This window comes from Rhodococcus sp. 06-1474-1B (assembly GCF_002258885.1).
Lineage (GTDB): Bacteria > Actinomycetota > Actinomycetes > Mycobacteriales > Mycobacteriaceae > Rhodococcoides > Rhodococcoides fascians.
Genome location: NZ_NOYR01000033.1, coordinates 1 through 56,534 on the forward strand (window position 1 = coordinate 1; position 56,534 = coordinate 56,534).

Genomic DNA, 56,534 nt, shown 5'->3' on the forward strand with positions numbered 1-56,534 from the left:
GCCGGGGCCGTAGAAGATGTTGTCGCCGAGCACCAGTGCTGCGGAGTCGGTGCCGATGTGCTCGGCTCCGAGGACGAAGGCTTGGGCGAGGCCGTTGGGCTCGTGTTGGACCTTGTAGGTCAAGGAGATGCCGAATTGGGAGCCATCGCCCAGGAGGCGTGCGAACTGGTCGGCGTCCTGGGGTGTGGTGATGATGAGGATCTCGCGGATCCCGGCGAGCATGAGGGTCGAGAGGGGGTAGTAGATCATCGGTTTGTCGTAGACCGGGACCAACTGTTTGCTCACCCCCATCGTGATCGGATGAAGCCGTGAGCCCGTGCCGCCCGCCAGAATGATTCCCCGCATGAGGGCGAAGTCTTCCAGACCCTCCGATCACCCGCTCGGTTGTGTGGCCTCACTGCCACGGGATTCGATAGGGCTGAGACAGGGCTTCGGTCGTCGATGTCGGCCATTCCGACGGCCACACGATCAGCGGATCGGCTGTGAGCTCGTCCACCTCCGGAGGCAGCGGATTCGCGTCCACCTGGATTCGTTCCCAACAGCATTCACCCGACGCGACGCGGCGTGCGTAGTGGATCAGGTCGGCCGACGCTCGCGGTGAGGACGCCACGCGGGCCAGTAGTTCCGTTGTGACGGTCCGGGTTTTCAGGTCTGCGTTCGAAGCGCGTGTACGCGTGGCTTCGAGCTCTCCGCAGGATGCCATCAGTCGGTCGTAGGCAGCGCGGGCGTGCGGAGGCAGGGACTCGATCATGCGTCTTGCCATGGTTCGTCGCCGGTGCCGACGGAGAAGTCCTCGTCCGGTGTGTCGAGTACCGGTCGGATATCCGCGGTCTTGCCCGCTTCGACGGCTTGCTTGCCGTAGTCGAGGAGGTCGTTCAGCGGTCGCAGTCTGTCGTCGATCTTCTGGCCCACCTGGCCTTCGGGGTCGCCGAGCGCATCGAGGAACCCGCCGAAGTCGTCGACCACCTGCTCGATCTTCACAATGAGATCCTTGGTCAGATCCATTGCCGTCAAGCATATTTCGACGATGCTCTCCACCTGCCATGCAGTGCCGACCACCGGCACTTTCTTGAGCACGACCTTCAGCGCACCGCGGGCGTTGTCGACGGCCACTTCGGACTCGAGCAATTCGACGATCTTGCGGACCACTGCCAGCGCTGCGCCACGAAGTTGCTCGGCAATGGCTGTACAGATTGCGGCGATCGTTCGGCCGGCATGCCCTTCCCATCGCATTGCGGCGAGTTGTCGGTCGGCATAGTCGGTGAATGCCTGTGCGGCTGCACCGTTCCAGTGACCGTCGACGCGGCGTACTCCTGCAGCCAACGACTCTGCTGCGGCTTCCATGGCGTCGCCCGCAATCTGGTACGCCTGACCGATTCGACGGATTTCGTTCCAGTTGCCGGTGACAGGAATGGTCGCTTCGCGTAGCGGACTCCACCCGGAGAGTTCGAAGATCGTTCGGTCGATCTCGCCGAGCCACTCGGAGGCATCGGCGAGCACGTCGCGGATGTCGTCGATGGCGGGATTGGTTGGAGGATAATCGATTCCGTGAGGATGACCGTAGTCAGCGGCACCGTCGAATTCGTCTATATGCCCGGCCGCGGCGTGATCCGAACTCCCGCGGTCGCTGCCGGGTAGCGGTGGCACAGATGTGTGGGCGTTGAGCAGGTCGTAATTCTTTCGATCTTGATCGGCATACAACCAGGCAGCTTTGTTCAGCTCGGCCCCCATCTCGCCGCAGTTGGCCGACAGGTGAACGTGTCGGGTGCGGGTCATCTCTTGGAAGCGCGCGATATACGGACGGAGCTTCTTCAGAACTTCTCCAACCACGTTCTCGCCGAGGCCCGCATTGTCGAGCAAGTAGTGGTGACTGGCCAGGGTATCGGCACCGATGCGATCGAAAAGATTACCGAGGCCGGCGATGTTTGTTGCGTCCGCCGAAAGGAGTTCTTTGGTCATTGCGTCACACCGTCGGGATCGCTACGGCGGAGTGTGGAAATGATGTCTTCGACGACCGAATGATCCACTGCCCCGTCGACAGCGAGGTCCCGCTTCACGAAGAACACGGCGACCGTCGCCGTCGCGAACCCGGGCACGGCAACGACATCGAACGTCCCCTCCGTGGGGTCACAGTCGGTTCGCTTGTGCACGCTCGATGCCATGACGGTGTATCGCACAGCAGGCTCGCCTGCGACCTCGATGTCGCTCGGCTGCGAGTACTCGATTCGAGGCGGTGCGGCGGAGTCGTCGCCGAAGATGATCTCCGCGCCTCGTGCTGCGTCGAGCGCTGCGGTGTGCAGATCCATCCCGCGGCGTCCGGTCATGCCGGACATGGCAAGCGTCGACCCGTCGGATTCCGGGCAGTAATTGCTCCCGAAATCTCCGATCGAGCCGTAGACGACCGATCGACCGGCATTCGACCAACCCGCGATTCCGGTCGAAAAGTTTCGCCACTCTGCTGGTATTTCGTAAGTCCAGCCGAATTTGGTGGCGATGGGCTGCGGCTGCCCGTCGGGCACCTCGATTTGCGGTGGCGGGCGTTCCATCGACGGAAAACCCGGCGGCAGGGGCGGCGGCACGGTCGTCGAGCCCGTGGGTTTCGGCGACACCGGTGGCAGAGCCCGTACACCCTCGTACGGTCCCGGTACTTGCGGAGCCAGCTGCGGAATTGCCCACATGAACCCGAACAGCAGCGTTATCAGTGCCGCGAGACGGACAAGAATTTTTCCCAGACCCATTGACGTACTCCCCCCGAAGTCGAACAGAAGCTAGCACGCGCGCCCGACAAGAACGGCCCACACGAGCATCCCCCGGTAAAGTGCCTGTTCATGAGAATTCTCGTCACGGGTGGGGCCGGGTTCATCGGCGCGAACTTCGTACATCAGACCCTCGCGCAGCGCCCCGACTCGCAGGTCACCGTGCTAGACAAGCTCACCTACGCCGGCAACAAGGCCTCCCTGGACCCCGTTGCCGATCGCATCGACTTCGTACACGGCGACATCGCCGACGCCGATCTCGTCGACCGCCTCGTTCGCGAGACGGATCTCGTCGTCCACTTCGCCGCCGAATCCCACAACGACAACTCGTTGACCGACCCGTGGCCGTTCGTGCACACCAACGTCATCGGCACCACCACGTTGCTCAATGCGGTCCGCGAACACGACGTCCGCTACCACCACATCTCCACCGACGAGGTCTACGGCGACCTCGAACTCGACGATCCGGCGAGATTCACCGAATCGACCCCGTACAACCCGTCGAGCCCGTACTCCTCGACCAAGGCGTCGAGCGATCTGCTGGTGCGCGCGTGGACCCGCTCGTTCGGGGTCCGTTCCACCATCTCGAACTGCTCCAACAACTACGGCCCGTATCAGCACGTGGAGAAGTTCATCCCGCGTCAGATCACCAACATCCTCAGCGGATCACGCCCCAAGCTCTACGGTGCCGGGCAGAACGTGCGCGACTGGATCCACGTCGACGACCACAACAGCGCCGTCTGGGCCATCATCGACGGCGGCCGCATCGGCGAGACCTACCTCATCGGAGCCGACGGCGAAGCGAACAACCGCACCGTCCTCGAAGCGATCCTCGAAGAAACCGGCAACGCACCCGACGCTTTCGATTTCGTCACCGACCGCCCCGGCCACGACCTGCGCTACGCCATCGACTCCACCAAGCTCCGCACCGAATTGGGTTGGACGCCAACCTACGTCGACTTCCGCGCAGGATTGAAAGCAACCGTCGACTGGTACCGCGACAACGAGCAGTGGTGGCGACCGCAGAAGGACGCCACCGAAGCTGTCTATGCGGCGAAAGAATCAGTGATCTGAGAATCGTGCTGTCGCCGAAGGCCACCTTCAGTGTGCTGTGGTTTCACGCGGCGTGGATAGTCGTCCTCACGCTCGCGGTCGCGGTCGGGGTTGAGAGGTTCGGATTCAACCCAACCGATCAAGGATTCGTGATTGCGCAGAGTTGGCGGCTGCTTCACGGGGAATTACCACATTTGGATATCGTGTCTGCACGTCCGCTCGGATCGGCATATCTCCATATTGTCGATATCGTGCTACCCGGACCGATGTTCATTACTTCTATATTCATTGCCAGCTTTCAGGTCGTGGTATTCACAGTGCTACTCGCGTCCTGGATTACCGGAACGCGTGTCAGAGACTGGTCCATTCTCCGCTCTGCATGTGTCAGTGGTGCGGCATTGGTGAACGTACATCAGTTTCCAATGAACGCATGGCACACGATCGATGGCATCTTTCTTACTGCTTGTGGACTCTGGGCGCTCGATCGTGGCCTCGAAACAAATCGCGTGTGTCTATACCGCGCAGGATTGTTCTTGCTGGGTTTTGCGGCAATTACAAAGCAGAGCTTCGTGCCTGCTGTAGCCGTGGGGATCGTGGTTCTCTTCATGCATCCGGTAGTGCGAGGTCAAGGCGTCAGAATTGGTCGGCGATCGGTCGATTTAGGGGTCCTGGTTGGTGCGCCGTTGATATATTTGTCGGTGGTTTCCGCTGCAGGCGGATTCGGCGACATGTTCGCTCAGTTGACGGGTGGTGCCGGCGTTGTTGGTCGGCGGTTGATTTATGCCGACGCATCCGTCGGGCAACTTGCGTGCCTGGTGATATTTGGTGTTGCCGCTTTGCTCGTAGTGCTACGGACACGGGTCCGATTGTCGAGTGCCGGTGTAGTTGTCGCGTGTGCTTCCATATTGCTGGTCATCGTCGAAGGAGGCCTGGAGCGGGCGGGAACTTGGGGGATCGTCCTGCTGTGGATGCTCGCGTTGAGCATATTGATGACGGCGTCGGTTGGACGAGTGATTCCGTGGCGCTCGATAGTGATGGTGCTATTGGCGTGGATGGTCAGTCTGTCGTGGGGTTACGATTCGCCGACCCTGATCGGTGGGTCGATCGCACTTGCCGCCATCGACCTCCTCGTCTCGCTCGGACCCGCACGTCAGAAACGCAGCCAGAGAGGCGCACTGCAGGCGGCCGCGGCGGTATTGATCGTTGGGCTCGCTGCAAGCTTCCTTGTGGTGGAGCAGGCGCAAAGTCCTTACCGGGATCTTCCGAGAGCTGAGCTGACGGCTTCCCTCGGAGCCGTCGCACCAGAGTTGCGGGGGATTCGATCGAACTCCAGTATGTTGGTCGATCTCGAACAAATAAGGGACTGCGTACGAAGTCACCCCGCGGAGAAGACAGCCGTGCTTCCGGACAACCCGTACGTTTATCCAGCTCTAGGCCTCCGAAATCCCTTCCCGCTCGACTGGATGCTGCCGATGGAATTGATAGCGGACACACGACAGAGAATCATTGCTGTAGCCGACGAGCTCAAGAATCAGGGGTCGTTTCTGATTCTCTTCTCGACTGTCACGCCGGAAGATCTGGCAATCGGTGCGCCGGTGCCGAATGGTGTGGGGCAAGAAGCACCCATTGTCGACCCCACGGGGACACTTACAGAAATTCGAGGTCGAGCGGGTGGGCAGTCAATCGTCTGCGGAAGCTTTGTAGGAGTCTGGAGTCAATGACGCGTCCTGACCGCCATTCGTCAGTTCGATGCGGACTGATCACTAGCTGCGGGGACGCGAGAGTGGCTGTGCACCAACTTATTGCGCAGTACTCGCGAACCGGATGCAGCGGCGATCGCGCCGGCCAGTACCTCGCACAGGGTGAACACGAGTCGCGAGGCCAGGGCCAGTCCCAGTGCGACACCGGCGTCCATGAACGGCGACAGTGCTGCGACCACCACGGCTTCTCGGACACCGATGCCGGACGGCACCACCACGACGAGCACGCCTGCACACATTCCGAGTGCGAGTGCGCCGATGCACTCCACCAGTCCACCGATCCGGAAACCGGCGGAGCTCGAGGCGAGGATCCACAGGTGGGTGCCGTAGAGAACCCAACTTGCGGCACACCAACCAAGTGACAACGCTATTTTGCGCGTCGTCAGCGGCGACTGTAGCGGCGCGCGGCGAAGGACCTTCAGCGCCAGATTCACCAGGCGAGTCAGGATAGGTGGGTACGCGCAGGTCAGGGCAATGGGAACCAGCACGATTACCGCCACAGCGGCGATGGTGCTGACATCGAACAGTGCAGGAAGGCCCAGAAGACCGACAACCAGCGCGGAGGTCGTGCTCAGTCCTACGGTAACCAGAACCGCCACGAATCCTGCAGCTCGGGTGACACCGGCGCGTCTGACCAGCTCGGTCTGAAGAACGAATGCCCAGACACTGCCGGGCAAGTATTTGCCCAGTTGCCCCACCAGGTAGCAGCGGGCGGCGTCGAACGCCGGGATGGGATATTCCAGTGCCCCGAGTGCGTGCTGCCAGGCCCGCACCGCTGCTCCCATGCCGAGGAACACCAGCAGCGACGACCCGAGCAGTGACCAGATTCCCAGCGACAGAATGGTGTCGCGGACCTCGGACCACTGGGATCTCACTGCCAGGACGATGGCGACGACGATCGCCGCGGTGACCGCGACGCGCAGTACGGTGCCGGCAATCTTCTTTCCGCGCGAGGCCGCTACTTCCTCGGTCATCTGATCAAGGGTTTGGTGGACAGATTTCGCCACCACTCGAAGGCCGTCGCAGTTGTTTCGTTCAGAGCGGCAAGATCGGGCAGGCGGCCGTTCGAGTACGCCGAACCGACGATCTCGACATCCGACTCTGCGTACCCCTTTCGCGTCATGCCGACCGAGTTGGCTCCGTGCAGAACTCCTGGGTTCCCGACGACGGTCGCGAATGGCGGGATGTCTTTGGTAGCGATACCGCCCATACCCACCATGGCACCCGCGCCCATGACGCGGCGCTGGTGGATGGTGCTGTTCATGCCCATGTTGCATCCGGGCCCGAGAGTGACGTGCCCGCCGAACGTCACGCCTGGCGCTGCGATCGTGTTGTCCCCGAGCTGTACGTCGTGTCCCACCGAGATGCGATTCATGATGAACGAGTTCGCTCCGACGACGGTGCGTCGTTCGCTTCCCTGATGGACGGCGGTGAGCTCGCGGATAACTGTGTTCTCTCCGATGTGAATTCCGCACCCGATGCTGGGTGCCACGTAGGACGAGAAATGCTCGAAACCATTGATTTCCGGGGGCGAACCGAGGACGGTCTGCGCGCCGATCCAGCAGTCGTTGCCGACCTCCAGCGGTCCGGTCAGCACTGCGAAGGGGCCGATGGTGACCCGGTCGCCGATGACCACGCCCTCGCCGATGACGGCGGTCTCGTGGATTCGACAGTCCTGGCCTATGTCGATCGGCACCTGAAATCGGCCTCCCACGTCTCTGTTGGATTTGCTGCGCTGTTGTAGAAAATAACGTTACGCGCGGCAAGGCTTGTGACCGGGACCTCGTGGCAGGCGATAGTGTCGACGGGTAAAGATGCGAATCGGTACGGTTTTCCGTCGCAGCCAGATCGGTCCGAGGGGTATGTCAGTGATTGCAATTTCCAGTGTCGTTTTCGGCGAGGATGTCGAGCGTGAAGTACTCGATACCCTTCGTTCGGGCATTGTCGCGCAGGGTCCCAAGGTCAAGCGCTTCGAGGAGCAGTTCGCTGAGCTCGTCGGTGCCGGCCACGCAGTGGCAGTGAACAACGGCACGACCGCCCTCGGTGCGGCGTTGGAAATTCAGGATCTGCAGCCCGGTGACGAGGTCTTGACCAGTCCGTTCACATTCGTCGCGACGTTGAACGCAATTTTGGATGCAGGTGCCATTGTCCGATTCGCCGATATTTCTGCGGATGATTTCAACATCGACCCGGTAGACGCGGCCACGCGAATTACCGATCGCACTGCCGTACTGATGCCAGTTCATCTGTACGGCCAGTCTGCGGACATGGCCGCGATAGGCGATCTTGCGCAACAGCACGGCCTTGCCATCGTGGAGGATGCGGCGCAGGCGCACGGTGCGACGTTCGACGGCCGCGGAGTCGGCACGTTCGGGCTCGGCTGTTTCTCCTTCTATGCCACGAAGAATTTGACCACCGCCGAGGGCGGCATGATCACCACCGACGACGAGGCCGTCGCCGACCGCTTGCGAGTCCTGCGCAACCAGGGGATGCGCGCCCGGTACCAGTACGAGGTCGTCGGTCACAACTACCGGATGACCGACTTGCAGGCCAGCCTCGGTCTACCCCAGCTGGCCGGCTATCGGACGCAGGTCGAGCAGCGTCGGCGCAACGCGGACATGCTCACCACCGGGTTGAAGGACGTTGCCGGAGTGACTTTGCCCGCAGAACTCGAACGCAGAGGGCACGTCTGGCATCAGTACACCGTGCTGGTCGACGAGGACGCCTCGATCGACCGCGACGAGTTGAGCTCGCGACTCGCCGATGCGGGTGTGGGGAGCGGAATCTACTACCCGAAGACCGCGTACGACTACGACTGCTACCGCGAACACCCGAACGTGGTTATCGAGGACACGCCGGTCGCCACGTCGGTCTCCCAGCGGTGCTTGAGTATTCCGGTACATGCGAACTTGACCGTCGATGACATCGACACCGTCGTGTCGGCTGTTCGTTCGGCGATGGGACAGTGATGAATCCTCGGGTTGCACTGGTCGGATCGGGTCGCATGGGGTCTCTGCATGCCAGGGTCATTGCCCAGTCGGATCGCTGCGATCTGGCTGTGCTGGTCGAGCCACGGGAGAGTCAAGGTCGGGCTGTCGCCGAGCGCTTCGGCTGTGACTGGGCTGCGGAATTCGACGACCTCGCCGGTATCGATGCGGTGGTCATCGCTGCGGCGACTCCTGCTCATTACGACATCGCGTCGAGAATTCTCGAACTGGGTAAGCCAGTGTTGGTCGAGAAGCCCTTGGCCGCCACGTACGAGCAGAGTGCTGAGCTCGTGGGCAAGGCTGCGGCCGGAGACATCCCGTTGATGTGCGGGTTGCTCGAGCGGTTCAACCCTGCGGTGCGTACAGCGCGTGAGTTCGCGGGTGACGTGTGGCAGGTCAACGGCATTCGACATTCTCCGTTCGTATCGCGAATCTCGACCGGTGTGGCGACCGATCTCCTCATTCACGACGTCGATCTCGCGATTTCTTTCGTCGGTTCCGAACCGAAATCGGTTGCGGGGGAGTTCGGCTACTTCCATCCGGCATCGAAGGAAAACCATGCCGAGGACTGCGCCGATGCAATCCTTCGCTTCGAATCAGGCGCTGTGGCAACGATTTCTGCGAGTCGCATCAGTCAGCGCAAGATCCGGCAGCTGTCGCTGCTCGAATCCGACCGGCTGATCGAGATCGACCTTCTCCGCCGCGACATCACCGTCTATCGGCACATCGACGACGACATGCCGTCCGATCGAGACGGATACCAGCAGCAGACGATCATCGAGATCCCCACCATCAGGTACAGCGAAGAGCCGCTCTCGGCTCAGCTGAATCACTTCCTGGACCTCGTCGCTGGATCAGGAGATGTTGCAGCAGAACGTGACTCGATCCTTCCGGCGCACCGTGCGGTGGACCAGGCGACGAGGTCGGCGGCTCACTGAACCGACTGGTGTCCGTCAAACTTCCGTCGGAAAACGGTGCTGGCCACGCCTACGCCGAGAGCCACCACGAACGCCACCGCGAAAACCGCAGTGGACAACCGCTGCAAAGGAGGCCGAAACTCGATTACGAGTTCGTGTTGTCCTGGCGGCACGGAGACCTGAAGCAGTCCGTGCCAGCCGGCGTCCGCGGGAGTTTCCACTCCGTCGATCGAAGCGTTGTAGCCCGGCCACGCCAGGCGAGCGAAGGAGACCTGGCCACCGGTTCCGGAGACGTGAACTGTTTCCGTCTGCGCACACGAGACTCCCGCGGACACGGTCACGCCTGGCCCTGCAAAGGAAACCGTTCCCGGCAAAGGGCTCGACTCCTTGCGCACCATCACGGTACGGATGTCATCGCGGCTCTTCACCTCCCATCCCGGTGGTGCCGGGGTCATAGAGGCTTCCGGTACAAGTGCGTTTTGAATGACTAGCGTGTCCACGCGCAGGTAATCGATCAACGGAATCGGAACGTCCTCGTTGACCGGACTCCACAGGGCTGGGTAGAACTCTTGACAGACGCTGCCTCGGTAGTCCATGCACAACGCATCCTGGAACACCGTGAAACCGATTCCGCTGTACGAGTTGATGCTCGAATCTACGGTCGACGCAAGTATCTCATTGCCGAACAGAAGTCTGCCGTTGGTGATGTCCGCAGGCTCGGTGTCTTCGCGGTCTGCAATCTGCAAGACGGTACCCACGTAGTCGTCAGCTCGTTTCGACAGCTGAGTGGTGCTCGACGGATCTGGACGTGAACTTTCGTCAACGTCGCGTCCGAGGAAAATGACCTGTAGCGCCATCATCGCGATCGAGCCGACCGTCAGCGTTGCGATGAGGCCGGCCGTGTCCCACCGGCGCCATGACAGGAACGCCAAGGCACCCAACGCGAGGACAAGGACGGCAGCGAGGGCGTGCCGCCCGGTCAGCGCAGGGGATGACGAGAACGCAACATAGAAGCCTAGAAACACGGTCATGGACGAGAGGATCAAACGGCGGCGTCTGTGGTTCTTGGCCAGTCCAAGCGACATCGCCAACGAAAGCGCGACTATCGCGCCAAGGTAGAAATACTCGATCAGTCTGATCGGCCATCGGAACATGCCTACGTTGGACGGACCGAATGTAAGCAGAAAGAAGACGCCGGTGATCGAGGCAAGGCTGATCAGGTGAACGCCGTGGCGTCGTCGGAATGCGCTGGAGCTCCAGAGACGCCGTATTTGTCCCCATCGCAGAAATGGAAGGAGCGGCAGTACGAACCACGCCAGGTAAAAGGATGGGAGTACCTCGATCGGCCCTCCGAATGTCGTGATGACTGGGAGATAGGTCGGGCTGCTGAGTCCAGCCAGCCCGCCCAGCTGAGGTTGCAGGAACGTGTCATTGCTGATGCCGCTGTTACCCGCGCGCGTGGTCACATCGACGCTCAGAAGCAATGGCATGTAAGTGACAAGGGCGGCTGTGCCTGCGCACGCGCCCGTGAGGGAAAGAAGGATCAAGCGCCGAAATTGGCGAGTGAGCAACAACTCCACACCAAGCCCCGTAAGCACGATGACGGTGCCCAAGGCGGCGTACGGGTTCCCCATGCTTATCGTGAGAGCGCCGACGATAAATGTGATGAACGGATTGGTGCGCGACCTGGCGAGCTTGAGCGCCGACCACCAAAACAGGGTGACCCAGGCGACGGCCATCATTCCGGACGGCCACCCGCCCGCTTCGTAGAAGAGGGTGAATCCACCAAAGGGCAGTGTCAGTCCGGCAAGTACCGCCGGGCCGCGGTTGGCCCCGTACTCCCTGCACAAAAGGTAGGTCGCGACGGCGAACAGCGCGAGGAATTCGACCATAATCACGAACGCGGCTTCGGAAAGATTCTCGAAGTACGAGGTCAAAACGTAGTTCGCCAGATTTATGGGGTTGTACAAGCCGTAAGCGGCCTCCCCGGCGTAGTTTCCTCCGACCCATGCATCCGGATTCATTGCCAGCCAGTGGCCCGATCGAAGTTCGGAGCCAATCCGGTGCCACGACGGCACGAAGGATTCGAGCATGTCACCCGTGTAGTAAAAGCGGTCGTCTATCAGTCGAGGGACGCACGCGATCAAGATGACCGTCACAGCCAGAACTGACGAAACGCACCACTCGGGTAGAGGGCGCGTCCGTAGGTTTTCGCGAGGGGGTGTCGTGATGGGTGTGGCCATTGAGTCCGAGCCTACGAGATGGCGGTTACGCCTCACGATGCCGGCACAACGGCGACGAAGCCCGCGGTCAGTGCTAACGGATCCGAAGGAAGTACCCGCGCAGCCCAGGGGCGATCAGAAGTCACGAAACGCCTTCGTCGGTGATGGTCGGTGAGCATCGGACAGTCCGTTGCAGCGTAGTGTTTCGTCCGTTCGTGGTTTTCGACAGGCGCTGAAAGGGTGACTGTGTTCTCTGGTCCCGCTCCGAGTTCGCGGCCGGACGCGGTCGAATTGTCGGTGGTCATACCTGCCCACAATTCTGCCCGAGTCATCGAATCCACTGTGGATGCCTTCGTCGAGTACTTGTCCGGCAGTCCTGCGGAAATTATCGTCATCGAGAACGGTTCGACCGACTCCACGGCAGACATCTGTGCACGGCTTGCGGCTGATTGGACTCATCCCACCGTCGGGCTGTCCGTGCTGACCAGCGCCAAGGGCATGGGTAACGCGCTTCGACTGGGCGTCGAGCAGTCTCGCGGCGACCGCGTGCTGCTGACCGCCGACGATCTTCCATTCGGGTTCGACGATCTGAACGCGGCTGCGGAATGGACCTCCGAAACCGGGTCGACTCCATTGGTGGCCATCGGCTCGAAGGCGCATCCGGAGTCTGCTGTGCAACGTGGGGTGCTTCGCGCAGTGATGACCTTCGGTTTCACGTCGCTCCGCAGAATCGTGCTGGGCACTCGAACGAAGGACCCGCAGGGAACGTTCATCGTCGATGGCACCCTTCTGCGTGCGGTGGCTCCGCAGCTGATCGAACCGGGTTTCCTGTTCACCACCGAATTGGATTACGCGGTGGAATTGGCCGGTGTCCGTCCTGTGGAGCTGCCGGTTCGTCTGTCCGAATCGCACCGGAGCGAGCCCAGCCGGGTTGCGATCGGGGATGTCGTGAAGATGGCCCGGGGCCTGCTGTCGTTGCGAGGGCGGCGTCACGAACTACTGGCGGCCGCACAAGCCGGTCGTCAGGCTGTGGACGCCTGAAGCGATCCGCTCCGGGCTATTGCGAGTGACCACTCTCTAAGTTATGGTTTCGTCATTCTATGACGGAGGTCACATGAACCCGAACATTCCTTTCGATGTCGTCATCGCCGGCGGAACCGTGTACGACGGATCCGGCGGCCCTGGAGTTCGGGCGGATGTGGGCATCGTCGACGGCGTCGTGCGGGCCGTGTCGTCCACTCCCCTCGAGGCGGGCGCGACGACCGAGGTGGTCGACGCCACCGGCAAGTGGGTCACGCCGGGCTTCGTGGACGTACACACCCATTACGACGCAGAGGTGTTGGTCGGGCCGGGTCTCGAAGAATCCGTCCGGCACGGGGTCACGACGGTTCTCCTGGGCAACTGTTCGTTGTCGACGCTCTATTCCACCCCGGTCGACATCGCGGATCTGTTCAGTCGGGTCGAGGCGCTGCCCCGCGATCATGTGCTCAAGGCCGTCGATGCGCACAAAAATTGGAACAGTCCCGACGAGTACATCGCAGCCCTCGAGCGCCTGCCTCTCGGCCCCAATATTGCGGCGCTGGTGGGTCATTCGGACCTCCGTGCGCACGTCATGGGTCTCGACCGCTCGACCGACCGCAGTCAGAAGCCCACTCGCGAGGAATGGCGTGCCATGTCCGACGCGCTCGAGAAGGCGCTCGATGCCGGGCTGCTCGGAATGTCGACCATGACGAACCCGTGGGACAAGTTGGACGGCGATCGATACCGGTCTCGTTCGTTACCGTCCTCGTATGCCCGGTGGAGCGAATTTCGTTCTCTGCACAAGATTCTGCGTCGACGCGGTCGGCTGTTGCAGAGCATTCCGAACCTGAACACCAAGTACGACATGTTGTTCTTCCTCGCCTCGGCCACCGGGGTCGGCCGCACTCCGCTCAAGATCTCGCTGCTGGCGGCGGCCGATGCCAAGGCGTCGCCGTGGATCCATCGCGTCTTCGGCCCGCTCGCCCGGATGGTCAACGGCCCGGGCAAGGGCCAGTTCCGCTGGCAGCACCTCCCCACTACGTTCGACGTGTATTCCGACGGCATCGATCTCGTGGTGTTCGAGGAGTTCGGCTCCGGCCGCGCCGCACTGCATCTGCGAGAAGAGTTGGGCCGCAACGAGTTGCTGTCCGACGAGGCCTACCGCCGCTGGTTCCGTGCCGACTTCGAGAAGAAGTTCAGCTCGCGCGTCTGGCATCGCGACTTCGCCGACGCCGAGATCACCGAATGCCCCGACGCGTCGGTCGTCGGAAAGAACATCGCGGAGGTCGCGGCCGAACGTGGTGTGCACGTGGTGGACGCGTTCCTCGATCTGGTGGTCGAGCACGGCCGAAAGTTGCGCTGGCACACGACGGTTGCCAATCACCGCAAGCGGCAGATGGACAAGCTGATCAATCAGCCCGGGGTGACCGTGGGGTTCTCCGATGCCGGTGCTCATCTGCGCAACATGGCGTTCTACAACTTCGGCATTCGGTTGCTGCACCGCGTGCACGACGCGCGAAACGATCGCCGGCCGTTCATGACCGTGGAGAAGGCAGTGCACAAGCTCAGCGGCGAACTGGCCGACTTCTACGGTGTCGACGCCGGGCACCTGCGGGTGGGGGACCGTGCCGATATCGTCGTGATCGACCCGGAGGGCCTGAACGAGGATGTCCTGGCCTATCGCGAGGAGACCATGCCGGAATTCGGTGGCCTGAGCCGCATGGTCAATCGCAACGACCGAGCAGTCACCGCCACTCTGGTCGCGGGCCGAGTGGTGTTCTCCGGCGGCACCTTTGCGCCCTGGTTCGGTGTGTCGGAGCGGGCCGGTAGCTTCCTGCGGGCAGGCACTCCCACGGCTCCGCGACGCCGGGAGCGTGTGTGAGTGGCGAGTCAACACCAGCGTCGAACCGAGACCATCGGAAAACTTCTCGACGCGACTATTTCGTCGTTGTGCGAGAAGGGCTACGCCGCAACCAGTGTCAGTGAAATCGTCAGCCGGGCCGGGGTGTCGTCCGGGGCCATGTTTCGACATTTCGACACCAGGCTCGACCTGATCGTCGCCGCAGCCGACGAGGTTCGTCGACGTCAGTTCGAGGAGTTTCGCCGCGGCCTGTCCGGTTTCGGCAGTGCGTCCATCGAGCACTGTCTCGAACTGCTCAGAGCAGCGTGCCGCGCCCCGATCAACGGGGCCTGGTACGAGCTGTTGACCGCCGCCCGCAGCGACGACGGGCTGCGAGAGAGACTGCAGCCGTTCACCGTTCGATATCACGAGCAGATCGCCGAACTTGCTCGTGCGCTTCCCGTTGCCGGCGTGATCGATCCGCAGCATCTGGAAACGGTGGTCTTCAGCGTCGTCCACCTGCTCGACGGCGAGGCATTGGCGGCCGTGGTCCATCCGCAGCCCGAGCAGGAAGCCATGCGGCTGAAGATGATTGCTCACCTGCTGCGCGGTGGCGCACTGCATGCCCTGACCGACGCGGGATGACCCACTGGACGGTACGCATCGCCGGTGCCGAGCTTCCCGTCTTCGAGTACGGGGACCCGGCGGCTGAGTCCACAGTGCTGCTGGTGCACGGCTATCCCGACAACCGTCACGTGTTCGATCCGCTGATCACCGCGCTGGGCGACGCGGTCCGGGTGATCGCCTACGACACACGAGGCAGCGGAGCGTCCGTGCTGGAGCCCGCGGCAGACGTCGCCATCGAGCGGCTGGCGCAGGACGCCTTCGCGGTGGTCGAGTCGATTCCGGGCCTCACCGGCAAGGTGCACGTCTTCGCCCACGACTGGGGGTCGGTCCAGATGTGGGAGGCGATGGCCTCGCCTCGGGCGAGCACCGCATTCGCGTCGTACACGTCGGTGTCGGGGCCGAGTCTGGATCATCTGCGGCAGGTGGCAGGGGCGCGGTCGGTCCGGCCGCATCGATGGCCGTCACTGGTGGGGCAGTTGGCCAGGTCCTGGTACGTCTTCGGGTTTCACGTGCCCGTCCTGCGATCGCGAATACCGGCTCTGCTGGCCCGACTGCAGGCCGAGGGCGAGCCGACCCCGACGGCGGCCGACCAGCAGCGCGGCATCGCGCTGTACCGGGCCAACGTGCTGCGGCGGGTGTTCCGTGGACCCGATCCGCGGTGCTTCGTCCCGACCACCGTGGTGGTCCCGACACACGACCCGATGCTGTCGACGAACCTCACCGAGGGTCTCGATCGGTGGATCCCCGACCTGCGCGTCGTTCACGTCGAGGCGGGCCACTGGTGGCCGTACACGCACCCGGCCGATGCCGCTCGTGTGCTGCTGGAGAGGGTGCGGGAAGGGGAGTAGGTGGCGGGCAGTGCGGCGAGCGTCGGACGGATCGGCCTCGGGCTGTGCAACCATGGTCAGTGGTCTTCTTCTCGGTACGGCCACACCTGTGATCGCTCGAACTGTCACTACTCGAACTGGATGGGGTATTTCTCGGTATGGACGGCACTGCTCTCGATCGTCTCGGTTCCTCGGACGTGCCGGCTGCCGCCGGCGGTGACGACACGGCCGAACTGACAGTTCAGAGGCTTCTGTTCGACGGCCCGTCGCCCCTGGTCAGCGCAGACATGTACAGCGAGGTCCGCAAGGGCAACGCCGAGCGCACCCGCACCGGTGTCCGGATCGCCAAGCGCAGCGTCGTACATACCAACAGCTACTTCGGACGGTTCCCGGCCAGCTACTGGCAGCGATGGACGACGGTTACCGAGGTAGTCTTCCAGGCCACCGTTGCAGGCGCGGGCCGAGTGGATCTGGTGGCCACCGACTACAAGGGCCACCAGCGCACGATGGCCAGCACCACCGTCGATTCCGCGAACGCGTCGACGCGATTGTCGGTCCCCGTTGCGACGACGCAGTTCCTCGACGGCGGCGCGCTGTACGTCCGCTTCACCACCACATCGAGCGAGTTGTCGGTGCAGGACGCGGAATGGACCGTCGCCGCACCGGAGAAGCTGCGTCCCACCTCGGTGGTGATCTGCACGTTCAATCGCGCCGACGACTGCGCCAACACCGTCGCTGCCATGGCCGACGATCCCATCGCTCTGCTCGGTGTCGACAACGTCTACGTCGTCGATCAGGGCACCGATCAGGTGCAGACGCGCGAGAAGTTCCAGCGCGTCGCGGCCGAACTGGGCGACAAGCTCGTCTACATCACGCAGCCCAACCTCGGCGGCGCCGGCGGGTTCACCCGCGGTCTGTACGAGGTACAGGGCAAGGGCGGCGATCCGGCCAACGTGATCTTCATGGACGACGACGTGCTGTGCGAGCCCGAGGCGATCGTGCGCATGAACTCGTTCGCCAACATGACCGTCGAGCCGGCGATCATCGGCGCCCAGATGCTGTACCTGCTGCACCCTGACCGCGTGCACGTCGGTGCCGAGGTGGCCAACCTGCAGAAGCTCGAGGCCGGAGTCCACGTCAAGAACGCGGTATCGGACAAGAGCGCATTCAAGCGCAAGCGTCAGCAGGACGTCCGCGTCGACGCCGGATACAACGGCTGGTGGTCGTGCCTCATCCCGTCGGAGATCGTCGGGCAGGTCGGCTACCCGTTGCCGCTGTTCTTCCAGTGGGACGATATCGAGTACGGATACCGTTCGCGCGCAAACGGATTCGCCACCGTCACGCTGCCGGGCGCAGCGGTGTGGCACGCCGACTTCGCGTGGAAGGACTGGGACGAGTGGCACCGTTACTTCAACCTGCGCAACGGCATGATCACCGCCGCCCTGCACATCGAACTCGACGGTAAGACGCTGGCCAAGCAGCTGTTCACCGACCTGCTTCGCTACCTGGTGTCGATGCAGTACGGCATGGCGTACACGCTGATCAAATCTGTCGAGGACTTTCTGGCCGGTCCGGAACATCTGCTCGACGGCGGCATGGACGCGGCGGGTTCCATCCGGCGCGAGCGCGCAGCGTACGGAGAAACGAAGCGGCACAACGCCAACGACGTTCCGGGGGTGCGTCCTGCCGATATGTTCATCACCCCGGCCGGCCCGCACCCGAAGAAGAGCATGGAATTCGCCGTGCTCGCCAAGCGCGTCCTCAACCAGTGGCGCGGCACGGTGGATCCCGGCCCCGTTTCCATCTCGGCCGACGACGCGCACTGGTGGCACGTTTCGCTGTTCTCGCACGCGATCGTCACCGACCGCTCGCAAGAGGGCGTCCGAGTTCGCAAGCGCAACAAGGCACATGCCGTCGAGCTGCTCAAGCGCGGTGTGTCGGCACTCAAGCGTCTGCGCACCGAGACACCCGCCGTGGCGGCGTCGTACCGCGCCGCCGTCCCACAGCTGACCAGCCGCGAGAACTGGGCCCGTCTCTACGGGCAGTAGCTAGTTCGACCGGACCTTGGGCGCCGTGCGAATCCGCACCACGACCTGCTCGTTGTCGGCCGTGTACCCGAGGTAGTCGAATTCGGTGCCGGTGCGTGCGACGAATTCCGTCCACGCCCGGTACTCGTGGTTGCGCCAGCCGGGGAAGTTGAAGTACTCGTCGAATACGATGACGGTGCCCACTGCGAGTCGATCGGCCACGAGGTCCAGCACGGTGACCGTCGACGAGTACAGGTCGGCGTCGAGGTGCAGGAAGGCCAACTTCTCGTGGTGGCCCTTCAGGAATCCCGGCAGAGAATCCTCGAACAGCCCCGGGACGATCTGTGCGCCGGGCACTTCGGGGATCGTGTCCTGCTCGAACAGTCCCTTCGGAAAGCCCGTACGCCAGGTCTCGGGTAGGCCGGAGAACACGTCGAATCCGGCGACGACGGTGATGTCCTTACGCGACGCCAATTCCTGGGCGATGATCTCGAGCGTCGTCCCGCTGGCCACTCCGAACTCGAGCGCCATGCCGCGGATGGAGACTTCACCGAGGGCGAATCGCAGAGTGGCGTGCGGCCGCAGGAAGGTCGGTGCCTCCGGCATCATTTCTTCGGCGAATTCTGCGCTCTGGGCGGCGGCCTCGACGTCGGAGGCGTACGGAATGTCGCGACGCATCCGCATCTCGAGACCGCGAATGAAGGCGTGCAGGTCATCGATCTCGCGTCGTTGGCGTTCGAGGACGTCGAGCAATTTCGCTTGCTGATCGCTGGTCTGCTCGGCCAGCTGCGCGGTCTGCTGCGCCAGAACCTCACCTATTGCTCGTTGGAGTTTTTCTCGAGCCGACGACTTGATGCGATCCGCGAGCTTCCGAGGTTCCGTCATGGGCACACGGTAGCCGGTGAGGGCGCGTTCGCAAACACGTCAGGGCTTACGAAAGTGCTCTCGACGGCCGAGTCCGCGCAACCGGAACCACTCCGCCAGACCGCGAGGATTCCTGGTGGTGATCAAGAAGAACCAGGTGAAGCGAATCCACTCCTGCGGCAACAGCTTTCGCATACCAGGCTGCGACATCAAGTAACCGCGGTTGCGGTAGGTGAAGTACCGCTTGGTCGCATCCTCCGGGTACTGCGTGTGCATCCGGCCACCGAGGATCGGCTTGAACTCCTCGGCCCCGTTCGGGTGCACGTACGCGGCCGTGAGACACGTTCCGAACCTCAGGCCCGAGCGCTGCAATCGGCGGTGTACCTCCACCTCGTCGCCGCGCACGAACAGCCGCAGATCGGGCACGCCCACCGCATCGATCGTCGACGCCTTGAACAGGGCACCGTTGAACAACGACGCGATGCCTTCGAGCAGATCGTCGTCCGGATTCTCCGGGTCGATCAACTCCGAGCGAAGACGACGCCACTCGACGCCGCGTCGCAGCGGAAACGCCAAGCGATCCGGATCCTCGATGTCACAGACGACGGGGGAGACCTCGTCCAGTCCGTGCGCGAGCGCACAGTCGTAGAGGGTCTCGAGCACCTTCGGGCCCTCGGGGCGGCCGTCGTCGTCGGCGAGAAACACCCAGTCCGCACCGAGCGAGAGGGCGTACAGAATGCCGAGCGCGAATCCGCCTGCGCCACCCAGGTTGTGCTGCGAGCCGAGGTACGTCGTCGGCAGGGCCGTCGAGTCCACCAATTCACGGACGGCCGGCTCGTTCGCATTGTCGACGACGACCAGATGATCGAGCGGACGCGTCTGGGCACCGATGACGTCCAACGACAGAGCCAACAACTCCCGACGCTTGTGCGTGACGATGACCCCGACGATCTTGTCAGGCACCGGCTGTATCTTCCCGCTCGATCTCTTTCAAGATCTGCGCGACGTGGTCCCCGGCGTCGTCGCCGTCGTATGCCCTCACCACGTCCTCGATGCCGCCCTGCTGGCGAATCTGGCCGTGATCGATCCACATCGCGGTGTCGCACAGTTGAGCCAGGAATTCGTTGGAGTGGCTGGCGAACACCAGGATTCCCGAGCGCTTCACCAACTGCTGCAGTCGGTGCCGGGCCTTCTTCATGAACTCCGCGTCGACGGCACCGATGCCCTCGTCGAGCAGCAGGATCTCCGGGTCGATGCTGGTGACGACGCCCATCGCGACGCGCACCCGCATACCTGTGGAGTAGGTGCGCAGCGGCATGTCGAGGTAGTCGCCGAGTTCGGTGAAGTCGGCGATCTCGTCCATCTTCGCGAGCATCTGCTTGCGGGTCTGGCCGAGGAACAGGCCGCGGATGATGATGTTCTCGTAACCGGAGATCTCCGGGTCCATGCCGACGCCCAGATCGAACACCGGCGCGACGCGGCCGCGGATGGTGGCGCTGCCACGCGTCGGCTCGTAGATGCCCGAGAGCAGCCGCAGCAGCGTCGACTTGCCGGCTCCGTTGTGTCCCACCAGGCCGACGCGATCGCCGTCCTTCAGGTTCATCGTGATGTTCTTGAGGGCTTCGACGACGACGACGTCGGAGGAGTTTCGGTCGATGGCACCGCCGGCTTTACCGAGGAATGCCTTCTTCAAAGACCGCGTCTTGGCGTCGAAGATCGGGAAGTCGACGCATGCGTCATGGGTACTGATGCTGATGGACAACTGCTGACCCCTAAACCCAGTAGGGCACGCGGGCCCGGTACTTCTTGAGAGCGACGATGGCCAGCGCCCACCCGACGACGGTGAACCCGAGCACGATGTACCAGTGGTACGCCTGCTGGTCCTCGCCGATCAGAGGGGCCCGGATGATGTCCAGGTAGTGGAAGAGCGGGTTGATCTCGACGAGCTTGGCGCGTTTCGCGGCCTCGCCGCCCATCTGCACGAGTCCCGATGTGGTCCACACGATCGGCGTCATGAAGAACATCAGCGTGACGAAGCTGCCGAGGATCGGGGCGATGTCGCGGTAGCGGGTGGCGATGATGCCGAAGAGGATCGACACCCACACCGCGTTGAGCAGAATCAGGACCAGCGCCGGAATCGCGAAAATCACGGTCCAGTGCAGTCCGCCGGGCGGCCAGAAGATCGCGATGATGATCACGTAGATCAGCAGGTTGTGGCCGAGCAGCAGGAGCTGACGCCACACCAGGCGATACACGTGCACGCTGAGCGCACTGGGCAGCTGCTTGATCAGACCCTCGTTGGCGACGAAGACGTCTCCGCCCTCGAGAATCGCGGCACTGATGAGGTTCCAGATGATCAGGCCGACCGTGACGTGCGGCAGGAACTCGCGCAGATCGATGTCGAGAAGCACCGAATACAGCAGGCCCATCGCAATGGCCTGCACGCCGGTGGCGATGGTGATCCAGAACGGGCCGATCACCGACCGTCGATAGCGCTGCTTGATGTCCTGCCAGCCGAGATGCAGCCACAGCTCACGCTGGTTGAAACCGGTCCGCAGATCGCCGAACGCGCGCCGATAAGTCTGTGAGTCCGAAACCGGAGCAGGCATCTGTTCTCCTGCCTCGCTCTCGGGATCCTTCGCTGGTGCCGACACGACGGTCGACACTACCTGCAATCGACCATGCAGCTCATTTTGCAAGCGTGTGTGTGGTGTTACAGGTACTGGCCGGTACCGCTGCCGTGGCCGCCGCCCGGTGTGGGCATGACACCGGGAGGCAATGCGCCCTGACGCATCTGCTCGAGCTGGGCCCGTGCGGCCATCTGCTGAGCGAACAGTGCCGTCTGGATGCCGTGGAACAGTCCTTCGAGCCAGCCGACGAGCTGAGCTTGTGCGATCCGCAGTTCGGCGTCGGTGGGCACGACGTCGTCGCCGAACGGCAGCACCAGACGCTCGAGCTCGTCGCGCAGCTCCGGGGCCAAGCCCTGCTCGAGCTCCTGGATGGACGATTTGTGGATTTCCTTGAGCCGATTGCGGCTGGCGTCGTCGAGAGGGGCCGCGCGCACTTCTTCGAGCAGTTGCTTGATCATCGTGCCGATGCGCATCACCTTGGCGGGCTGTTCCACCATCTCCGAGAGGTCCGATCCGTCGGACGACTCCTCGTTGGCCGCCGAACCCGAAGCGCGGGCCGCGGCAGCGGTGGCTTCCTCGCGGCTCAGTGCGAGTGGCTCTCCGTTGGGGCCGATCACGACGACGTGATCGCCGGGTGCATTGTTCGACTCGGATTGCGTCATGCATCCATCTTTACGCGTCGCCTGCCGTTGCGCGATCGACAGGGGCGATTATCCTGGTTCGGTCGTTCGCAACCGGGGTGTCAGGAGGATCGAAGCGTGCGTTGTTGGCTGCCGTTCCCTGGGGAAACGGGACGTGAAACACACCCTCGGCGGGTCGGCGCTTAGAGTGTCCGGCATGGGGTACGACGTCGCACGGGTCAGAGGGTCCATTCCCTCCCTCGGCGACGGGTGGATTCATTTGGACCCTCAGCTGGGAATGCTGATTCCGGATCGCGTGTCGACGGCCGTCTCCACGGCGTTCCGGCACAGTGCGTCCAATCATTCGGCCGGCAACATCGCCGCCAAGCGGAGTGCTGCTCTGCTCGAATCCGCCCGCGTCGCAATCGCAGATCTGGTCGGTGCGTATCCGTCCGGGGTGGTCATCGGACCGGATCGGGCGACGCTGCTGTCGTGGCTCGCCGATTCTCTGAGCTCCCGGCTCGGGCTGGGAACCGGCCTGGTGCTCTCGCGTCTGGACGAGGAAGCCAACGTCGCGCCGTGGCTGCGGGTCGCCAGCCGAACCGGCGCACACGTGCGCTGGGCCGAGGTCGAGATCGATACGTGCGAGCTGCCCACGTGGCAGTTCGAGGAACTCATCACCTCCACCACCCGGCTCGTCGCGGTCACCGCGGCGTCGCCGATCGTGGGTAGCGCTCCCGACGTTCGCGTCGCGGCCGATCTGGTCCACGAGGTCGGTGGACTCATCGTCGTCGATGCCGCCGGAGCAGCCCCCTACGCACACGTCGACATCAAGGAACTCGGAGCCGACGTCGTCGCGATCGACGCGGCCGCGTGGGGTGGGCCGTCGGTGGGTGCGCTGATCTTCCGCGATCCGACACTGCTCGACCAGTTGCCGTCGATGTCGCTGAACCCGTCGGCGAAGGGGCCGGAACGGCTCGAGGTCAGTGGTCATCAGTACGCGCTGCTGGCCGGTGTCGTGTCGTCCATCGACTACCTGGCGAACCTCGACGACGCAGCGACGGGCACCCGTCGTGAGCGGCTCGAGCTGTCGATCGGGTCGCTGCAGCACTATCAGGATCGGCTCTTCGAGCATCTGATGGCTGCGCTCGCCACCCTCGATCACGTCATGGTGCTCGGCACTGCGCCCACGCGTATCCCGACCGTCAGCTTCACCGTCGACGGTATGCCCGCGGTGAAGGTGTCCGAGCAACTCGCGCAGGCTCGAATCGGCAGCGTCAGCGGGGTCCACGGTGGCAGTCGTCTGCTCGACGCCCTGGGCGTCAACGACGAAGGTGGTGCCGTCACCATCGGACTCGCTCCCTACACCACCCGGTACGAGATCGATCAGCTCGTGAAAGCTCTCGCTGCGCTCGCTCTGTGAGAGCGGCTGCGCCGCACGTGCACGAGGTGCCTCCGGGTCGTTCCGCAGGCTCCACTCCGGCCTCGTAGCCCACTACGAAGTTCCACTCACGACCCTCGGACGCACATCACTGCACGCGCAGGATGACCTTCCCGATGGTCTTGGCGTCGTCGAGCATTCGATGTCCTTGTGCTGCTTCGGTTATCGGGATTTCGGCATGCACGACGGCGGTGACCCGGCCCTCGGAGATCATCGGCCACAGGTGTGCGGTCATGTCGGCGACGATGTCGGCTTTGCTCGACGGTCCGGTCTCGGGGCGTCCCCGCAATCCGGCCGCGTGTACCGAGCCACGCTTGGCGATGAGCTTGCCGAAGTTCAGCTCACCCTTCACTCCTCCCTGCATTCCGATGGTGACGACGGTGCCGTCCATGGCGAGGGCATCGAGGTTTCGGTCGAGGTATTTTGCGCCCATGTTGTCCAGGATCAGGTCGGCTCCGTGATCGTTTGTCTGTGAACGGATTTCGGTGACGAAGTCTTGGTTCTTGTAGTCGATGAGGATGTCGGCACCGAGGTCCGCGCACATGTCCAGCTTGTACTTGGATCCGGCGGTCACGGCGACGGTGACGCCTAGTTGTTTCGCGACTTGGATTGCGTGCGTACCGATTCCACTGCCGCCGCCGTGGATCAGCAGTACTTGGCCCGAACGCATGTGCGCATCCATCACCAGGTTGGACCATACCGTGGACGCGACCTCCGGAAGTGCCGCCGCCACATGGAGATCGAGACCCGCAGGGATCGGGAACAACTGGGTGGCAGGCACGGCGACCTGCTCGGCGTACCCGCCACCGGCCAGAAGCGCGCAGACCCTGTCGCCGACGTTCCAACCGCTGACGCCGTCACCGAGCTCGGAAATGATTCCCGAGCACTCGAGACCGAGGATCTCGCTGGCACCCGGGGGCGGCGGGTAGTTGCCCTGACGCTGCATCAGATCGGCACGGTTGACGGCGGTGGCCGAAACGTCGACGATCACCTGTCCGCGGGCCGGTCGTGGATCGGGAACCTCGGTCCACTCCATGACGTCGGGATCGCCGAATTCTTTCAGTGTGATTGCACGCATGCATCCATGATGCGCCACCACTGTCGCAGGCGCTTTACAGGTCCCAGAGGTTGATGCCGAAGTCGCCGGCGTGACTGTCGATCTGTTCGAGTTCGGCGTCGGAGAAGTCCAGATTGTCCAGCGCCGCGACGTTGTTCTCGAGCTGCTCGACGCTCGATGCGCCGATCAGTACCGACGTCACTCGTCGGTCGCGCAGCGCCCAACTCAGCGCGAGCTGAGCCAGTGACTGACCGCGGGCCGACGCGATGTCGTTCAGTGCGCGAAGGTGCCCGATGTGGTCGTCGGTGAGCCAGTCCGGGTTCAGCGACTTACCCTGTGCTGCGCGCGAATCCGCGGGAATACCGTCGAGGTACTTGTCGGTGAGCATGCCTTGGGCGAGGGGAGAGAATGCGATGACGCCTGCGCCGATCGCGTCGAGTGTGCCCAACAGTTCGGGTTCGATCCACCGGTTGACCATGGAGTAGCTGGGCTGATGGATCAGCAAAGGAACACCGGCGTCGGCGAGTAGGTCCGCCATCTTCTGCGTGCCCTCGGGCTTGTACGAGCTGATGCCCGCGTACAGGGCCTTCCCCTGTTGAACGGCGCTGATCAGCGCGCCGGCTGTTTCTTCGATGGGGGTGTCGTGGTCGGGGCGGTGGCTGTAGAAGATGTCGACGTGGTCGAGTCGCATGCGCGCCAACGATTGGTCGAGTGAGGACAGCAGGTATTTGCGGGAGCCACCGAAGCCGTACGGGCCGGGCCACATGTCCCATCCCGCTTTGCTGGAGATGATCAGTTCGTCGCGGTAGCCGGCGAAGTCCTCGGAGAAGATGCGACCGAAGTTCTTCTCGGCGCTTCCGTACGGGGGACCGTAGTTGTTCGCCAAGTCGAAATGGTTGATTCCCAGATCGAAGGCGCGACGAAGAATTGCGCGCTGCTTCATCAGTGGAACGTCGTCGCCGAAGTTGTGCCACAGGCCCAGCGACACAGCGGGCAGTACCGGCCCACGCGATCCCACTCGGCGATACGACATGGATTCGTAGCGATCGGCGGCGGCAACGTACGGAGGGTCGATGTAGGGATCTGTCATAACTCGACCCTAGGTCGCATCGGCGAATCGGGCCCCGAACCACGGCAAGCTACTCGTGAGTAGATTTCCTGCCTAAGATGACTCGCGTGACGGCCGAATTAGCCATTGGTCCCGGGGGGGACCCGCAGTGGCTCGACACTGCGGAAATGAGAGCTTGGCGTGCCTATGTCGACGGCGGTCAACGATTGATGGAGGTATTGAACAGGGATCTACAGGACAGACACGACCTGTCGATGGCGGAGTACCGCATCCTGGTGATGCTGTCGGAGGCGGACGACGGCTCCATCCGCATGAGCGAGTTGGCCGACGGGGTTCTGTCCTCCCGAAGTCGCCTCACCCACCAGATCAGGCGGATGGAAGTCCAGGACATGGTGCGCCGCAGTACCTGCGCGCACGACGGCCGTGGCGTCCTCGCCGTCATCACCGAGGAAGGTCGACGACGACTGACCGAGGCAGCACCCACGCACGTCCGCAGCGTCCGGCAACATCTGGTCGATCTCCTCACCCCGGCCGAACTCGAGGTCCTGGGCGACATCTTCCAGAAGGTGGACGTCGCAATGGACGCATCGGCAACCCGACCCCGACGCTGACAGACCGGCAACGAGGGGCGATTGGGCCGGTGCCGCCCCGGCCGTTAAGATCGCACACGGAAGCGTGGCAGAGCGGCCCAATGCACTCGCCTTGAAAGCGAGAGACGTGTAAAAGCGTCCGGGGGTTCAAATCCCTCCGCTTCCGCCATATGTCGATTGACCGAGCCCGGTCCGCCCGCGAGGGTGGACCGGGTTTGTTCGTTTGCGAGGCAGCGAATTCTCGGCGTGGCATCAATACCGGTTAGGTGGGTACTACCTGCCAATGAGCGAAGAAGCGCGGCGCAACGACGGCGACAACGAGGGGCCTCTGGAAGAGGAGCTCGAGGAAAGTTTCGACGCTGTCGTCACCGAAGGCGGGGAGCGATTGCACCGCACCGTACGCACCGTGCTGATCACCGGACTCTTCGGCGGACTCGAGGTCGCTCTGGGGGTGATGGCGTACCTGGCGGTGCTGGACGAGACCGGCAGTCACCTGCTGGCGGGCCTGGCGTTCGGAATCGGCCTCGTGGCCATCTATCTCGCGCACGGTGAACTGTTCACCGAGGATTTCCTGATGCCGATCGCCGCGATTGTGGCCCGCAACGGCACGCCTGCACAGCTCGCGAAGTTATGGGTCGGGACGCTGCTCGCGAATCTGCTCGGCGGTTGGTTCGTGATGTGGTTGATCGCGCACGCGTTTCCGCAATGGCTCGAAGTGTTGTCCGAGTCGGCGCATCATTTCGTCTACGCACCCTTGGATCTTCAGTCGATCTGCCTCGCTGTTCTCGGCGGCAGCACGATGACACTGCTGACCCGCATGCAGCAGGGAACCGAATCCGATGTGGCGCGGATCATCGCCGCCATGGCGGCGGGTTTTCTGTTGGCCGGATTGCAGTTGTTCCACTCGGTCCTGGATTCCCTGCTGATCTTCGGGGCCATCCACGCAGGAGCGGATGTGACCTACCGCGAGTGGATCGAATGGTTCGGCTACACAGTGCTGTTCAACATCATCGGCGGCGTCGTGTTGGTCACGGCGCTGCGCTTGGTGCGCACGAAGGAACTCGTCAAGTCCGAGCGTGACCAGAATTCTGAGTAGTGATCGCAGCCGACAGTCATGGACTTCAGTTCTGCACCCAACGCTCCAGGCTGCGCCGAGTCTCGAAGCGTCGCACAGCTTTCGAGATCGGGTCGATGAATTCGATTGCACTGGCCAGTAATTGGAGTGGAGCTGTGAAATCGTCGACGGCTCGGCCGGTTGCCGTCGGGTAGAGATCGTCACCCAGGATGGGAATGCCCAACGAGTTCATGTGCAGACGTAGCTGGTGGGTTCGTCCCGTCGACGGTGTCAGTCGGTACCGTCCGATGCTCTCAAGGTGTTCCAGAAGTTCGACGACGGTGTGCGCGTTGGGTTCTCCGGTCACTTCGCGTGCAGTGAACTGGCCCTTGTCCGAGACGATTCGACTGCGTACCTCGGTAGGCAGAGCGAGGGACGGTTCGTAGGCCGCGATGGCCTCGTACTCCTTGTGCACTTTCCGATCCTGGAACAACGTCTGATACGCCCCGCGGAGGGCAGGGTCGACGACGAACAGCACCAGGCCAGCGGTGACGCGGTCGAGTCGATGAGCGGGCACCAGTTGCGGCAGATCGAGTTCGAGGCGCAGTCGCACCAGAGCGGTCTGCAGAATGTGGCCGCCGCGCGGGATCGTCGGTAGAAAATGCGGCTTGTCGATCACCAGTACGGCGTCGTCTCGGTGCACGATCGAGATATCGAATGGCACAACGGTTTCCGTCGGCAGGTCGCGGTGAAACCAGACAGCCTCACCGGGGACATAAGAAGCATCCGCGGATAGAGGCCCGCCCATGTCGACGACCTCGCCCGCAGCGAGCATCTCGTCGATGCGTCTCGGCGAGATCCGTTGCTCGGTCGCCGTCAAGAACTCGCGGACGGTGTGCCATGTCCCGTCCTCGGGCATTCGGACGCGTGCGGGGTCGAGGCCGTAGCGCTTCGCCAGGGGCGGTTGCTGGCGTCGTCTCACCGAGCGAGCGTATCCGCCCGCCGAGATCGCACTTGTGCAGACGATCGATAGCGATTCACCTACACAAGTGCGAACTCGCTACTCGCAGCCGATGCCGTCGTTGTCGCGGTCGAGGTGGGGCCGTAGCCATACTCGTCGCGGTAGACCGGTGCAGCTCCGGCGTCGCGGGCGGCATCGCAGTTCTGGTACTGGAACCCACCGTTGGGCCGGGGTGCGGGAGCCGGCGCACCCTGCGGTGCGGGCGGGGGAGCGAAAGCAGGCGGCGGCGGAAGGATGCAGAACTGAGCCGAGCCGGCACCGCACAGGAAATCGGTGATCGGATCAGCCGAAGCGGGGCGGGGGTGGTGACCATGGCTGCCGCAGTGATCGCGCTTCCGATGCCGATTCTGACCAGCAGATTCTTCGTCTTCATGTTGCTCCAATTCGAGGGGGTGCGATGGAGCCTCCTCGCCGGATCCTTGAACTGTCAACGAAGTCATTCGCGCGACCGACAGCCGTGCTGAGCAGGGCGGCACCGAAATGCGCAGGGTCGATGCGTTTGGAAACCGGCAATAGAGCGTATTTACGAACGTATGAGCGAAAACGAGCAGGTCAACCAGAACCCCGAGAAGGATCCCGACGACTGGGTCACCGGCGACGAGCCGATGACCGGTCCGCAGAAGAGCTACCTGAGCACCCTCGCGCAGGAAGCAGGGGAGGAAGTTCCCGACGGCCTGAACAAGGCGCAGGCGTCGGAAATGATCGACAAGTTGCAGGGCGAAACCGGCCGCGGTTGAGCCTGCTCCGTCAGAAGTCCACTCGATGTGACATCGACCCCCAAAAAGTCCACCGAATGTCACATTGAGTGCCTTCCGAAGCACCTTCCGGTGGCAGCATCCGACCAGGTAGACCGTTATTTCTTCGGTACATGTAACAAAGGATTACGCAGACTTTTGTACCCGGGATTTCGCGGCTACTGTGAGCGGACCCACAGCCCTCGGCGTGTCTGCGTCGCGGTGGGTACGTTGTGGAACGGATGTTGTTTGTGTTGCGCCCGCGAGGGTGCGCCTGGGGAGGATGGCAAATCAGATGCACCGTCGTGTGTTGGCAGTAGCGGGGGCTGCGCTGGCTGTGTCCTTGCTGTCGTCGGGTATCGCCGGAGCGCAGCCGCTTCCGGGTACCGGCAGTGCCGATGGTGGCGGGGCGGCACCTGGCATACAGGCGCAGTCGTTGCCGACGGCAGCGGCTCGTATCGATCGAGTCGACATGTTGACTCCGCGTCGCGCGGCCGTGTGGGTCGATTCGCCGGCCATGGGTCGGGCGATCCAGGTGCAGGTTCTTCTTCCGGCCGCGCAGGCCGTGTCCCGTCCGACGCTCTACATGCTCGACGGCGTCAGTGCCGGCAAGGAATCCGATTACAAGGAAAGCACCTGGACGCAGAAGACCGACATCGTCGATTTCTTCGCCGACAAGCAGGTCAATGTGGTGTTGCCGGTCGGTGGATCGAGTAGCTACTACACCGACTGGAATGTTCCCGACCCCGTCCTGGGCGTCAACAAGTGGGAGACGTTCTTGACGGCGGAGTTGCCGCCGCTGATCGACGCGCGGTTCTCCGGTAACGGCACCAATGCCATCGGCGGTGTGTCGATGGGTGCCCAGGCCGCGATGGATCTGATCACGCGCCACCCCGATCTCTACACCGGAGTAGCCGGTTTGAGCGGGTGCTACGACAACTCGCAGAACAACCTCAAGGACGCTGTGCGCGCCACGGTCGCCACCAACGGCGGCAACGCCACCAACATGTGGGGCGAGAACGCCGACGCGAAGTGGATCGAACACGATCCGTCACGCAACGCAGAAGCCTTGCGCGGCAAGGACGTCTACGTGTCCGTCGGCACCGGCCTACCCGGCCCGTACGAGCTGGGCCCCGGCGGCGGTGGTGTGCAGGAGGCTGCGATGGGCGGACCGCTCGAAGCTGCAGCGCTGTACTGCACCACGCTCTTCGACACACGCCTGCGCTCGATCGACATACCGGCCACCTTCACCTACCGCCCGTACGGCATTCATCAGTGGCCGTACTGGCAGGACGATCTCCGGGAATCCTGGCCGACGCTCGAGCGCGCGCTAGGACTGTAGAGCGAACTTCAGAAACGCGTCGTTCTCGTGCGGGTCGCCGATGGTGACCCGCACTCCGTCGTTTCCGTAGGAACGCAACAGCACGCCCTGTTCGGCTGCGCCCGAGGCGAATTCACCCGAACGCTCGCCCAGCGGCAGCCAGATGAAATTGGACTGGGATACGCCCACGTCGTAGCCACCCGAGACCAGGGCGTCGCGCACTCGATCACGTTCGGCGATTAGCGCATCGGTACGAGCCAGTAGCTCGGCCGAGGCTTCGAGCGACGCCAGAGCCGCCTGCTGAGCAATGGTGCTGACTGCGAACGCAATACGAACCTTGGACAGCGCAGTGATCACCTCGGGATCGGCCACCGCGTAGCCCACCCGCAGACCCGCGAGGCCGTACGCCTTCGAGAACGTCCGCAGCACGATCACGTTGCGCCGACCGCGAGCGATCTCCACCCCATCGGTGTGATTGCCTGCCGCGTCGGGGCGGGTGTACTCGAAGTAGGCCTCGTCGAGGACGACGAGGACGTTGGGCGGCACCGCGTCGAGAAAGGCCACGAGCTTGTCGCGCTGAACGACGGTTCCGCTCGGGTTGTTCGGGTTGCAGACGAAGATGAGTCGGGTGCGCTCGGTGATGGCGTCGAGCATTGCGTCGAGATCGTGCACGTGGTCCGAGGTCAGCGGCACCTGAACGGGCGTCGCTCCCGTCACCCGGACGATGATCGGGTAGGCCTCGAACGAGCGCCACGCGAAGATGACTTCGTCACCGGGGCCACAGGTGATCTGGACGACCTCCTGGCACAACGCGACCGAGCCGTTTCCGGCGGCCACGTTCTCCGGGGCCACTCCCAGCTTTTTCGCCAACGACTCGACGAGCGCCGTCGCGCGGATGTCGGGGTAGCGATTGACGCCGCCGGCCGCTTCCGCGATCGCTTCACGGACACTCGGCAGAGGGCCCTGTGTCGTTTCGTTACTCGCCAGCTTGATCGCACCGGGAAAGCTGCGGCCGGGTACGTAAGCGGGGATGGCGTCGAGGTCGGGGCGGATGTGCACGGTCACGCCCGTCATTATGCGCCGACCCTGTCGGCAGGCGACTTCTGCCTGTCCGTGTCAAAGCTGTGCAGGACGGCCGGAATCGTCCTATCTTCGTACAGTATGTCGGGAACTTTCAGCGACTTCGCAGTCCTTCGGTCCGCCCCCGCGCCCACAGTCGGCGCGGACGACGAGGTGGATACGGCCGCATCGAAACCCGTCTCGCAGGAGAAAGTGCCGTTGACGGCCGTCGAGCCCGAGGGGTCCCCGCGCGGCGGCATCGTCGTGTTGCACGAGGCCAGGGAAATACCTGAGTCCCTGAAAGATCTCCTGCGCGCGCTTGCGTTGGAAGGATGGCTGGCGGTAGCGCCCGACCTGTTCCATCGGGGGCACGGCGACGACAAGGAAGTGTTCGGCGACGACCTCTTCGCCGATTTCGACGCCACCTCCGACTGGCTCGTCCAGCGCGGGGTGTACTCCGATTGCATCGGCGTCATCGGATTCGACGATGCCGGAACGGCCGCGTTGATCGTGGCCACCAGCCGTCCGGTCGGAGCGGCGGTCAGTGTCGCCGCAGCAGGGATCGTGGAGCCGCTCAATGCGGACGCCATCGCATTGGTCGACGCCGCGCCGAAGCTGCAGGCGCCGTGGCTCGGCCTCTACGGCGAGAACGACCCCCACACCCCACCCGAACACATCGAAGCCCTTCGCGATGCCGCCACGCGCGCCTCAGTGGCCACGAACGTCGTCAGCTACTCCGGTGTGGAGCATCGCGCCGATCATCCTCGGGAACAGCCGGGCAGCAGCGACGACACCGACCCCGCCGAGGCCGCTCTCGTCGATGCGCAGACGCGCATCTTCGACTGGTTCGACAGCTTCATGCGTTGACGAGCAACAAGCATCTTTTACGCGAACGCCGCGCGAACCTGGGGCGTCGACCAGCCGTTTTGCCTTCTGGCCTCAGCCGTGTGTAATCTCTTTCCTCGGCGGTCCGAGAGGGCCGGCAGCCTAGGAGGCGTGCCAGAGCGGCCGAATGGGAGTCACTGCTAATGACTTGACCCTTCACCGGGTCCGGAGGTTCAAATCCTCTCGCCTCCGCCACGCTGATCCGCAAGGATCGGCACGTCGGTTCTTCGGAACCGACACAACTGAACATGCGCCCGTAGCTCAACGGATAGAGCACTTGACTACGGATCAAGAGGTTAGGGGTTCGAATCCCTTCGGGCGCACAGAAGAAAAAGCCCCGAACTGCAGCGATGCGGTTCGGGGCTTTTTCGTCGACCATCCGAGCTGCGGCCGGCTCGACCCCTGCCCGGTCTAGATCTCCGACGACGGGTCCGCATATGGGATGAACAATGGGGACGCCGGCGAGGGGCGGCCTGTAGACGGCGTGCAGATCGGTCGAAAGCGCACCCGCTGAAACAAACCGGACGTAAGGTGTGCTTGTCTCGCTGAGGAGGGCACGTGAGCGATCGATCAGGCAGAACGGCGGCCGTGAGCGAGTTCGATGCTCAGGCTTCGCCGTTGTTCATCCCGCTGTTGTTCATCTCGCTGCTCTTCGTCGGTGCGTTGCCGTTCTACGTTCTGCAACCGGTCGTCGGCGGTGAGTCGGTGTCGGGTCCGGCGTGGTTCGGCGGTGCGCACCTTGGAGAACCAGCAGCTGATGTGTACTGGCTGTGCGCTCTGCCGGTGTGTATCGGGGCCGTCGCGGCCTACTGCGGGTGGAGCGAACGACGATCGGGCGTCGCCCTGCACGTACGGCTTTGGCTGGTCGCGAGTCTGGGATTGTCGATTGCAACAACGGTTTTCATGCAGAACGGAATGATGTTCTACGTAGGCAACCTGACGATTCGAGGGCTGTTGCCCTTACTGGCGATATCGATAGCGGTCCTGGTGTGGGGTGTCGGTCTGCGGTCACGGTTGCTGGTGGCAGTCGGTGTTGTCGCCGTCGCTGCGAGTCTGGTGTCCAACCTCTACAACGTCGAGAATCTCGTGCCGCGGGAGTGGGCACTCGACCCCCGCTTCGGTCTGTGGCCGAACATCGTGCTGACTGCAGCCGTGTTCGTGGTCGGAGCTGTGGGGTCAGCATTTGCCGAACGGTCCGAGCGGTAAAGGCTGCGACGCAGCGTGACCCGAACGATGAGGGTCGTCGTAGGCGGTGGACACTGGCAGGATGGCAAGCCCAGGTGACCCGAAGTCGGTGTGGTCGACAGCGGTGGTGATCGTCGGCACCGTGGCCGCAGGCGTCGTAGTCGCCGGTCTTCTCCACGATCCGCAACCCGACGCCGTGTCGATACCCGGCTGTGCGGAGGTCGTTCAGCCCGAGGACATGCAGAGAATCAATTACGCCTTTGTCGGACCGGATTCCGCCCCGGTGGGGTTCGACGCAGCAGCCAAGTCGGCCGCTTTGGTTGGAGCCCTCCCCGCCGGGACCACGGTAGAACCCGATGCCATGTTCCCACCGCTGACATTCGACTTCCAGGCCTCTGCGTATGGGCGAATCTCGCTGGGCGGAGCCGTGGGTGACCTGAACGTGAGGCTGTCGACATCCGACCAATCCGCCGGTCCATGTTTTGCCGGCTACGTCGATGAGCGTCGGACGCTGAGTGACGGCACTGTCGTCGATCTGAAATCATCCGAAAGAGGCAGTCGCGTAGAGGTGTACGGGACCGACGGCAGCATCGTCGATGTATCCGCCGACCCTGTGTTGACGGTCCAGCAAGTGACCGACATTGCGATGACGCCCGGCCTTCGCTGGAATTCCTAGGCCCCCTTGACCGCCGTACCTTGCACGCCGGTGTCGGCACTGCCCCAACAAGTCCGACCCCGCCGCAATGTCTGCGACGGGGTAGGGCACATTCGCGTGTATCTACGCGCGGGCGACCAGCTTTCCTGCCATTCCCGACAAGATTTCGGTCGGCCTCTGCTGCTCACCCTGCTGAGCACCCAGCACCACGAGGGTCCCGGTCAGGACCGGCAATGCCCACTGGAGGTACTTCAGTTGCTTCTGTGCTGCGGCGGCCTCGCGAGGGGTACCTGCTGACGGCTCGGTTGCCGAATCGATCGAATGGCCCTGAGCCTTGGCCGTTTTCGCGCCGAGAACACCGCTGTACGCGGTTGCGGCCAGGGCGACCCCGGTGACGGCGATCTTGATGTTGGTGTTGGCGGTGACACCCTGCTGATGGCGAGCACGACCGCGGTTGGCCATGAGTATGCCTGCGCCGCCGACGAGATGTGCACCGATGGCCGCAGCGTTGACCGGAGCCCACTTCGCCCACCCTGCCGCGGCAACCTGTGCGCGATCACGCGGATCCTGCACCGCAGTGGCAGCACCGTTCACGCCGACGGCACCCATGAGCGAACCGCCGAACCAGGCGGCGGCACCGAGATCGTGTAGCGAACGGATGACGGTATTTCTGTTGGACATCTGCGGATCCTTCGGTTGTGTGCGCTGCTCCGATCGCGAAACACGCGATATAACAGAGGTTTTGGCGGCCGCATGAACGGCTCCTTATCTGTCGGTGACCCGCGTGAGCGGTTTCCACACCTGGGCCCCACGCCGACTCGAACCGAAACGCCACGGATGCGCCCGACTCGCCCTCCGGCCTCGACTGCATTCACTGTCGTACGGATCCGTCGAATCATGCGGATTCCTCACTGTTTGTCAGCGCTTCATCAGGTCGTCCAGAGCTCGTCGCGCTGCATTCAGTCCCGCCATGCCGTGTGCACCGGGTCCGGGGGGAGTTGCCGCAGAGCACAGATAGAACCCCGGCGTTCCCGTGCGGTACGGGTCTCGGCCGGGCCGTGGTCCGAGGAGCAATTGTGCCGGTGACGACGTACCGCACAGAATGTCGCCGCCGACGAAGTTCGCGTTTCCTTCGGCGAAGCTCTGCGCAGACGTGGTGACTGTCTCCACGATTCGCGAACGCAAGCCCGGTGCGAACTGTTCGATGCGGTCGATCACGACGTCGGTAACATCGTGATCGAGGCCGGAGGGAACATGGGCGTATGCGTACAGCGGTACGACGTCTCCGTACGCGCGCTGAGGATCTGCCACGAACTGCTGCCCGACGAGGACGAACGGCGGATCGGGCATTCGTCCTGCAGCAACGGCCGCCTCGGCTGCGATGGTGTCCGCGGCGCTACCTCCCACGTGCACAGTGCCGGCCTGCGCGACCCGGGGGTCGGTCCACGGGACTCCACCGCGCACCGCGAGGTCGACCTTGAACGCAGCCGGGCCGTGTCGAAACCTGTTGTAGGAGCGACGTGTACGCGTCGTCAGTTCCTGGCCGAGTACCTCGGCCACCACGGACGGCGTCGTGTCGAAGATCGTGATGTCCGACGGCGGCAGATCGGCTCGCGAGGCAACCCGCGTCGAGGTCTGCACGGTTGCTCCGAGTTCGATGAGCGCGGAGTGCATCGCCCGTGAGATCGCCGCGGTTCCGCCCTCCGCCACCGGCCATCCGTTGTGGTGTCCCGCGGTCAGGATTCCCACCCCGATGGCGGAGGAGAACACTTCGGTCAACGGCCGCTTCGCGTGTGCCGCTGCTCCGACGAACAGTGCCCGCGCCTGCGGCGTGGCGAACACCCGTGACAACACCGCAGCGGGCAGAGCAGTCGGCGCACCGAATCTCGCCAGCAGCAGTGGATGTCGGGGCAAACTCGAGGACTCGACCGCCCGAGTGCTCGTCGGTAGCGAGCGAGCCTGCACTCTCGACCGCGCACAGGGTATTTCGTTCATCGACGTGGACTCCCGCGATCGTCGTCCCCACACGCCGCAGTTGGACGGCATGCATCGTGGAGCGGGGCCTGCCGACAGCTCGGCCCCTGCCTTGATCGTCTACACCTCGGGAACGACGGGGCGGCCGAAAGGCTGTGTGCTGACTCATCGCAACGTCGACCGGATGAGCGCCGCGATCGTGACGGCCTGCGAACTGACCGACGCCGATACGAGCCTGTTGGTACTTCCACTCTTCCACTGCAACGGACTCGTCGTCGGCTCGGTCGCTCCGCTGCGAGCCGGCGGACGTGTGCACATCGCGCCTCGTTTCTCGCCGGACACGTTCTGGGACAACGTGGAGACCGTCCGGCCCACCTACTTCTCCGCAGTGCCCACCATGTACTCACTGCTTGCGGACCGTGGATCGACCGACCGCGACATCTCGTCGCTTCGATTCGTCATCTGTGGAGCAGCGCCCATGCCTGCCGGCCTGATCGCGTCGTTCGAATCGATCTTCGGCGTGCCGGTCGTCGAAGGGTACGGCCTGTCGGAATGCACTGTGGCGGCAACGATCAACCCGCCGAACGGGATTCGCAAGCCGGGCACGGTCGGCATCGCGCTACCGGGTGTCGAGATTGCGATCGATACATCCGACGGCCCGAGCACCATGCCCGGCCGGACCGGCGAAGTGTTGGTGAGTGGAGAGACAGTCATGCAGGGATACCTGGGCTTGCCGGACGTGACCGCAAAGACCATTCGAGAGGGGTGGTTGCACACCGGCGACATCGGAGTCCTCGACGAGGACGGCTATCTCGTCTTGGTGGATCGACTCAAGGACATGATCATTCGCGGCGGCGAGAACATCGCGCCGAGCGAAATCGAACATGTCCTGCAATCCCATCCCGACGTCCTGGAAGTGGCCGTCGTGGGCGAAGCGCATCCGGTCTACGGGGAGGTGCCCGTCGCGCACGTCGTTGCACGAGCCGGTCGCAGTATCTCGGTCGACGAGCTGGACGCGCACTGCGCGCGGAGCCTGGCCAAGTTCAAGCGACCGACTCGGACAGTCGTCCACGACGCTCTACCGAAGAATTCCGTCGGAAAGATCGTGAAGAAGGAGCTCGGCGCGTAGTCCGATCCGACCTGCCCTGTCGCTACCGGGTCAGGACGGTCGCGGTCACATGGACGAGGCCGCGAAGGTCAGGAACACGACGAACAATCCGATGCCACCGAGCGCCGCACCGATCACGGCGTCGCGACCGTTGGACGCGTCGCCCTCGACTGCGCGGCCGAGACCGATCCAGCCACTGACCACCGCGATCACTCCGGCCGGGATGGTCACGAAGTCTCCGACGAACGGCACGAATGCGCAGACGACCGCGACGATGCCCGCAATCAACGCCAGGTTCCCGGCACCGTCTCGGAACATCGACCGAGAAGGGGACTTGCGCATCACCGGCACTCCTTCTCGCATGCAGTGCGGCAGCACCGCCCCGACCTGTTCTTCTGCAGGTAACCGGCAACGACGCCTCCATAGTAGAGACTCGATCATCTCTTCATCGGCGACGGTCGGTCGGATTTCATCGGAACGGGGTGGGAGTCGCGGCCAGTTGTATGCGCTGTGCCGTCGGGCAATCGCCGTCGAGCCTCGCACATACCCGAATGGTCAGGGCGTGGGCGTGCTTCTGCGAACGCGGTAGTTGTGCCATGCCTGCGCCGCCAGAGGCATCCCGACAGCGCCGATGCAGACGACCGGCAACGCGAAAAACCACGGTACGGATGCGCTTTTCGCGGCCACTGCAACACCGAAGACGACCATCGGAAATCCGAAGGTGTCCAGTAGGTCTACCTGCCGGGGTTCGATCGGCGGCCGACCGTTCCAGGGAATTCGGCGGCCCGCGTTCTCGCGCATTCTTCGCCTCGTCGACGCAACGGTCAGCGACGCGCCTATCGCTGTGGTGCATATCCCTGCGACAACCATCCATGACTGTCCGTCCTCGAACAGAATCGCGGTCAGAACAAGTCCTACAAGGACGATGCGCGCACCCCACACCTTCCATCGAGGTGCAGCCTCGCGCTCGTCCCGTTGCACGTCGACCGGCCGCATCGGCTGCAGGCGCTCCATGTCTCGACCCTCCCATACCGCGGCTCTTGACCGGTCCCTGCGACTCACCGTACCCTGACCGACAGTTGATATATCAGAAACGCAGCGGCCCGCCGAACCGAGGAATCGAAAGTATGACCACAGCGCTCAAGATCGACGGAACCGCGGTCAGCGCGATCGTCAAGGACGATCTGCGGTACCGCGTCGAACGGCTCGCCCAGCAGGGGATTCGGCCCGGCCTGGGCACGATTCTGGTGGGCGACGATCCGGGGAGCCGTTCCTATGTCGCGGCGAAGCATCGCGACTGCGCCGAGGTGGGACTGCATTCGATTCAGGTCCGGTTGCCTGCGTCCGCGAGTCAGCAGGAGATCGAAGATGCCGTGCACGCTCTCAACGAGGATCCCGAGTGCACCGGGTTCATCGTTCAGTTGCCGCTGCCCTCGCACATCGACACCCATCGGGTGATCGAGCTGATCGATCCTCGCAAGGATGCCGACGGGCTGCATCCGACCAATTTGGGTCGGCTCGTACTCGGCATGGACGGGCCGCTGCCCTGCACCCCACGCGGGATATTGGAACTGCTTCGGCACCACGATGTTCCGATCACCGGTGCTCGCTTCTGCATCATCGGATGTGGAATCACGGTGGGTCGTCCGCTCGGCTTGATGCTGACGCGTCGCAGCGAACACGCCACCGTGACGATGTGTCACGAGGCGACGGTGGACACCGCCGCGCACACTCGGGCCGCCGACGTGGTCATCGCGGCAGCGGGTGTTGCGCATCTGGTGCAACCGGACTGGATCAGTGCCGGAGCCACGGTGTTGTCGGTGGGAATCACCCGTACCGTCGAGGGCATCCTCGGCGACGTGCACCCCAGCGTCGAGCACATTGCGGGGCGGCTCAGCGGAGCGACCGGCGGGGTGGGGCCGATGACCAGGGCGATGCTGCTGACGAACGTGGTGGAGTGTGCGGAGGCCACTCAGGCCGAGGGGATGAAGGACTCCCGGTAGCCCATTTTTTCGCTGATCTCGGCGGCGGCGGCCAGCACGTCGGGGACGATGGCCCGCATTCTGGTCTCGTCGAAGCGGTAGACCGGTCCCGAGATGCTCAGCGCCGCGGTCGTCTTGCCGGTGTAGTCGAGAATCGGGGCCGCGATGGCGTTGAGTCCGGTCTCGAACTCTTCGACGACGACGGCGTATCCGAGGGATACCGCGGCATCGAGTTCGGCAGTGAGACCGGCTTTGGTGGTGAGTGTGTGCTCGGTGTACCGGTGGAGGTCGAGTCCGTCCACGACGTCCTGACGCGTATCGGAGTCGAGGGCAGCCAGCAACACCTTGCCGCTCGCGGTGGCGTGCAGCGGTGTCTGCTCCCCGATCCAGTTGTGGGTTCCCACCGAACTCGGCCCGCGGGCCTGATCCAGGTGGACCGCTGTATTGGACCGCAGCACAGCGATATTGACCGTTTCGCCGAGCTTGCCGGCGAGGCGTTCACAGACCGCGTGGCCGTATTCGGTGATCTCCAGACGCTCGGGCACGGCCGCCGCGAGCCGGAGAACTCCGAGGCTGAGCCGGTACTTGCCGCGATTGTGCGTCTGCATCACCATGTCGTGTTCTTCGAGCGACGCCAGCAGCCTCGACACCGTGGATTTGTGCACACCGATCTCGGTGGCGATGGCGCTCACGCCGGCCTCTCCGAGCCGTGCCACGACCTCGAGCACCCGAAATGCGCGGTCGACGGACTGGACGCCACCCTCGGGGGCACGTGTCGAATCGTCGCTGGCCACCCCCGCGACTATACGTAACAGGCACTTGGCCGTGGTGTTGCCCCTCGGAGCGTGGCCCGAGCCGGCGATCTAGATGACGGCGCGCACCGCGTCGTCGAACTCGGTCACGTGTGCTCGGGCGATGGTCGCGGCTTTCTCGGCATCCCCGGCCGCGATGGCGCGCAGCAGCTCGGTGTGCGTCCCCACATGGTCGGCCAGGGGAGGCAGACGATCCATGAACAACCAGAAGATTCGCGTCGCGAGATTGTTGTAGCGAATCAATGCGTCTTCGAGAACCGGGTTCGCCGCCAGCCGGTAGACGGTGCGATGCACTTCGGCATCCCAGTTGATCAGGTCGTGTTGGCTCGGCGGCGTCGCCTCGAACTTCTCGGTGCGGTCGGCCATGCCCAGCAGAACTTGGCGTTGGGTTGCGGTGGCCGCGGTGGCGGCCTTGGCGGCGGCAAGAGGCTCGAGCCGCTGGCGGATTTCGGAGATGTCGCCCAGATCGGCGACGTCGATGGCCGTGGCGAAAGTGCCGCGGCGGGCGTGCGAGATGACGAGGCGCTCGTACTCGAGCCGTTTGAGCGCTTCCCGCACCGGCGTGCGTCCTACCCCCAGCTCGGCGGACAACGCCGATTCGACGACGGCCTCACCCGGCTTGATGGTCAGCATGATCAGTTTGTCGCGGATAGCCGAGTAGGCGACGTCGGCCATCGTCGCTCCGGGTTCGCCCGGCACCCCCGACGATCCGGGGGCGCCCGGCGATGCGACCTCGACACTCATGGTTACCGATCCTATCGGCACCGAGTGCGGGGCAGCGTGCGGTCAGGCCTCGATGCGGTTCTTCAGCCAATCGTGGAAGATGCCGATGTGGTGTTCGCTGCCCACCAGCACTCCGCCGTCGCGGTACTTCCGTGAGCTCATGGCGGGCTGGCAGCGTTCGCACGCCTCGAAGTCCTGCAGATTGACGCGGTGGAACAACTCCACCGATTTCTGCAGATCCCGTCCCGATGCGACGACGCCGGGCAGGTACAGCCAATCGCATTCCACCAGAGTGCGATCGGCGGCAAGCGGATACATCCGATGGATGATCACGTGATCCGGGACGAGGTTGACGAACACCTGTGGCCGGACGGTGATGGCGTAGTAGCGCCGGTCCTGTTCGGGTGCGATTCCGGGAATGGAGTCGTGTCCCTCGGAACCGTCGAGCGTGAATCCCTTGACGGATTCCCCGAATTCGGCTCCGTGGCCCACGTAGTACTGGGCCACGTAACCGTCGGCGAATTCGGGAAGTACCTCGGTCAGCTCGGGGTGGATGGTGGCGCAGTGGTAGCACTCCATGAAGTTCTCGATGATGAGCTTCCAGTTGGCCTTGACGTCGTAGCTCACGCGGCGGCCGAGACCGAGGTCTTCGATCTTGTAGCGGTCGATCGACTCGACGTCGCCGAGTCGATCACGGATGTCCTGCACCACAGTGGTGTCGAAGGAGGCCGGATTGTCGCTCAGATTGACCCAGACGTACCCGAGCCATTCCTCGACCGACACCGACGCCAGGCCGTAGCGAACCCGATCGATGTCGGGCATCTTGGTGAGATTCGGTGCTGCGATGAGCTTTCCGTCGAGATCGTAGGTCCAGGCGTGGTACGGACACTGGAACGATCGCTTGACTTCACCCTTGTCCTCCATGCAGATTCGAGCACCGCGGTGCGCGCACACGTTCAGGTAGGCCTTGATCGCCCCGGTTCGGGTGCGCGTCACGATGACGCTTTCGCGCCCGATCTGCACGGTGCGGAAGGCACCGGGCTTGTCCAGATCGGCGGCACGGACCGCGCAGATCCACAGTTCCTCGAAGATCTTCTCCTGCTCGAGCTCGAAGATGGCCGGATCGGTGTAGTAGCGACCGGGAAGGGTGGAGATGAGGCTTTCGGGCAGGGGAAGGGAGGTTGCGGGCGGCGTGGTGTCGGGAATGGTGGTCAAGGGGTCCTCCGTACGTGGCCGATCTTGTGGATCGGTGACGAGACGTCAACTGGGGTAATGGAATACGACGGGTGGAGCAGCGGCCTGGGTGATTTCAGACCGCGCGAGCGGGAGCCGAGAGCTGTCGGCGCCAGCGGGTGAACAATCGAACTTGATTGACACCGAGTACACCGACCGGAAGTCCGTCGGATCGATACACGGCGAGGAAACTCCCGAGTTCGGGCGAACCCTCTTCGATGGTGCATTCACTGTCCGGTCCGGCGGTGCCGGCGAACTGAATACGTGACCCGTACTGGTCGGACCAGAAATACGGAGGTTTGACGTGTTGGCCGCCGTAACTGCCCGAGAGCAGGGTGGCCACTGCAACGGTGGGTCGTTCGGACGCCCCTGCCCAATGCTCGACGCGTCGGTGGACGCCGGTCGAATCCAGCCATGCGGCGCAGTCGCCGACTGCGACCACTCCGGGCACGGCGGTCGCGCCGCCGCCGTCGCACAGGATTCCGTTGCCCAGTGCGAGGCCGCTGGTGCCGAGCCAGTCGATGTTCGGAATGCCGCCGATGCCGACGACCACAACGTCGGCGTCGAGGAGTCGGCTGTCCGCGAGTCGAACGCCTGTCACTCGGTCGGTGCCGGTCAGGCCGTCGACGGCGATTCCGCAGATCAACGTGGTGCCGTTGTCGCGGTGCAGATTGCCCACCGCGCTACCCAATCGTGCACCGAGTGGCCCGGCAAGCGGTGACGGGGCGGCTTCGACGACGGTGACGTCGAGGCCCAACTTCCTTGCGGTGGAGGCTACTTCGGCTCCGATGAAGCCTGCGCCGATGACGACGAGACGTGCGCCGGGCGTGAGATCTGCACGCAGCCGGTCGGCGTCGTCGATCGTACGCAATACGTGCACACCGGCGAGGTGATCGGTACCGGGAAGCGATCGCGCGCGTGAGCCGGTGGCGAGGACGACGCCGTCGGAGGTCAGCTCGGCACCGTCGTCGAGAGTGACGGTGCGACGCGATGGATCGAGGGCGGTGGCCGTGCGGCCCAGAATCCAGGTGGCGTCGAGGTTTTCGTCGTCGGGTTCGAGGGCGAGAGTGCTCACGTCCACGTCGCCGGCGAGGTATTCCTTCGACAGGGGAGGGCGGTCGTAGGGTCGATGGCTCTCGGCACCGACGATGGTGACGGAGCCGTCGAACCCGGCCGCCCGCAGTGCACGCGCGGAGCACAGGCCTGCCAGGGAGGCTCCGACGATGGTGACGCTCTTCATGAATGTCCCTCGGCGGCCAACCGGCTGCGAACGTCGGGCGGAAGATTGGGGGCCGCGGTGCTCAGCTCGACATAGACGACGCCGTCCTCGACGACGACGGTGTGCGTGCGGACAGGCAACTTGGCGGGCGGAGCGTCGACAGCACCGGTACGCAGGTCGAAGGTGGACGCGTGGAGCGGGCATTCGACCGCGCACCCTTCGAGCCAGCCGTCGGCGAGCGACGCGTCCTGATGCGTACAGGTGTCATCGATCGCGAACAGCTCACCGTCCTCGGTGTGGAACACCGCCACCGGAGGGGTGGTGTCGACGCGCAGAGCTTCGCCGCCGGGGAGATCGGCCAAGGAACACACCTTGAGCATTCGGATCCTTTCTGTATCGCTATGCGGAACACGTCTTACTTCCCGCAACAACAGTGTGAACATCGCCACAAGAGTGTGTCAATAGGTGACGGCACTTTTCATACACGCGAAACACGACGTAACCGGAACCGGACAAACCACGCGTTGTACCAGCTGAGCAGGTGGTTAGCCCGTGCAATGACATGCGTGGCCGGTGCCGCATCCGCCCGACTCGATGATGCCCCCGACGTCGGAATACGTCGAGGGCACCATGAAACAAAACGCTACCGACGGGTAAAGAGGCCCACTTTGATATATCAGAGGTGTCGAGCCGCAGCGCACGGGCTCGAGTCACCGGAAGCGGCCACCTTCTCGACCCGCAACTGCCCACTCACAGGACCACCACCGAACGCAGCACCGTGCCCTGATGCATCTTCTCGAACGCCGCCTCGATATCACCGAGACCGATCCGTTCGGTCACGAACTTCTCCAGCGGCAACCGACCCTGCTCGTACAGATCGACCAACATCGGAAAATCACGCTCCGGCAAACAATCGCCGTACCACGACGACTTCAACGACCCACCCCGGGAAAAGAAATCGATCAACGGCATCTCCACCGTCATCTCCGGCGTCGGCACCCCCACCAACACCACCGTCCCGGCGAGATCGCGGGCGTAGAACGCCTGCTTCCAGGTTTCCGGGCGGCCGACGGCATCGATGACCACATCCGCCCCGAACCCACCGGTGAGCTCCTGGATGGCCTCGACGGCATCGACCTGCGAGGCATCGACGGTGTGGGTGGCGCCGAGTTCGAGAGCCCAGTCGAGTTTTTTCTTGTCGCGGTCGACGGCGATGATCGTCGACGCCCCCGCCAGGCGGGCGCCGGCGATCGCGGCATCGCCGACACCGCCGCACCCGATCACGGCGACGGAATCCCCGCGGGAGACGTTCCCGGTGTTCATCGCCGCCCCGAGTCCGGCCATCACCCCGCACCCGAGCAACCCGACCACCGCCGGATCGGAGTCCGGGTCGACCTTGGTGCACTGGCCTTCGTGGACGAGGGTCTTGTCGGCGAACGCCCCGATCCCCAACGCCGGAGAGAGTTCGGTGCCGTCGGGGAGAGTCATCTTCTGCGAGGCATTGTGGGTGTCGAAGCAGTACCAGGGGGTGCCTTTCTTGCAGGCTCGGCATTCCCCGCACACCGCCCGCCAGTTCAGCACCACGAAGTCGCCGACCTCGACATGAGTGACCGCGTCGCCGATGGTTTCGACGGTGCCTGCGGCTTCGTGGCCGAGCAGGAACGGGAACTCGTCGTTGATGCCGCCCTCGCGGTAATGCAGATCGGTATGACACACCCCGCACGCGGCGATGGTGACCACGACATCGTTCGGGCCGGGATCGGGAATGGTGATCGTTTCGATCGAGACGGGCTCGCCTTTGCTTTTGGCGACGACGGCGCGGACCTGCTGCGGCATGGTTGGTACTCCTGAGTGAAGTGAAGGAGCGGCGTTCAAGGCCGCCGACGGTGGTGGAATAGGCTTAATATATCAGTTACCGGACAGTATCGAATGTTAAAAGCGAGTATCGAATTCGGACAACTTTTGGCATTTGAAATTGCGTAGATGCTGTTCAGAGGCGTTGTCCGTTTCGAAAATCTGTGATGAACGCGTCGAAATGACCAGCCATCTATTGACATAGCCCCTGGGTCGGCTCAGTCTTGTTCGAGTCCAAACAAATCGTAGTTGCGCAGAGAGCAACGAGTCGCGCACCTATCCGACCACCCACGCTGCGTGCACGGGCGACACACCTATTCGGCGAGAGCCGGAGGGAGAACGATGTGACAACGAACAGCAAACCCCGGGGCGACAAAACTCGCGTCGATGCACCCGAGAAACATGCCCCTCATCATTACGGCCCCCTCGAGGTCTACCACCACGGAGAGGAGGGCAAGCCGCGCACCGACAAGGTGGTGTTCGGTATCACCGCCGCCATCGTGATCGCGATTCTGGCATGGGGCATCCTCGGCACCGAGAACATGAAGTCCGTCAACGCGTCGGTACTCGACTGGGTCGTGACCAACGTCGGCTGGCTGTTCATCTTCTCGGCCACCGGGTTCGTGATCTTCGCGCTGTGGCTCGCGCTCAGTCGCTACGGAAAGATTCCGCTCGGCAAAGACGGTGAGAAGCCCGAATTCAACACCGTCAGCTGGATCGCAATGATGTTCAGCGCCGGCATGGGAATCGGATTGATCTTCTGGGGAGTGGCCGAGCCCCTCACTCATTTCGTCACCCCGCCGCCCGGAATCACCGATTCTACTGTGGGAACGGCACTTTCGACAGCCATCTTCCACTGGGGACTGCATCCCTGGTCGATGTACGCGGTGGTCGGATTGTCCATCGCCTACGGCACCTACCGGATGGGCCGCAAGCAGCTCATCAGCTCCTCGTTCATTCCGCTGATCGGTCGCCGCGCCGAAGGCCCCATCGGCAAGGTCATCGACATTCTGGCGATCTTCGCCACGATGTTCGGCACCGCGGCATCCCTCGGCCTCGGCGCACTCCAGATCGGTTCCGGTATCGAGGTTCTCGGCTGGGTCAACCAAGCGGGGACGCTTCTGCTCGTGGCTGTCGTCGCCATCCTGACACTTGCGTTCGTGGCCTCGGCAGTGTCCGGGGTTTCCAAGGGAATTCAGTGGCTGTCTAACATCAACATGGTGCTGGCTCTCGTGCTTGCGATCTTCGTGTTCGTCGCGGGCCCCACGGTCCTGATCCTGAATCTGCTGCCCACCACTCTCGGCGACTACGCCGCGCACATCGCCGGCATGTCGGCGCGCTCGGCGGCATCCGGTGGCCCCGAGACCGAGTCCTGGCTCTCGTCCTGGACGATCTTCTACTGGGCCTGGTGGATCTCGTGGACCCCCTTCGTTGGTATGTTCCTCGCTCGCATCAGTCGCGGCCGCACCATCCGCCAGTTCGTCATCGGCGTCATTCTCATCCCTACGTCGGTGAGCTTGGTCTGGTTCTCGATCTTCGGTGGAGCGGCAATCGGCGAGCAGCAGAAGGGAACCGAGGATCTGGTGGCCCTGGGTAAGCCGGAGTCGCAGCTGTTCGCGGTTCTCGACCACTTCCCGTTGGCCGGCATCTCGTCGGTGTTGGTGATGGTCTTGGTGGGCATCTTCTTCGTCAGTGGTGCCGACGCTGCCTCGATCGTGATGGGCACGCTGTCGCAACGGGGCACCCTGGATCCGTCCCGTGGGGTCGTCGCCTTCTGGGGTGTCGTCACCGGCGGCATCGCGATCCTGATGCTGTGGACGGGAGGTTCGGACGCTCTCAATGGGTTGCAGACGATGACCATCATCGTGGCGGCGCCGTTCGTACTGGTGATGATCGGTACGTGTGTCTCGCTGTACAAGGACGTCACGAACGATCCGTTCATCGTCAAGAACCCCAAGGCCCCGCCGAAAGTCAAGGCCGGCAAGTGAAGTGAGCGATGGTGCGGGACGCGAAACTATGCGTCCCGCACCATCGGTATTTCGGGGGTTGACCACAACCATCCCTGCCCATACTCTTGATATATCAATCTCTGGTTAGTTGTCGTGCAGGCCGTGGACCGCTTCGGCCGAGCTCCATCTCTCCACCCCGATACGGAAGGACCACCATGGGTTCACCGAGAGTTGTCATCATCGGCGCCGGCATAGTCGGTACCAACGTGGCCGACGAGCTCACCGCACGCGGTTGGGATCGCATCACCGTGCTGGATCAGGGGCCGCTCCCTCTCACGGGTGGATCCACCTCGCACGCACCGGGTCTGGTGTTCCAGACCAATGCATCCAAGACCATGACCGAACTCGCCCGATACACGGTCGAGAAGTTCATGAACCTCGAGGTGGACGGGCAGTGGTGCTTCAATCAGCTCGGCGGCCTCGAAGTGGCCACCACCGAGGAGCGACTGGCCGACCTGCATCGCAAGCAGGGCTGGGCCACGTCCTGGGGCATCGAAGGATCGGTCATCGACCCGTCCGAATGCGCCAAACTGCATCCGCTGATAGACCGTTCGCGGGTTCTCGGCGGTCTGTACGTCGAGACCGACGGTCTTGCCAAAGCGTCCCGTGCCGTCGTGGCACTCACCCGTCGCGCAGAATCGCGCGGAGCGGTCTTCCGTGGTTCCACCAAGGTCATCGGTATCGAACAGACGGGTGGCCGCGTCACCGGTGTTGCAACCGACAACGGCGTCATCGAGGCCGACATCGTGGTGTCCTGCGCCGGCTTCTGGGGCCCCGATGTGGGCGAACTGGTCGGCATGAAGGTGCCGCTGCTGCCCTTGGCGCACCAGTACGCCAAGACCGATCAGATCCCGGAACTGGTGGGACGCAACACCGAAGCGGCCGAGGCCGGCATGCCCATTCTTCGTCATCAGGATCAGGACCTGTACTTCCGCGAGCACGTCGACCGTCTCGGCATCGGAACCTACGCCCACCGCCCGATGCCCGTCGACACCAAGACCCTGCCCGGCGGAGACGGTGTGTCCGACGAGGCGATGCCGTCCATGCTCGACTTCACGCAGGAGGACTTCGCGCCGTCGTGGGAGCAGTCCAAGCTGCTGTTGCCGTGCCTCGAGACCGCCACGATCGACCACGGCTTCAACGGAGTCTTCTCGTTCACCCCCGACGGTGGACCGCTGCTCGGTGAGTCTCCGGACGTCAAGGGCTTCTGGATCGCCGAGGCCGTGTGGGTGACGCATTCGGCCGGAGTCGGCCGGGCCATCGCACAGTTGCTGGTCGACGGACGCTCCGAGGTCGAGCTGCACGGATGCGATGTCAACCGCTTCGAGGATTTCCAGCTCGATCCCGCGTACGTCAGCGAAACCTCGCAGCAGAACTTCGTCGAGATCTACGACGTGCTGCATCCCTCGCAGCCGCGGTTGTCCCCGCGTGACGTTCGGGTCAGCCCCTTCAATGCGCGGCAGCATCAACTCGGTGCCGTGTTCCTCGAAGGCGGCGGGTGGGAACGCCCGCACTGGTACGAGGCCAATGCCGATCTGGTGCACCAGCTTCCCGTCGAGTGGCAGCCGCCCGAGCGCGACGAGTGGGCGTCGATGTTCCATTCGCCCATTGTCGCGGCCGAGGCATGGAAGACCCGTACGTCCGTCGCCATGTACGACATGACCCCGCTCAAGCGTCTGCGCGTACGCGGACCCGGTGCGCTGGCACTGTTGGAGGGATTGACGTCCGGCAAGATGGACAAGTCCGTCGGAGCCGTCACGTACACGCTGGCTCTCGACGAGAAGGGCGGCGTCCGAAGCGATCTCACCGTGGCGCGGTTGTCTGCCGACGAGTTCCAGGTCGGAGCCAACGGCAATCTCGATTTCGATTACCTCCGCCGTGAAGCACCGAGTGACGGCAGCGTCACCGTCGACGACATCACCGGATCCACGTGCTGCATCGGCCTGTGGGGTCCCCACGCCCGCGAGGTCGTGGAGAAGCTCACCCAGGACGACTTCTCGAACGAGAACTTCAAGTACTTCCGCTGCAAGCAGGTTCGTATCGGGGGAGTGCCCGTCACGGCGATGCGATTGTCGTACGTGGGCGAGCTCGGGTGGGAGCTGTACACCACCGCCGATTACGGCCAGCGACTGTGGGACATGTTGTGGCAGGCGGGTTCCGAGTTCGGGATCATCGCCGGCGGGCGCGCTGCGTTCAACAGCCTGCGCATGGAGAAGGGCTACCGGTCGTGGGGTTCGGACATGACCACCGAGCACAATCCCTACGAGGCAGGCCTCGGCTTCGCGGTACGCCCACAGAAGGGCGAATTCCGCGGCCGCGACGCCGTACTCGAGATGTCCGACGACACCGTCTCGAAGAAGTTGGTCTGCTTGAAGATCGACGACGGCACGTCGGTGGTACTCGGCCACGAGCCCGTCCTGGTGGACGGTGAACCCGCCGGCTACGTCACCAGCGCCTCGTTCGGTCACACCGTCGGTGCGCCGATCGCCTACGCCTGGGTTCCTGCCGGTAGCGCAGAACCCGGTGCAGCAGTACAGATTCGATACTTCGATCGGCTCGTGTCCGCCACCGTCGTGGCCGAGCCTCTCGTCGACCCCGAGATGGCCAAGATCCGCAGCTGACGACCCACCAGTACCAGGAGATTCGATGACCGAGAACTTCACCCTCACGCTCAGCTGCGGCCAGCGGCCGGGCATCGTCCGGGCCGTCAGTGCGTTCCTCTTCGACAACGACTGCGACATCGCCGAACACCAACAGTTCGACGACTCCACGGACGGCTCGTTCTTCCTTCGCACCTCGTTCGTGGCCAGCGGTGCCACCGACATCGAGAAGCTGACGGACAGCTTCCGCGAGGTGGCCGACCGATTCGCGATGACGTACACCTTCAACGGCTGCAGCCAGCCGCGCGTGCTCGTCATGGTGTCCAAGATGGGGCATTGCCTCAACGACCTCATCTTCCGTTGGCGCTCACAGAATCTCGGCGGCGAACTGGTGGCCGTGGTGAGCAATCACGAGGTGCTGCGGCCGATGGCCGAGGCTGCCGGGCTGCCGTTCGTCCACGTTCCCGTCACCCCGGGTACCAAGGCCGAGGCCGAGCAACGTCTGCTGGACCTCGTCGCCGAGTACGAGGTCGACCTGGTGGTACTGGCCCGCTACATGCAGGTGCTTTCCGACGAGACGTGTCGAGCGCTGCACGGCAAGGCGATCAACATCCATCACTCGTTCCTGCCCGGCTTCAAGGGCGCGAAGCCCTACCACCAGGCCTTCGACCGGGGCGTCAAGCAGGTCGGAGCGACAGCGCACTACGTCACCCCCGACCTGGACGAGGGCCCGATCATCGAGCAGCAGGTCATTCGTATCGACCACACTCACGACCCGTCTCGTCTGGCCACCGTCGGACAGGACGCAGAGGCACTCGCACTCTCGCGAGCGGTCCGCTGGCACTGCGAGAATCGCGTCCTGCTGCACGGACACCGGACGGTCATCTTCAGCTGAGCCGACACGCACGACGGGCCCGTACCGAATCGGTACGGGCCCCTCGTCGTTGTGTGGCGGTGGAGAAAAGTTCTCGGCCTCTAGCACTCCACGCTCTAACACTCCACGAAATTGACCGGCACGTTGATCGCGAGGCCGCCGCTGGAGGTCTCCTTGTACTTCGAGTGCATGTCGGCACCGGTGGAGCGCATCGTCTCGATCACCTGGTCCAGGCTGACGCGGTGGGTACCGTTGCCGCGCAATGCCATTCGTGCAGCATTGATGGCCTTACCCGCCGAGATCGCGTTGCGTTCGATGCACGGAATCTGCACCAGTCCGCCGATAGGGTCGCACGTGAGACCGAGGCTGTGTTCCATCGCGATCTCGGCGGCGTTCTCCACCTGTTCGGGTGTGCCGCCCAGTACCTCGGCCAGACCGGCTGCGGCCATCGACGCCGCCGAACCCACCTCACCCTGGCAGCCCACTTCGGCACCGGAGATCGACGCCATCTCCTTGTAGAGCGACCCGATTGCGCCGGCGGTGAGCAGAAAGCGCACCGTGCTGCCGTCGGGATCGGCGACCCCGGCTGCGGTGTAGCGGGTCGCGTAGTGCAGCACGGCCGGGATGATGCCGGCCGCGCCGTTGGTGGGTGCTGTGACGATTCGTCCGCCGGAGGCGTTCTCCTCGTTGACTGCGAGGGCGACGAGATTGACCCAGTCCTCGGCGAATTCGCTCGAACGGTTCGGATCCTCGGTATCGAGCCGCAGGAACCAGTCCCGTGCTCGACGCCGCACTCCCAGCGCGCCGGGAAGGTAGCCGTCGCGGGAGATGCCACGAACCTCGCACTCGACCATGACGTCACGGATGTGCAGCAACGCGTCCCGAATCTCGTCGTGCGTCCGGCGTTCGAGTTCGACCTCGGTCATGACGTCGCTGATGCTGCAGCGTCGCCGCTCACAGAGCTGGAGCAACTCCTTGGCCGACGCGAATCCGTTCGCGGAGGCGACGGGTGCGACGGCCTCGACGCTTTCGGCCTCGGTCACCACGAAGCCGCCACCGACGGAGAAGTACACCTCGCTGTGCAGTTCGGTCGAATCTGCCGCGCGAGCAGTCAGTTTCATTCCGTTGGGGTGGAACGGTAGTACCGTCAACGGACGCAGCACGATGTCGTCGACCGCCAGGTCGATCTCGCGGTGACCACCGAAGACGATTCGGCCGGTGGCGGCTATCGATGCCTGCCGTTCTTCCATGACCTCGGTCGTGATGGTCTCGGGCGCATGGCCTTCCAGCCCCAGCAGTACGGCGGTCATGGTGCCGTGGCCGGCTCCGGTCGCGGCCAACGAGCCGTACAGATCGACCGCCAGCTCTCGAACGTCGTCGAACGCAGACATGGTCCGCAGATCGTCGACGAATCGGGCGGCCGCGCGCATCGGTCCGACGGTGTGCGAACTCGAGGGGCCGACTCCGACGGAGAAGAGGTCGAACACACTGATGGTCATGAGGTCGTCCGAACTGCGCCGGTCGGCTCGCGCATGGTGAGGTCGTCGAACGACGAGGCAGCGGGAGTCAGGACGGCGAACAGCCAGCCGGCACCGAGTGGATCGGCAGCGACGAGCGACGGGTCCTCGCGCACAGCGGGGTTGACGATCGTGACCATGCCGCTCGCCGGGGCGTACACCGTGACCGAGCCGGCGGAGGTGTGGATGGTGCCGCACGCATCACCGGCGGTGAGCATGGTACGAACCGACGGAAGATCGACGCCGACGATGTCGGCCGCGTCGGCCAACGCTGCCGGCGTCACCCCCACACGGCTCGGAGTCTGGGCCGGTGAACCGAACGGGTCGACGGCCATCCAACCGTGCTCGGCGCTGAAGAGCCGACGGGCGGAGGAGAGGGATGCGGTCATGAGGTGGCCTCGGCATTCGTCGTGGATTGACCTGGGTGTGAGGGCAGTACGTCGAGCGACCGCACTGCCCGCATCACGGCCAGTGCGTCGATGGTGGCGGCGACGTCGTGGACCCGCAGGAGTGACGCCCCGTTCTGGGCCGCGAAGATCGCGGCGGCGAGTGATCCGGCGAGTCGGCCCTCGACCTCTCGGCCGGTGATGGCACCGATCATGCCCTTCCGCGACAGACCCGCCATGATCGGTCGCCCGGAAGCGGTGAGCGCCCGAAGGCCCTGCAGCAGTTGAAGATTGTGCTCGAGAGTCTTCCCGAACCCGAATCCGGGATCGACCAGGATGCGGTACGCCGGGATTCCGGCCCGGATGCATTCGGCGGCCCGGTCGTCGAGGAACTGGCGGACCTCTGCCGTGACATCGCCGTACCGAGGGGAATGCTGCATCGTCGCCGGCTCGCCCTGCATGTGCGTCAGGCATACGGCAACGTCCAGTTCGGCAGCTGCGGCGAGTGCGCCCGGAAGACGAAGAGCACGAACGTCATTGATGACACTCGCCCCGGCGAGTACCGCCTCTCGCATCACCTCGGGCCGTGAGGTGTCGACCGACAGCGGTGTCGAGGTAAGCCTGGACAGGGCGTCGATCACCGGTACGACTCGGGCGATCTCCTCGTCGACGGTGGGCGGGGTTGCCCCCGGCCGGGTCGACTCACCGCCGATGTCGAGCAGTTCGGCACCCTCGTCGACCATCGACAGAGCATGCGCCACAGCACGACCCAAGTCCAGGAAGCGACCGCCATCGGAGAACGAATCCGGGGTGACGTTGACGATCCCGCAGACGACCGGATGCGAGGTCGTCAACCGGGTCAGCAACCGGTCGCGGGCATCGGCTGCCCGGGTTGCCGTGGAGACGGTCGTGAGCACTGCGGTCACCTTTTCTCTCGCGTCGGGTTCGGTGGTCCGACTCAGCCGGCGTCGGTGTATTCCTCGGCCGCGTCGGTCAGCCAGGCAGCGAGATAGCGTGCGAACGACGAGCGCACCAGGATGCGATAGTCCGTTCCGGTGTCATCACAGGCAATGAGGATCATGCCTGCCATCGCCAGCATGGTCTGTACCGTCGACCCGGCCGGGAAGACGCGAGGGTGCAGATCGATCGAGCACCCCTTCGCCAACACGTCGCGGGCCCTGGAACCGCTCAGCCGCAGACTGGTTCGCTGTGCGGACACATCGGTTGCCGCACCGCGATGCTCACGAACGGCCGAGCCGAGACGGTGTTCGAGTTCGACCGGATCGAGGCCCGCCCCGATGATCAGCCACTCCTCCGGGCCGAGCCAGATCGCGGTGGTGTTCGCGCCCTCGGCAACGCGTCCGGGGCCGGGCAGCTCCGTGCCGAGCTCGGTCGAGGCAGCGGCACCGCCCGGCCCGCTCGGGTCGACCCACAGGTCGATCCCGGCCAGGAACGGCTCCTCCACGATGCGGACAGCAGACGAGTCCGGCAGAACTGTTTCTGCGAGTGGGCTTCTGGCGGCGAGTCGGTCAGCCATCACGGCGGTTACCTTCCGGGTCGACGAGTACGGAGCCGGTGACTTCCACGGCGACGAGGGTGTCGCCCACCGGGACGTGCAGGATGTCGCCGAGTCGGTCACGCCCGGCCTCGAGCAGGGCCAGCCCGAACGGCCTGCCCAATTCTGCGCTGGCGTAACTCGACGTGACGTGGCCGAGCATCGGAACCGGAAGCTCGGGGAGGACGCCGCTCTCGGAGTGCTCGATGATCTGCGAGCCCTCGGGGAGGACGGTCTCCCGATCGACGGGCAGGAGCCCGACGAACTGCTTGCGCAACGGGTTCCGGTTCTCGGCACGGTCGAACGAGCGCTTTCCGATGAAGTCGAGCTTCTTCTTCGATACCGCCCAGCTCATACCGAGGTCCTGTGGGGTGACGGTCCCGTCGGTGTCCTGGCCGACGATCGGGTAGCCCTTCTCGGCCCGCAGCACGTGCATGGTCTCGGTGCCGTACGGGGTGATGCCGTACGTCTCGCCCGCATCGATCAGCCGCGACCACAGTGCGTGGGCGTGCCAAGAATCGATGTTCACTTCGAAGGCCAGTTCACCGGAGAAGCTGATGCGCGCCACGCGTACCGGCACACCGTCGACCGAGGCGTCACGCCAGGCCATGAACGGGAACGCCTCGTTGGAGACGTCGAGCTCGGGGAAGATCTCGCCGACGAGGTCGCGGGAGCGCGGTCCGACGACGGGGAACGTGGCCCACTGCTCGGTCACCGACGTCAGCCGAACCGCGAGGTGCGGCCATTCGGTCTGCAGCCACTCCTCCATCCAGTCGAGCATTCCTGCTGCGCCGCCCGTGGTGGTGAACACCTGGAATCGGTCGTCCGCCAACCGCATCACGGTGCCGTCGTCGATCACCATGCCGTCGGCACCGCACATCACGCCGTAGCGAACCATGCCGACCTTCAAGTTGCTCATCATGTTCGTGTAGAACATGTCCAGCACCACACCGGCGTCGGGGCCCTGTACGTCGATCTTGCCCAGTGTCGAACCGTCGAGCATGCCGACGCTCGCACGCACGGCCGCGCACTCGCGGAGCACGGCGTCGTGCATCTCCTCGCCGGCTAGCGGGTAGTAGCGGGGCCGCTTCCACTGTCCGACGTCCTCGAAGACCGCGCCGCGGGCGACGTGCCAATCATGCACTGCAGTAACCCGTTCCGGGTCGAAGGCCATGCCGCGGTTGCGGCCGGCCAACGCCGCGAACGCCACCGGGGTGTACGGCGGTCGGAAGGTGGTGGTGCCCAGGTTCTCCACCGGCTTGTCGAGCAGCTCCGCCACGATGCCCGAGGACACCACACCGGAGGTCTTGCCCTGATCGTGCGCGGTGCCGATCGTGGTGTAGCGCTTGATGTGTTCCATCGACGACATGCCTGCACCGACGGCGCGGACCAGATCGGCCACCGTCGCGTCACGCTGCACGTCGACGAACTGGCTGTCGGCTCCGAAGTCGTCGCGCACCCGCCACAGCACCAGCGACTCGCTGCTGGGCACGGATTCGACTGCTGGTGGCGACGTTTCGGTGACGTCGAAGCCGAGACGGGTCAGCGCACCTGCCGCGGCCGAGTTACCGTCGCGGAGGCATCCGGCCAGATCGAACACTCCCGAGGCCGACCCGGCGACACTGATGCCCTCGACGTCGTCCGCGGGAACGAACGCACCGAGTTCGCCGTCGTAGCGCAGCTTTCCGCGGGCCTGGCTGAACAGGTGGACGGCGGGGTTCCAACCGCCGCTGACGAGCAGCACGTCGCACGCCACGGTGTCGGTGGCACCGTCTGCACCGGTGACCAGTGCGTGGGTGACGCGGGTGTCGCCTCGGGTGCCGGATACGACGCTGCCGGTGCGCACCTCGATACCGCGCTCGCGGCACAGGCCGAGCCAGTGTTCCGGTGCCTCGGAGCGGGCATCGACGATGCGCGCGATGCGGACCCCGGCGTCGTGCAGATCGACGGCTGCCTTGTACGCGCTGTCGTTGGTGGTGAACACCACGGCCTCGGTTCCTACCGTCACGCCGTAGCGATGCAGGAACGTACGTGTACTGTGCGCCAACATTATTCCGGGTCGATCGTTGTCGGTGAAGACGACGGGACGCTCGTGGGCGCCGGTGGCCACCAGGATGTGACGCGAGCGAATACGCCAGACTCGCTGACGGCTCAGCGCTGCAGGAGCTTCCAAGCCCAGGTGATCGGTGCGGCGCTCGAGGGCGAGCACGAAGCCGTCGTCGTAGGAACCGAACGCGGTGGTGCGGCGCAGCAACGTCACGTCGGGGAAGGTCGACAACTCGGCCACCGCGTCGGCAACCCAGTCCAGGGCCGGCCGTCCGTCGATGACGTCGTCGGAGCCGAGCAGGGAGCCGCCGAACTCGCTCTGATCGTCGACGACGACCACGCGAGCGCCACTGCGGGCGGCGGCCAGAGCGGCCGTCAGACCAGCCGGACCGGCACCGACGACCAACAGGTCGGCGTGGGC

54 protein-coding genes and 3 tRNA genes (1 of these 57 running past the window's edge) are annotated in these 56,534 nt (G+C 64.0%); 25 read left to right on the top strand and 32 right to left on the bottom strand.

All coding sequences use genetic code 11. From position 1 onward, the window contains the following. From CH266_RS20485 to CH266_RS25970, 4 genes are all read right to left on the bottom strand, one after another. A partial coding sequence (locus CH266_RS20485; RefSeq protein ID WP_176457157.1) for a sugar nucleotidyltransferase occupies positions 1-345 on the bottom strand: 345 nt, incomplete at its 3' end. A gap of 49 nt (positions 346-394) precedes the next feature. Next, on the bottom strand, positions 395-751 hold the full coding sequence (locus CH266_RS20490; RefSeq protein WP_032382989.1) for a hypothetical protein: 357 nt from the start codon (positions 749-751) through the stop codon (positions 395-397). After that, the gene (locus CH266_RS20495; RefSeq protein WP_094716063.1) at positions 748-1,959 is read right to left on the bottom strand and encodes a WXG100 family type VII secretion target; all 1,212 of its coding nucleotides are present in this window, start codon (positions 1,957-1,959) and stop codon (positions 748-750) included. The genes CH266_RS20490 and CH266_RS20495 overlap by 4 nt, the downstream gene beginning before the upstream one ends. After that, a complete protein-coding gene (locus CH266_RS25970) occupies positions 1,956-2,738 on the bottom strand; it encodes a hypothetical protein (RefSeq protein WP_230591545.1) in 783 nt (260 codons plus the stop codon). Before CH266_RS25970 ends, CH266_RS20495 begins: the two co-directional genes overlap by 4 nt. A gap of 90 nt (positions 2,739-2,828) precedes the next feature. Between CH266_RS25970 and rfbB the strand changes: the two genes are divergently transcribed. Then, on the top strand, positions 2,829-3,830 hold the full coding sequence (gene rfbB / locus CH266_RS20505; RefSeq protein ID WP_032382987.1) for a dTDP-glucose 4,6-dehydratase: 1,002 nt from the start codon (positions 2,829-2,831) through the stop codon (positions 3,828-3,830). Next, positions 3,770-5,530 (top strand): hypothetical protein, encoded by a 1,761-nt coding sequence (locus CH266_RS20510; protein ID WP_141214557.1) that lies wholly within the window; start codon positions 3,770-3,772, stop codon positions 5,528-5,530. Before rfbB ends, CH266_RS20510 begins: the two co-directional genes overlap by 61 nt. A gap of 20 nt (positions 5,531-5,550) precedes the next feature. Here the strand turns inward: CH266_RS20510 and CH266_RS20515 are convergent, their stop codons facing one another. Together CH266_RS20515 and CH266_RS20520 are read right to left on the bottom strand one after the other, a co-directional pair. After that, complete coding sequence (locus CH266_RS20515; protein ID WP_052054905.1) at positions 5,551-6,543, bottom strand: lysylphosphatidylglycerol synthase transmembrane domain-containing protein; 993 nt, start codon at positions 6,541-6,543, stop codon at positions 5,551-5,553. Then, entirely contained in the window at positions 6,540-7,265 is a 726-nt protein-coding gene (locus CH266_RS20520) for an acyl-ACP--UDP-N- acetylglucosamine O-acyltransferase (protein ID WP_230591547.1), read from the bottom strand. Before CH266_RS20520 ends, CH266_RS20515 begins: the two co-directional genes overlap by 4 nt. 166 nt (positions 7,266-7,431) lie before the next feature. Between CH266_RS20520 and CH266_RS20525 the strand changes: the two genes are divergently transcribed. Both CH266_RS20525 and CH266_RS20530 read left to right on the top strand, forming a co-directional pair. Further along, on the top strand, positions 7,432-8,538 hold the full coding sequence (locus CH266_RS20525) for a DegT/DnrJ/EryC1/StrS family aminotransferase (RefSeq protein WP_230591548.1): 1,107 nt from the start codon (positions 7,432-7,434) through the stop codon (positions 8,536-8,538). After that, positions 8,538-9,494 carry a Gfo/Idh/MocA family oxidoreductase gene (locus tag CH266_RS20530; protein WP_032382986.1) on the top strand — a complete coding sequence of 319 codons (957 nt, stop codon included), beginning with the start codon at positions 8,538-8,540 and terminating at the stop codon, positions 9,492-9,494. The genes CH266_RS20525 and CH266_RS20530 overlap by 1 nt, the downstream gene beginning before the upstream one ends. On the opposite strand, the gene CH266_RS20535 is transcribed toward CH266_RS20530, so the two are convergent. Further along, a complete protein-coding gene (locus CH266_RS20535) occupies positions 9,488-11,632 on the bottom strand; it encodes a hypothetical protein (RefSeq protein WP_230591551.1) in 2,145 nt (714 codons plus the stop codon). The two genes, CH266_RS20530 and CH266_RS20535, sit on opposite strands and share 7 nt — an antisense overlap. Before the next feature lie 303 nt (positions 11,633-11,935). Here CH266_RS20535 and CH266_RS20540 point away from each other — a divergent pair, with 303 nt between their 5' ends. The 5 genes from CH266_RS20540 (at position 11,936) to CH266_RS20560 (ending at position 18,057) form a co-directional block, all read left to right on the top strand. After that, a complete protein-coding gene (locus tag CH266_RS20540) occupies positions 11,936-12,736 on the top strand; it encodes a glycosyltransferase (protein ID WP_032382985.1) in 801 nt (266 codons plus the stop codon). 73 nt (positions 12,737-12,809) lie between these two features. Further along, positions 12,810-14,597: an N-acyl-D-amino-acid deacylase family protein gene (locus tag CH266_RS20545; protein WP_032382984.1), complete on the top strand. Its 1,788-nt coding sequence runs from the start codon at positions 12,810-12,812 to the stop codon at positions 14,595-14,597. Next, the gene (locus CH266_RS20550) at positions 14,598-15,200 is read left to right on the top strand and encodes a TetR/AcrR family transcriptional regulator (protein ID WP_094716064.1); all 603 of its coding nucleotides are present in this window, start codon (positions 14,598-14,600) and stop codon (positions 15,198-15,200) included. Then, the gene (locus CH266_RS20555) at positions 15,197-16,030 is read left to right on the top strand and encodes an alpha/beta fold hydrolase (protein ID WP_094716066.1); all 834 of its coding nucleotides are present in this window, start codon (positions 15,197-15,199) and stop codon (positions 16,028-16,030) included. The genes CH266_RS20550 and CH266_RS20555 overlap by 4 nt, the downstream gene beginning before the upstream one ends. A 137-nt stretch (positions 16,031-16,167) precedes the next feature. Further along, on the top strand, positions 16,168-18,057 hold the full coding sequence (locus CH266_RS20560) for a glycosyltransferase (protein ID WP_094716067.1): 1,890 nt from the start codon (positions 16,168-16,170) through the stop codon (positions 18,055-18,057). Here the strand turns inward: CH266_RS20560 and CH266_RS20565 are convergent, their stop codons facing one another. From CH266_RS20565 to CH266_RS20585, 5 genes are all read right to left on the bottom strand, one after another. After that, positions 18,058-18,921, bottom strand: a complete 864-nt coding sequence (locus CH266_RS20565; RefSeq protein WP_094716068.1) for a TylF/MycF/NovP-related O-methyltransferase — start codon at positions 18,919-18,921, stop codon at positions 18,058-18,060. 39 nt (positions 18,922-18,960) lie between these two features. Continuing rightward, positions 18,961-19,863 (bottom strand): galactofuranosyltransferase GlfT1, encoded by a 903-nt coding sequence (gene glfT1 / locus CH266_RS20570; RefSeq protein WP_094716069.1) that lies wholly within the window; start codon positions 19,861-19,863, stop codon positions 18,961-18,963. Further along, positions 19,856-20,662, bottom strand: coding sequence for a galactan export ABC transporter ATP-binding subunit Wzt/RfbE (gene wzt / locus CH266_RS20575; RefSeq protein ID WP_032374153.1), 807 nt, complete (start codon positions 20,660-20,662; stop codon positions 19,856-19,858). The genes glfT1 and wzt overlap by 8 nt, the downstream gene beginning before the upstream one ends. A 10-nt stretch (positions 20,663-20,672) precedes the next feature. Then, the gene (gene wzm, locus CH266_RS20580) at positions 20,673-21,509 is read right to left on the bottom strand and encodes a galactan export ABC transporter permease subunit Wzm/RfbD (protein WP_167669101.1); all 837 of its coding nucleotides are present in this window, start codon (positions 21,507-21,509) and stop codon (positions 20,673-20,675) included. A 104-nt stretch (positions 21,510-21,613) separates the two neighbouring features. Continuing rightward, positions 21,614-22,192: a bacterial proteasome activator family protein gene (locus CH266_RS20585; protein WP_027494774.1), complete on the bottom strand. Its 579-nt coding sequence runs from the start codon at positions 22,190-22,192 to the stop codon at positions 21,614-21,616. A 175-nt stretch (positions 22,193-22,367) separates the two neighbouring features. Here CH266_RS20585 and CH266_RS20590 point away from each other — a divergent pair, with 175 nt between their 5' ends. Continuing rightward, positions 22,368-23,573 carry a cysteine desulfurase-like protein gene (locus CH266_RS20590; protein ID WP_032366782.1) on the top strand — a complete coding sequence of 402 codons (1,206 nt, stop codon included), beginning with the start codon at positions 22,368-22,370 and terminating at the stop codon, positions 23,571-23,573. Between the two features lie 106 nt (positions 23,574-23,679). On the opposite strand, the gene CH266_RS20595 is transcribed toward CH266_RS20590, so the two are convergent. Then, positions 23,680-24,669 carry an NAD(P)H-quinone oxidoreductase gene (locus CH266_RS20595; RefSeq protein WP_032368913.1) on the bottom strand — a complete coding sequence of 330 codons (990 nt, stop codon included), beginning with the start codon at positions 24,667-24,669 and terminating at the stop codon, positions 23,680-23,682. A gap of 34 nt (positions 24,670-24,703) precedes the next feature. Beyond that, a complete protein-coding gene (gene mgrA, locus CH266_RS20600) occupies positions 24,704-25,738 on the bottom strand; it encodes an L-glyceraldehyde 3-phosphate reductase (RefSeq protein ID WP_094716070.1) in 1,035 nt (344 codons plus the stop codon). A gap of 77 nt (positions 25,739-25,815) precedes the next feature. Here mgrA and CH266_RS20605 point away from each other — a divergent pair, with 77 nt between their 5' ends. The 3 genes from CH266_RS20605 (at position 25,816) to CH266_RS20615 (ending at position 27,403) form a co-directional block, all read left to right on the top strand. Continuing rightward, positions 25,816-26,328, top strand: a complete 513-nt coding sequence (locus tag CH266_RS20605; protein ID WP_094716071.1) for a MarR family winged helix-turn-helix transcriptional regulator — start codon at positions 25,816-25,818, stop codon at positions 26,326-26,328. A 58-nt stretch (positions 26,329-26,386) separates the two neighbouring features. Beyond that, a tRNA-Ser gene (locus CH266_RS20610) sits at positions 26,387-26,476 on the top strand. 114 nt (positions 26,477-26,590) lie between these two features. Further along, positions 26,591-27,403: a formate/nitrite transporter family protein gene (locus tag CH266_RS20615; protein ID WP_032374152.1), complete on the top strand. Its 813-nt coding sequence runs from the start codon at positions 26,591-26,593 to the stop codon at positions 27,401-27,403. A 25-nt stretch (positions 27,404-27,428) separates the two neighbouring features. Here the strand turns inward: CH266_RS20615 and CH266_RS20620 are convergent, their stop codons facing one another. Together CH266_RS20620 and CH266_RS20625 are read right to left on the bottom strand one after the other, a co-directional pair. Beyond that, the gene (locus tag CH266_RS20620; RefSeq protein WP_176457158.1) at positions 27,429-28,343 is read right to left on the bottom strand and encodes a pseudouridine synthase; all 915 of its coding nucleotides are present in this window, start codon (positions 28,341-28,343) and stop codon (positions 27,429-27,431) included. A gap of 59 nt (positions 28,344-28,402) precedes the next feature. Next, positions 28,403-28,822: an excalibur calcium-binding domain-containing protein gene (locus tag CH266_RS20625; RefSeq protein WP_441347065.1), complete on the bottom strand. Its 420-nt coding sequence runs from the start codon at positions 28,820-28,822 to the stop codon at positions 28,403-28,405. Positions 28,823-28,915: 93 nt separating this feature from the next. On the opposite strand from CH266_RS20625, the gene CH266_RS20630 reads away from it, so the two are divergent. After that, positions 28,916-29,119, top strand: coding sequence for a DUF3072 domain-containing protein (locus CH266_RS20630; RefSeq protein ID WP_032368910.1), 204 nt, complete (start codon positions 28,916-28,918; stop codon positions 29,117-29,119). Positions 29,120-29,411: 292 nt separating this feature from the next. Then, complete coding sequence (locus CH266_RS20635) at positions 29,412-30,458, top strand: alpha/beta hydrolase (RefSeq protein WP_027494765.1); 1,047 nt, start codon at positions 29,412-29,414, stop codon at positions 30,456-30,458. Here the strand turns inward: CH266_RS20635 and hisC are convergent. Beyond that, entirely contained in the window at positions 30,447-31,502 is a 1,056-nt protein-coding gene (gene hisC, locus CH266_RS20640; RefSeq protein WP_032368921.1) for a histidinol-phosphate transaminase, read from the bottom strand. The genes CH266_RS20635 and hisC overlap by 12 nt on opposite strands. 96 nt (positions 31,503-31,598) lie before the next feature. Here hisC and CH266_RS20645 point away from each other — a divergent pair, with 96 nt between their 5' ends. From CH266_RS20645 to CH266_RS20665, 5 genes are all read left to right on the top strand, one after another. Continuing rightward, entirely contained in the window at positions 31,599-32,363 is a 765-nt protein-coding gene (locus CH266_RS20645; protein ID WP_032368909.1) for a dienelactone hydrolase family protein, read from the top strand. 123 nt (positions 32,364-32,486) lie between these two features. After that, positions 32,487-32,576 (top strand) — tRNA-Ser (locus CH266_RS20650). A gap of 55 nt (positions 32,577-32,631) precedes the next feature. Beyond that, positions 32,632-32,704 (top strand) — tRNA-Arg (locus tag CH266_RS20655). 235 nt (positions 32,705-32,939) lie between these two features. Continuing rightward, positions 32,940-33,587: a hypothetical protein gene (locus tag CH266_RS20660; protein WP_141214558.1), complete on the top strand. Its 648-nt coding sequence runs from the start codon at positions 32,940-32,942 to the stop codon at positions 33,585-33,587. A gap of 61 nt (positions 33,588-33,648) precedes the next feature. Next, positions 33,649-34,242, top strand: a complete 594-nt coding sequence (locus CH266_RS20665; RefSeq protein WP_094716074.1) for a hypothetical protein — start codon at positions 33,649-33,651, stop codon at positions 34,240-34,242. 102 nt (positions 34,243-34,344) lie between these two features. On the opposite strand, the gene CH266_RS20670 is transcribed toward CH266_RS20665, so the two are convergent. After that, positions 34,345-34,902 carry a hypothetical protein gene (locus tag CH266_RS20670; protein ID WP_094716075.1) on the bottom strand — a complete coding sequence of 186 codons (558 nt, stop codon included), beginning with the start codon at positions 34,900-34,902 and terminating at the stop codon, positions 34,345-34,347. Positions 34,903-35,139: 237 nt separating this feature from the next. After that, on the bottom strand, positions 35,140-36,135 hold the full coding sequence (locus tag CH266_RS20675) for a phytoene desaturase family protein (RefSeq protein ID WP_255175994.1): 996 nt from the start codon (positions 36,133-36,135) through the stop codon (positions 35,140-35,142). On the opposite strand from CH266_RS20675, the gene CH266_RS20680 reads away from it, so the two are divergent. Next, positions 36,053-37,324, top strand: coding sequence for a class I adenylate-forming enzyme family protein (locus tag CH266_RS20680; protein ID WP_255175978.1), 1,272 nt, complete (start codon positions 36,053-36,055; stop codon positions 37,322-37,324). The genes CH266_RS20675 and CH266_RS20680 overlap by 83 nt on opposite strands. Before the next feature lie 45 nt (positions 37,325-37,369). Here CH266_RS20680 and CH266_RS20685 read toward each other — a convergent pair whose 3' ends face one another. Further along, positions 37,370-37,645, bottom strand: a complete 276-nt coding sequence (locus CH266_RS20685; protein ID WP_032366628.1) for a hypothetical protein — start codon at positions 37,643-37,645, stop codon at positions 37,370-37,372. A gap of 213 nt (positions 37,646-37,858) precedes the next feature. After that, entirely contained in the window at positions 37,859-38,317 is a 459-nt protein-coding gene (locus tag CH266_RS20690; protein WP_094716078.1) for a hypothetical protein, read from the bottom strand. Between the two features lie 113 nt (positions 38,318-38,430). On the opposite strand from CH266_RS20690, the gene CH266_RS20695 reads away from it, so the two are divergent. Next, complete coding sequence (locus tag CH266_RS20695; RefSeq protein ID WP_094716079.1) at positions 38,431-39,306, top strand: bifunctional methylenetetrahydrofolate dehydrogenase/methenyltetrahydrofolate cyclohydrolase; 876 nt, start codon at positions 38,431-38,433, stop codon at positions 39,304-39,306. On the opposite strand, the gene CH266_RS20700 is transcribed toward CH266_RS20695, so the two are convergent. The 6 genes from CH266_RS20700 to CH266_RS20725 form a co-directional block, all read right to left on the bottom strand. Continuing rightward, entirely contained in the window at positions 39,276-40,079 is an 804-nt protein-coding gene (locus tag CH266_RS20700; protein WP_027494743.1) for an IclR family transcriptional regulator, read from the bottom strand. The two genes, CH266_RS20695 and CH266_RS20700, sit on opposite strands and share 31 nt — an antisense overlap. A gap of 69 nt (positions 40,080-40,148) precedes the next feature. Next, positions 40,149-40,841 carry a GntR family transcriptional regulator gene (locus tag CH266_RS20705; RefSeq protein ID WP_201010485.1) on the bottom strand — a complete coding sequence of 231 codons (693 nt, stop codon included), beginning with the start codon at positions 40,839-40,841 and terminating at the stop codon, positions 40,149-40,151. Between the two features lie 42 nt (positions 40,842-40,883). After that, positions 40,884-42,035, bottom strand: coding sequence for an aromatic ring-hydroxylating oxygenase subunit alpha (locus tag CH266_RS20710; protein ID WP_217901013.1), 1,152 nt, complete (start codon positions 42,033-42,035; stop codon positions 40,884-40,886). A gap of 94 nt (positions 42,036-42,129) precedes the next feature. Further along, complete coding sequence (locus CH266_RS20715; protein ID WP_176457161.1) at positions 42,130-43,293, bottom strand: NAD(P)/FAD-dependent oxidoreductase; 1,164 nt, start codon at positions 43,291-43,293, stop codon at positions 42,130-42,132. Then, positions 43,290-43,652, bottom strand: coding sequence for a bifunctional 3-phenylpropionate/cinnamic acid dioxygenase ferredoxin subunit (locus CH266_RS20720; RefSeq protein WP_027494739.1), 363 nt, complete (start codon positions 43,650-43,652; stop codon positions 43,290-43,292). The genes CH266_RS20715 and CH266_RS20720 overlap by 4 nt, the downstream gene beginning before the upstream one ends. Before the next feature lie 370 nt (positions 43,653-44,022). Next, the gene (locus CH266_RS20725; RefSeq protein ID WP_094716080.1) at positions 44,023-45,108 is read right to left on the bottom strand and encodes an S-(hydroxymethyl)mycothiol dehydrogenase; all 1,086 of its coding nucleotides are present in this window, start codon (positions 45,106-45,108) and stop codon (positions 44,023-44,025) included. A 362-nt stretch (positions 45,109-45,470) separates the two neighbouring features. On the opposite strand from CH266_RS20725, the gene CH266_RS20730 reads away from it, so the two are divergent. The 3 genes from CH266_RS20730 to purU all read left to right on the top strand — a co-directional run bounded on the left by CH266_RS20730 (position 45,471) and on the right by purU (position 50,630). Continuing rightward, on the top strand, positions 45,471-47,114 hold the full coding sequence (locus CH266_RS20730) for a BCCT family transporter (RefSeq protein WP_080730000.1): 1,644 nt from the start codon (positions 45,471-45,473) through the stop codon (positions 47,112-47,114). Between the two features lie 176 nt (positions 47,115-47,290). Then, positions 47,291-49,756, top strand: a complete 2,466-nt coding sequence (locus CH266_RS20735; protein WP_094716081.1) for a GcvT family protein — start codon at positions 47,291-47,293, stop codon at positions 49,754-49,756. Positions 49,757-49,781: 25 nt separating this feature from the next. Beyond that, positions 49,782-50,630 carry a formyltetrahydrofolate deformylase gene (gene purU / locus CH266_RS20740; RefSeq protein WP_032367897.1) on the top strand — a complete coding sequence of 283 codons (849 nt, stop codon included), beginning with the start codon at positions 49,782-49,784 and terminating at the stop codon, positions 50,628-50,630. A 95-nt stretch (positions 50,631-50,725) separates the two neighbouring features. Here the strand turns inward: purU and CH266_RS20745 are convergent, their stop codons facing one another. The 5 genes in view from CH266_RS20745 to CH266_RS20765 are tightly spaced (at most 41 nt apart) and all read right to left on the bottom strand, a layout consistent with a single transcriptional unit that may run on beyond the window. Further along, positions 50,726-52,108, bottom strand: coding sequence for an L-serine ammonia-lyase (locus tag CH266_RS20745; RefSeq protein WP_094716082.1), 1,383 nt, complete (start codon positions 52,106-52,108; stop codon positions 50,726-50,728). Further along, positions 52,105-52,515 (bottom strand): glycine cleavage system protein H, encoded by a 411-nt coding sequence (locus tag CH266_RS20750; RefSeq protein ID WP_094716083.1) that lies wholly within the window; start codon positions 52,513-52,515, stop codon positions 52,105-52,107. Before CH266_RS20750 ends, CH266_RS20745 begins: the two co-directional genes overlap by 4 nt. Continuing rightward, positions 52,512-53,429, bottom strand: coding sequence for a dihydropteroate synthase (gene folP / locus CH266_RS20755; RefSeq protein ID WP_176457162.1), 918 nt, complete (start codon positions 53,427-53,429; stop codon positions 52,512-52,514). Before folP ends, CH266_RS20750 begins: the two co-directional genes overlap by 4 nt. Positions 53,430-53,470: 41 nt before the next feature. Further along, on the bottom strand, positions 53,471-54,049 hold the full coding sequence (locus CH266_RS20760; RefSeq protein WP_094716084.1) for a sarcosine oxidase subunit gamma: 579 nt from the start codon (positions 54,047-54,049) through the stop codon (positions 53,471-53,473). Further along, on the bottom strand, positions 54,042-56,534 hold the 3' portion of the coding sequence (locus tag CH266_RS20765; RefSeq protein ID WP_094716085.1) for a 2Fe-2S iron-sulfur cluster-binding protein. The gene runs 351 nt beyond the window's last position; 2,493 of the gene's 2,844 nt are visible here — the last part of the coding sequence; its start codon lies off the right edge, out of view — the gene reads right to left on this strand; its stop codon occupies positions 54,042-54,044. Before CH266_RS20765 ends, CH266_RS20760 begins: the two co-directional genes overlap by 8 nt.

What these genes read in the sequence shown, in the direction of transcription:
- CH266_RS20490 (WP_032382989.1), bottom strand. Translation starts at nt 751, where the DNA reads ATGATCGAGTCCCTGCCTCCGCACGCCCGCGCTGCCTACGACCGACTG.
- CH266_RS20495 (WP_094716063.1), bottom strand. Translation starts at nt 1,959, where the DNA reads ATGACCAAAGAACTCCTTTCGGCGGACGCAACAAACATCGCCGGCCTC.
- CH266_RS25970 (WP_230591545.1), bottom strand. Translation starts at nt 2,738, where the DNA reads ATGGGTCTGGGAAAAATTCTTGTCCGTCTCGCGGCACTGATAACGCTG.
- rfbB (WP_032382987.1), top strand. Translation starts at nt 2,829, where the DNA reads ATGAGAATTCTCGTCACGGGTGGGGCCGGGTTCATCGGCGCGAACTTC.
- CH266_RS20515 (WP_052054905.1), bottom strand. Translation starts at nt 6,543, where the DNA reads ATGACCGAGGAAGTAGCGGCCTCGCGCGGAAAGAAGATTGCCGGCACC.
- CH266_RS20525 (WP_230591548.1), top strand. Translation starts at nt 7,432, where the DNA reads ATGTCAGTGATTGCAATTTCCAGTGTCGTTTTCGGCGAGGATGTCGAG.
- CH266_RS20530 (WP_032382986.1), top strand. Translation starts at nt 8,538, where the DNA reads ATGAATCCTCGGGTTGCACTGGTCGGATCGGGTCGCATGGGGTCTCTG.
- CH266_RS20545 (WP_032382984.1), top strand. Translation starts at nt 12,810, where the DNA reads ATGAACCCGAACATTCCTTTCGATGTCGTCATCGCCGGCGGAACCGTG.
- CH266_RS20555 (WP_094716066.1), top strand. Translation starts at nt 15,197, where the DNA reads ATGACCCACTGGACGGTACGCATCGCCGGTGCCGAGCTTCCCGTCTTC.
- CH266_RS20560 (WP_094716067.1), top strand. Translation starts at nt 16,168, where the DNA reads ATGGACGGCACTGCTCTCGATCGTCTCGGTTCCTCGGACGTGCCGGCT.
- CH266_RS20565 (WP_094716068.1), bottom strand. Translation starts at nt 18,921, where the DNA reads ATGACGGAACCTCGGAAGCTCGCGGATCGCATCAAGTCGTCGGCTCGA.
- wzm (WP_167669101.1), bottom strand. Translation starts at nt 21,509, where the DNA reads ATGCCTGCTCCGGTTTCGGACTCACAGACTTATCGGCGCGCGTTCGGC.
- CH266_RS20585 (WP_027494774.1), bottom strand. Translation starts at nt 22,192, where the DNA reads ATGACGCAATCCGAGTCGAACAATGCACCCGGCGATCACGTCGTCGTG.
- CH266_RS20590 (WP_032366782.1), top strand. Translation starts at nt 22,368, where the DNA reads ATGGGGTACGACGTCGCACGGGTCAGAGGGTCCATTCCCTCCCTCGGC.
- CH266_RS20595 (WP_032368913.1), bottom strand. Translation starts at nt 24,669, where the DNA reads ATGCGTGCAATCACACTGAAAGAATTCGGCGATCCCGACGTCATGGAG.
- mgrA (WP_094716070.1), bottom strand. Translation starts at nt 25,738, where the DNA reads ATGACAGATCCCTACATCGACCCTCCGTACGTTGCCGCCGCCGATCGC.
- CH266_RS20605 (WP_094716071.1), top strand. Translation starts at nt 25,816, where the DNA reads ATGACTCGCGTGACGGCCGAATTAGCCATTGGTCCCGGGGGGGACCCG.
- CH266_RS20615 (WP_032374152.1), top strand. Translation starts at nt 26,591, where the DNA reads ATGAGCGAAGAAGCGCGGCGCAACGACGGCGACAACGAGGGGCCTCTG.
- CH266_RS20625 (WP_441347065.1), bottom strand. Translation starts at nt 28,822, where the DNA reads ATGACTTCGTTGACAGTTCAAGGATCCGGCGAGGAGGCTCCATCGCAC.
- CH266_RS20630 (WP_032368910.1), top strand. Translation starts at nt 28,916, where the DNA reads ATGAGCGAAAACGAGCAGGTCAACCAGAACCCCGAGAAGGATCCCGAC.
- CH266_RS20635 (WP_027494765.1), top strand. Translation starts at nt 29,412, where the DNA reads ATGCACCGTCGTGTGTTGGCAGTAGCGGGGGCTGCGCTGGCTGTGTCC.
- CH266_RS20645 (WP_032368909.1), top strand. Translation starts at nt 31,599, where the DNA reads ATGTCGGGAACTTTCAGCGACTTCGCAGTCCTTCGGTCCGCCCCCGCG.
- CH266_RS20665 (WP_094716074.1), top strand. Translation starts at nt 33,649, where the DNA reads ATGGCAAGCCCAGGTGACCCGAAGTCGGTGTGGTCGACAGCGGTGGTG.
- CH266_RS20670 (WP_094716075.1), bottom strand. Translation starts at nt 34,902, where the DNA reads ATGTCCAACAGAAATACCGTCATCCGTTCGCTACACGATCTCGGTGCC.
- CH266_RS20685 (WP_032366628.1), bottom strand. Translation starts at nt 37,645, where the DNA reads ATGCGCAAGTCCCCTTCTCGGTCGATGTTCCGAGACGGTGCCGGGAAC.
- CH266_RS20690 (WP_094716078.1), bottom strand. Translation starts at nt 38,317, where the DNA reads ATGGAGCGCCTGCAGCCGATGCGGCCGGTCGACGTGCAACGGGACGAG.
- CH266_RS20695 (WP_094716079.1), top strand. Translation starts at nt 38,431, where the DNA reads ATGACCACAGCGCTCAAGATCGACGGAACCGCGGTCAGCGCGATCGTC.
- CH266_RS20705 (WP_201010485.1), bottom strand. Translation starts at nt 40,841, where the DNA reads ATGAGTGTCGAGGTCGCATCGCCGGGCGCCCCCGGATCGTCGGGGGTG.
- CH266_RS20715 (WP_176457161.1), bottom strand. Translation starts at nt 43,293, where the DNA reads ATGAAGAGCGTCACCATCGTCGGAGCCTCCCTGGCAGGCCTGTGCTCC.
- CH266_RS20720 (WP_027494739.1), bottom strand. Translation starts at nt 43,652, where the DNA reads ATGCTCAAGGTGTGTTCCTTGGCCGATCTCCCCGGCGGCGAAGCTCTG.
- CH266_RS20725 (WP_094716080.1), bottom strand. Translation starts at nt 45,108, where the DNA reads ATGCCGCAGCAGGTCCGCGCCGTCGTCGCCAAAAGCAAAGGCGAGCCC.
- CH266_RS20735 (WP_094716081.1), top strand. Translation starts at nt 47,291, where the DNA reads ATGGGTTCACCGAGAGTTGTCATCATCGGCGCCGGCATAGTCGGTACC.
- purU (WP_032367897.1), top strand. Translation starts at nt 49,782, where the DNA reads ATGACCGAGAACTTCACCCTCACGCTCAGCTGCGGCCAGCGGCCGGGC.
- CH266_RS20745 (WP_094716082.1), bottom strand. Translation starts at nt 52,108, where the DNA reads ATGACCATCAGTGTGTTCGACCTCTTCTCCGTCGGAGTCGGCCCCTCG.
- CH266_RS20750 (WP_094716083.1), bottom strand. Translation starts at nt 52,515, where the DNA reads ATGACCGCATCCCTCTCCTCCGCCCGTCGGCTCTTCAGCGCCGAGCAC.
- CH266_RS20760 (WP_094716084.1), bottom strand. Translation starts at nt 54,049, where the DNA reads ATGGCTGACCGACTCGCCGCCAGAAGCCCACTCGCAGAAACAGTTCTG.